60 protein-coding genes and 3 pseudogenes (1 of these 63 cut by a window edge) are annotated in these 53,728 nt (G+C 66.9%); 26 read left to right on the top strand and 37 right to left on the bottom strand.

From position 1 onward, the window contains the following. Positions 1–245 carry the beginning of a TetR family transcriptional regulator gene (locus AB0L60_RS38605; RefSeq protein WP_364624749.1) on the bottom strand. It extends 331 nt beyond the left edge of the window, so only the first 245 of its 576 coding nucleotides appear in the window; the start codon lies at positions 243–245; its stop codon lies beyond the left edge, outside the window. Between the two features lie 167 nt (positions 246–412). Between AB0L60_RS38605 and AB0L60_RS38600 the strand changes: the two genes are divergently transcribed. Next, entirely contained in the window at positions 413–1,174 is a 762-nt protein-coding gene (locus tag AB0L60_RS38600) for an SDR family oxidoreductase (protein ID WP_364624747.1), read from the top strand. A 77-nt stretch (positions 1,175–1,251) separates the two neighbouring features. Here AB0L60_RS38600 and AB0L60_RS38595 read toward each other — a convergent pair whose 3' ends face one another. Continuing rightward, a complete protein-coding gene (locus tag AB0L60_RS38595; RefSeq protein ID WP_364624745.1) occupies positions 1,252–2,097 on the bottom strand; it encodes a helix-turn-helix transcriptional regulator in 846 nt (281 codons plus the stop codon). A 296-nt stretch (positions 2,098–2,393) separates the two neighbouring features. Between AB0L60_RS38595 and AB0L60_RS38590 the strand changes: the two genes are divergently transcribed. Together AB0L60_RS38590 and AB0L60_RS38585 are read left to right on the top strand one after the other, a co-directional pair. After that, positions 2,394–3,173 carry a TetR family transcriptional regulator gene (locus tag AB0L60_RS38590; protein ID WP_364624743.1) on the top strand — a complete coding sequence of 260 codons (780 nt, stop codon included), beginning with the start codon at positions 2,394–2,396 and terminating at the stop codon, positions 3,171–3,173. Between the two features lie 297 nt (positions 3,174–3,470). Further along, positions 3,471–3,656 carry a hypothetical protein gene (locus AB0L60_RS38585; RefSeq protein ID WP_364624741.1) on the top strand — a complete coding sequence of 62 codons (186 nt, stop codon included), beginning with the start codon at positions 3,471–3,473 and terminating at the stop codon, positions 3,654–3,656. Positions 3,657–3,896: 240 nt separating this feature from the next. On the opposite strand, the pseudogene AB0L60_RS38580 reads toward AB0L60_RS38585, so the two are convergent. The 3 genes and pseudogenes from AB0L60_RS38580 to AB0L60_RS38570 all read right to left on the bottom strand — a co-directional run. Further along, positions 3,897–4,346: pseudogene (locus AB0L60_RS38580) on the bottom strand (methyltransferase domain-containing protein); the annotation flags it as partial. Between the two features lie 72 nt (positions 4,347–4,418). After that, positions 4,419–4,547, bottom strand: coding sequence for a hypothetical protein (locus AB0L60_RS38575; protein WP_364624739.1), 129 nt, complete (start codon positions 4,545–4,547; stop codon positions 4,419–4,421). 1 nt (position 4,548) lies between these two features. Continuing rightward, positions 4,549–5,133: a TetR/AcrR family transcriptional regulator gene (locus tag AB0L60_RS38570; RefSeq protein ID WP_364624737.1), complete on the bottom strand. Its 585-nt coding sequence runs from the start codon at positions 5,131–5,133 to the stop codon at positions 4,549–4,551. A 124-nt stretch (positions 5,134–5,257) separates the two neighbouring features. Between AB0L60_RS38570 and AB0L60_RS38565 the strand changes: the two genes are divergently transcribed. After that, positions 5,258–5,857, top strand: a complete 600-nt coding sequence (locus AB0L60_RS38565) for a DUF2867 domain-containing protein (protein WP_364624795.1) — start codon at positions 5,258–5,260, stop codon at positions 5,855–5,857. Further along, on the top strand, positions 5,854–6,252 hold the full coding sequence (locus AB0L60_RS38560; protein WP_364624735.1) for a DUF6463 family protein: 399 nt from the start codon (positions 5,854–5,856) through the stop codon (positions 6,250–6,252). The genes AB0L60_RS38565 and AB0L60_RS38560 overlap by 4 nt, the downstream gene beginning before the upstream one ends. 42 nt (positions 6,253–6,294) lie before the next feature. On the opposite strand, the gene AB0L60_RS38555 is transcribed toward AB0L60_RS38560, so the two are convergent. Beyond that, positions 6,295–6,924 (bottom strand): TetR/AcrR family transcriptional regulator, encoded by a 630-nt coding sequence (locus tag AB0L60_RS38555; RefSeq protein ID WP_364624733.1) that lies wholly within the window; start codon positions 6,922–6,924, stop codon positions 6,295–6,297. A 61-nt stretch (positions 6,925–6,985) separates the two neighbouring features. Between AB0L60_RS38555 and AB0L60_RS38550 the strand changes: the two genes are divergently transcribed. The 3 genes and pseudogenes from AB0L60_RS38550 (at position 6,986) to AB0L60_RS38540 (ending at position 8,536) form a co-directional block, all read left to right on the top strand. Next, the gene (locus AB0L60_RS38550) at positions 6,986–7,498 is read left to right on the top strand and encodes an SRPBCC family protein (protein WP_364624731.1); all 513 of its coding nucleotides are present in this window, start codon (positions 6,986–6,988) and stop codon (positions 7,496–7,498) included. Between the two features lie 73 nt (positions 7,499–7,571). Next, on the top strand, positions 7,572–7,928 hold the full coding sequence (locus tag AB0L60_RS38545) for a hypothetical protein (RefSeq protein WP_364624729.1): 357 nt from the start codon (positions 7,572–7,574) through the stop codon (positions 7,926–7,928). A 160-nt stretch (positions 7,929–8,088) separates the two neighbouring features. Further along, positions 8,089–8,536, top strand: a pseudogene (locus AB0L60_RS38540) (PaaI family thioesterase). A gap of 19 nt (positions 8,537–8,555) precedes the next feature. Here AB0L60_RS38540 and AB0L60_RS38535 read toward each other — a convergent pair. From AB0L60_RS38535 to AB0L60_RS38480, 12 genes are all read right to left on the bottom strand, one after another. After that, positions 8,556–9,158 (bottom strand): TetR/AcrR family transcriptional regulator, encoded by a 603-nt coding sequence (locus AB0L60_RS38535; protein ID WP_364624727.1) that lies wholly within the window; start codon positions 9,156–9,158, stop codon positions 8,556–8,558. A gap of 102 nt (positions 9,159–9,260) precedes the next feature. Further along, positions 9,261–10,820, bottom strand: coding sequence for an AMP-binding protein (locus AB0L60_RS38530; RefSeq protein ID WP_364624725.1), 1,560 nt, complete (start codon positions 10,818–10,820; stop codon positions 9,261–9,263). Between the two features lie 51 nt (positions 10,821–10,871). Then, on the bottom strand, positions 10,872–11,843 hold the full coding sequence (locus AB0L60_RS38525) for a nitronate monooxygenase (protein ID WP_364624723.1): 972 nt from the start codon (positions 11,841–11,843) through the stop codon (positions 10,872–10,874). 17 nt (positions 11,844–11,860) lie between these two features. Beyond that, complete coding sequence (locus tag AB0L60_RS38520) at positions 11,861–13,018, bottom strand: FAD-dependent oxidoreductase (protein WP_364624721.1); 1,158 nt, start codon at positions 13,016–13,018, stop codon at positions 11,861–11,863. Next, positions 13,015–13,833 (bottom strand): SDR family NAD(P)-dependent oxidoreductase, encoded by an 819-nt coding sequence (locus tag AB0L60_RS38515; RefSeq protein WP_364624719.1) that lies wholly within the window; start codon positions 13,831–13,833, stop codon positions 13,015–13,017. Before AB0L60_RS38515 ends, AB0L60_RS38520 begins: the two co-directional genes overlap by 4 nt. A 13-nt stretch (positions 13,834–13,846) precedes the next feature. Next, complete coding sequence (locus AB0L60_RS38510) at positions 13,847–14,386, bottom strand: 3-phenylpropionate/cinnamic acid dioxygenase subunit beta (RefSeq protein WP_364624717.1); 540 nt, start codon at positions 14,384–14,386, stop codon at positions 13,847–13,849. Next, a complete protein-coding gene (locus AB0L60_RS38505; RefSeq protein WP_364624715.1) occupies positions 14,370–15,695 on the bottom strand; it encodes an SRPBCC family protein in 1,326 nt (441 codons plus the stop codon). Before AB0L60_RS38505 ends, AB0L60_RS38510 begins: the two co-directional genes overlap by 17 nt. Then, positions 15,692–16,042: a non-heme iron oxygenase ferredoxin subunit gene (locus AB0L60_RS38500; RefSeq protein ID WP_364624712.1), complete on the bottom strand. Its 351-nt coding sequence runs from the start codon at positions 16,040–16,042 to the stop codon at positions 15,692–15,694. The genes AB0L60_RS38505 and AB0L60_RS38500 overlap by 4 nt, the downstream gene beginning before the upstream one ends. After that, complete coding sequence (locus tag AB0L60_RS38495) at positions 16,039–16,887, bottom strand: hypothetical protein (protein WP_364624710.1); 849 nt, start codon at positions 16,885–16,887, stop codon at positions 16,039–16,041. Before AB0L60_RS38495 ends, AB0L60_RS38500 begins: the two co-directional genes overlap by 4 nt. After that, positions 16,880–17,170, bottom strand: coding sequence for a hypothetical protein (locus tag AB0L60_RS38490; RefSeq protein ID WP_364624708.1), 291 nt, complete (start codon positions 17,168–17,170; stop codon positions 16,880–16,882). The genes AB0L60_RS38495 and AB0L60_RS38490 overlap by 8 nt, the downstream gene beginning before the upstream one ends. Continuing rightward, the gene (locus tag AB0L60_RS38485; protein WP_364624706.1) at positions 17,167–18,009 is read right to left on the bottom strand and encodes an alpha/beta hydrolase; all 843 of its coding nucleotides are present in this window, start codon (positions 18,007–18,009) and stop codon (positions 17,167–17,169) included. Before AB0L60_RS38485 ends, AB0L60_RS38490 begins: the two co-directional genes overlap by 4 nt. Before the next feature lie 96 nt (positions 18,010–18,105). Next, the gene (locus AB0L60_RS38480) at positions 18,106–18,873 is read right to left on the bottom strand and encodes an IclR family transcriptional regulator (RefSeq protein WP_364624704.1); all 768 of its coding nucleotides are present in this window, start codon (positions 18,871–18,873) and stop codon (positions 18,106–18,108) included. A gap of 115 nt (positions 18,874–18,988) precedes the next feature. Between AB0L60_RS38480 and AB0L60_RS38475 the strand changes: the two genes are divergently transcribed. The 4 genes from AB0L60_RS38475 (at position 18,989) to AB0L60_RS38460 (ending at position 22,482) form a co-directional block, all read left to right on the top strand. Beyond that, positions 18,989–19,780, top strand: a complete 792-nt coding sequence (locus AB0L60_RS38475) for a fumarylacetoacetate hydrolase family protein (protein ID WP_364624702.1) — start codon at positions 18,989–18,991, stop codon at positions 19,778–19,780. A 23-nt stretch (positions 19,781–19,803) separates the two neighbouring features. Next, positions 19,804–20,757 (top strand): acetaldehyde dehydrogenase (acetylating), encoded by a 954-nt coding sequence (locus tag AB0L60_RS38470; RefSeq protein ID WP_364624793.1) that lies wholly within the window; start codon positions 19,804–19,806, stop codon positions 20,755–20,757. Next, the gene (dmpG, locus tag AB0L60_RS38465) at positions 20,754–21,776 is read left to right on the top strand and encodes a 4-hydroxy-2-oxovalerate aldolase (protein WP_364624700.1); all 1,023 of its coding nucleotides are present in this window, start codon (positions 20,754–20,756) and stop codon (positions 21,774–21,776) included. The genes AB0L60_RS38470 and dmpG overlap by 4 nt, the downstream gene beginning before the upstream one ends. 283 nt (positions 21,777–22,059) lie before the next feature. Beyond that, positions 22,060–22,482 carry a DUF6463 family protein gene (locus tag AB0L60_RS38460; RefSeq protein WP_364624698.1) on the top strand — a complete coding sequence of 141 codons (423 nt, stop codon included), beginning with the start codon at positions 22,060–22,062 and terminating at the stop codon, positions 22,480–22,482. Positions 22,483–22,724: 242 nt separating this feature from the next. On the opposite strand, the gene AB0L60_RS38455 is transcribed toward AB0L60_RS38460, so the two are convergent. Further along, complete coding sequence (locus AB0L60_RS38455) at positions 22,725–23,558, bottom strand: hypothetical protein (protein ID WP_364624696.1); 834 nt, start codon at positions 23,556–23,558, stop codon at positions 22,725–22,727. On the opposite strand from AB0L60_RS38455, the gene AB0L60_RS38450 reads away from it, so the two are divergent. Beyond that, positions 23,532–23,882 (top strand): hypothetical protein, encoded by a 351-nt coding sequence (locus AB0L60_RS38450; RefSeq protein ID WP_364624694.1) that lies wholly within the window; start codon positions 23,532–23,534, stop codon positions 23,880–23,882. The genes AB0L60_RS38455 and AB0L60_RS38450 overlap by 27 nt on opposite strands. 350 nt (positions 23,883–24,232) lie before the next feature. Further along, entirely contained in the window at positions 24,233–24,763 is a 531-nt protein-coding gene (locus AB0L60_RS38445) for a hypothetical protein (RefSeq protein WP_364624692.1), read from the top strand. Here the strand turns inward: AB0L60_RS38445 and AB0L60_RS38440 are convergent. The 3 genes from AB0L60_RS38440 to AB0L60_RS38430 all read right to left on the bottom strand — a co-directional run bounded on the left by AB0L60_RS38440 (position 24,736) and on the right by AB0L60_RS38430 (position 28,081). Further along, positions 24,736–25,584 carry a ParA family protein gene (locus tag AB0L60_RS38440; RefSeq protein WP_364624690.1) on the bottom strand — a complete coding sequence of 283 codons (849 nt, stop codon included), beginning with the start codon at positions 25,582–25,584 and terminating at the stop codon, positions 24,736–24,738. The two genes, AB0L60_RS38445 and AB0L60_RS38440, sit on opposite strands and share 28 nt — an antisense overlap. A gap of 240 nt (positions 25,585–25,824) precedes the next feature. Continuing rightward, the gene (locus AB0L60_RS38435; protein ID WP_364624688.1) at positions 25,825–26,892 is read right to left on the bottom strand and encodes an alcohol dehydrogenase catalytic domain-containing protein; all 1,068 of its coding nucleotides are present in this window, start codon (positions 26,890–26,892) and stop codon (positions 25,825–25,827) included. Between the two features lie 4 nt (positions 26,893–26,896). Then, positions 26,897–28,081, bottom strand: a complete 1,185-nt coding sequence (locus tag AB0L60_RS38430; protein ID WP_364624686.1) for an LLM class flavin-dependent oxidoreductase — start codon at positions 28,079–28,081, stop codon at positions 26,897–26,899. Between the two features lie 241 nt (positions 28,082–28,322). Between AB0L60_RS38430 and AB0L60_RS38425 the strand changes: the two genes are divergently transcribed. Together AB0L60_RS38425 and AB0L60_RS38420 are read left to right on the top strand one after the other, a co-directional pair. Further along, positions 28,323–28,970: a TetR/AcrR family transcriptional regulator gene (locus AB0L60_RS38425; RefSeq protein WP_364624684.1), complete on the top strand. Its 648-nt coding sequence runs from the start codon at positions 28,323–28,325 to the stop codon at positions 28,968–28,970. A gap of 70 nt (positions 28,971–29,040) precedes the next feature. Continuing rightward, on the top strand, positions 29,041–29,253 hold the full coding sequence (locus AB0L60_RS38420) for a hypothetical protein (RefSeq protein WP_364624682.1): 213 nt from the start codon (positions 29,041–29,043) through the stop codon (positions 29,251–29,253). Positions 29,254–29,290: 37 nt separating this feature from the next. Here the strand turns inward: AB0L60_RS38420 and AB0L60_RS38415 are convergent, their stop codons facing one another. Further along, positions 29,291–29,449 (bottom strand): hypothetical protein, encoded by a 159-nt coding sequence (locus AB0L60_RS38415; RefSeq protein ID WP_364624680.1) that lies wholly within the window; start codon positions 29,447–29,449, stop codon positions 29,291–29,293. A 144-nt stretch (positions 29,450–29,593) separates the two neighbouring features. Next, positions 29,594–30,838, bottom strand: a complete 1,245-nt coding sequence (locus tag AB0L60_RS38410) for an FAD-dependent monooxygenase (protein WP_364624678.1) — start codon at positions 30,836–30,838, stop codon at positions 29,594–29,596. Between the two features lie 82 nt (positions 30,839–30,920). Here AB0L60_RS38410 and AB0L60_RS38405 point away from each other — a divergent pair, with 82 nt between their 5' ends. Continuing rightward, entirely contained in the window at positions 30,921–31,403 is a 483-nt protein-coding gene (locus tag AB0L60_RS38405) for a MarR family transcriptional regulator (protein ID WP_364624676.1), read from the top strand. Between the two features lie 261 nt (positions 31,404–31,664). Beyond that, positions 31,665–32,828, top strand: coding sequence for a lipase family protein (locus tag AB0L60_RS38400; RefSeq protein WP_364624791.1), 1,164 nt, complete (start codon positions 31,665–31,667; stop codon positions 32,826–32,828). Between the two features lie 85 nt (positions 32,829–32,913). On the opposite strand, the gene AB0L60_RS38395 is transcribed toward AB0L60_RS38400, so the two are convergent. Further along, positions 32,914–35,748 (bottom strand): AAA family ATPase, encoded by a 2,835-nt coding sequence (locus AB0L60_RS38395; protein ID WP_364624789.1) that lies wholly within the window; start codon positions 35,746–35,748, stop codon positions 32,914–32,916. Between the two features lie 167 nt (positions 35,749–35,915). On the opposite strand from AB0L60_RS38395, the gene AB0L60_RS38390 reads away from it, so the two are divergent. From AB0L60_RS38390 to AB0L60_RS38375, 4 genes are all read left to right on the top strand, one after another. Next, positions 35,916–36,449 carry a hypothetical protein gene (locus tag AB0L60_RS38390; protein WP_364624674.1) on the top strand — a complete coding sequence of 178 codons (534 nt, stop codon included), beginning with the start codon at positions 35,916–35,918 and terminating at the stop codon, positions 36,447–36,449. Positions 36,450–36,534: 85 nt separating this feature from the next. Further along, positions 36,535–37,656, top strand: coding sequence for an ABC transporter permease (locus tag AB0L60_RS38385; protein WP_364624672.1), 1,122 nt, complete (start codon positions 36,535–36,537; stop codon positions 37,654–37,656). Then, positions 37,653–38,360, top strand: a complete 708-nt coding sequence (locus AB0L60_RS38380) for an ABC transporter ATP-binding protein (protein WP_364624670.1) — start codon at positions 37,653–37,655, stop codon at positions 38,358–38,360. Before AB0L60_RS38385 ends, AB0L60_RS38380 begins: the two co-directional genes overlap by 4 nt. Positions 38,361–38,379: 19 nt before the next feature. After that, positions 38,380–38,979, top strand: coding sequence for a helix-turn-helix domain-containing protein (locus AB0L60_RS38375; protein WP_364624668.1), 600 nt, complete (start codon positions 38,380–38,382; stop codon positions 38,977–38,979). 111 nt (positions 38,980–39,090) lie between these two features. Here AB0L60_RS38375 and AB0L60_RS38370 read toward each other — a convergent pair whose 3' ends face one another. From AB0L60_RS38370 to AB0L60_RS38360, 3 genes are all read right to left on the bottom strand, one after another. Further along, positions 39,091–39,219 (bottom strand): hypothetical protein, encoded by a 129-nt coding sequence (locus AB0L60_RS38370; RefSeq protein WP_354844614.1) that lies wholly within the window; start codon positions 39,217–39,219, stop codon positions 39,091–39,093. Further along, a complete protein-coding gene (gene ctaD, locus AB0L60_RS38365; protein WP_364624665.1) occupies positions 39,216–40,955 on the bottom strand; it encodes a cytochrome c oxidase subunit I in 1,740 nt (579 codons plus the stop codon). The genes AB0L60_RS38370 and ctaD overlap by 4 nt, the downstream gene beginning before the upstream one ends. Positions 40,956–41,087: 132 nt before the next feature. Next, positions 41,088–42,275: a Rieske 2Fe-2S domain-containing protein gene (locus AB0L60_RS38360; RefSeq protein WP_364624663.1), complete on the bottom strand. Its 1,188-nt coding sequence runs from the start codon at positions 42,273–42,275 to the stop codon at positions 41,088–41,090. 209 nt (positions 42,276–42,484) lie between these two features. Between AB0L60_RS38360 and hsaA the strand changes: the two genes are divergently transcribed. Then, entirely contained in the window at positions 42,485–43,648 is a 1,164-nt protein-coding gene (gene hsaA, locus AB0L60_RS38355; RefSeq protein ID WP_364624661.1) for a 3-hydroxy-9,10-secoandrosta-1,3,5(10)-triene-9,17-dione monooxygenase oxygenase subunit, read from the top strand. A 116-nt stretch (positions 43,649–43,764) separates the two neighbouring features. Here the strand turns inward: hsaA and AB0L60_RS38350 are convergent, their stop codons facing one another. Then, positions 43,765–44,139 carry a VOC family protein gene (locus AB0L60_RS38350; protein WP_364624659.1) on the bottom strand — a complete coding sequence of 125 codons (375 nt, stop codon included), beginning with the start codon at positions 44,137–44,139 and terminating at the stop codon, positions 43,765–43,767. Positions 44,140–44,221: 82 nt separating this feature from the next. Here AB0L60_RS38350 and AB0L60_RS38345 point away from each other — a divergent pair, with 82 nt between their 5' ends. Beyond that, a complete protein-coding gene (locus tag AB0L60_RS38345; protein WP_364624657.1) occupies positions 44,222–44,635 on the top strand; it encodes a helix-turn-helix domain-containing protein in 414 nt (137 codons plus the stop codon). On the opposite strand, the gene AB0L60_RS38340 is transcribed toward AB0L60_RS38345, so the two are convergent. The 3 genes and pseudogenes from AB0L60_RS38340 to AB0L60_RS38330 form a co-directional block, all read right to left on the bottom strand. Continuing rightward, on the bottom strand, positions 44,521–45,420 hold the full coding sequence (locus AB0L60_RS38340) for a hypothetical protein (RefSeq protein WP_364624655.1): 900 nt from the start codon (positions 45,418–45,420) through the stop codon (positions 44,521–44,523). The genes AB0L60_RS38345 and AB0L60_RS38340 overlap by 115 nt on opposite strands. A gap of 15 nt (positions 45,421–45,435) precedes the next feature. Then, positions 45,436–46,311 carry a 3-hydroxyacyl-CoA dehydrogenase NAD-binding domain-containing protein gene (locus AB0L60_RS38335; RefSeq protein ID WP_364624653.1) on the bottom strand — a complete coding sequence of 292 codons (876 nt, stop codon included), beginning with the start codon at positions 46,309–46,311 and terminating at the stop codon, positions 45,436–45,438. Positions 46,312–46,352: 41 nt separating this feature from the next. After that, a pseudogene (locus tag AB0L60_RS38330) lies at positions 46,353–46,706 on the bottom strand (hypothetical protein); the annotation flags it as partial. Positions 46,707–47,168: 462 nt separating this feature from the next. Here AB0L60_RS38330 and bioB point away from each other — a divergent pair. Then, positions 47,169–48,233 (top strand): biotin synthase BioB, encoded by a 1,065-nt coding sequence (bioB, locus tag AB0L60_RS38325; protein ID WP_364624651.1) that lies wholly within the window; start codon positions 47,169–47,171, stop codon positions 48,231–48,233. Between the two features lie 46 nt (positions 48,234–48,279). Here the strand turns inward: bioB and AB0L60_RS38320 are convergent, their stop codons facing one another. From AB0L60_RS38320 to AB0L60_RS38310, 3 genes are all read right to left on the bottom strand, one after another. Then, entirely contained in the window at positions 48,280–49,479 is a 1,200-nt protein-coding gene (locus tag AB0L60_RS38320) for a cytochrome P450 (protein ID WP_364624649.1), read from the bottom strand. A gap of 83 nt (positions 49,480–49,562) precedes the next feature. Continuing rightward, entirely contained in the window at positions 49,563–50,153 is a 591-nt protein-coding gene (locus tag AB0L60_RS38315; protein WP_364624647.1) for a TetR family transcriptional regulator, read from the bottom strand. Between the two features lie 100 nt (positions 50,154–50,253). After that, positions 50,254–51,108 (bottom strand): hypothetical protein, encoded by an 855-nt coding sequence (locus tag AB0L60_RS38310; RefSeq protein WP_364624645.1) that lies wholly within the window; start codon positions 51,106–51,108, stop codon positions 50,254–50,256. Between the two features lie 284 nt (positions 51,109–51,392). Between AB0L60_RS38310 and AB0L60_RS38305 the strand changes: the two genes are divergently transcribed. After that, complete coding sequence (locus tag AB0L60_RS38305; protein ID WP_364624643.1) at positions 51,393–52,538, top strand: class I SAM-dependent methyltransferase; 1,146 nt, start codon at positions 51,393–51,395, stop codon at positions 52,536–52,538. Between the two features lie 63 nt (positions 52,539–52,601). Here the strand turns inward: AB0L60_RS38305 and AB0L60_RS38300 are convergent, their stop codons facing one another. Continuing rightward, entirely contained in the window at positions 52,602–52,829 is a 228-nt protein-coding gene (locus tag AB0L60_RS38300; RefSeq protein WP_364624641.1) for a three-helix bundle dimerization domain-containing protein, read from the bottom strand. 275 nt (positions 52,830–53,104) lie between these two features. After that, the gene (locus AB0L60_RS38295; protein WP_364624639.1) at positions 53,105–53,509 is read right to left on the bottom strand and encodes a hypothetical protein; all 405 of its coding nucleotides are present in this window, start codon (positions 53,507–53,509) and stop codon (positions 53,105–53,107) included. Positions 53,510–53,728: the final 219 nt, after the last annotated feature.

Raw genomic sequence — 53,728 nt, 5'->3', positions numbered from 1 at the left:
TCGAGCAGTTGCGGTGCCGCGTCGCACAGTTTGGCCAGTTCGTTCCGGTAGGCGGCCTCGATCAGCACCTCGCGCGTCGGAAAATTGCGGTACAGCGTCCCGGAGCCGACTCCGGCCTCTTTCGCGATCCGCTCCAGATGGGCGCTGAGCCCGTCCTCCGCGAAGACTCGCACGGCGGCGGACAGGATTTTATCGCGGTTGCGCTGGGCATCTGCTCGCAACGGGCGCCCTTCGGCTCGTGTCATGGTCGCCTTCCTTCGATCGGCCTCTTGCTAAGTGGAGGTGTCTCCAGTTTTTCTCATAACTGGCGGCGCCTCCACTTTCACTGTACGGCACCGCCATCCCATTGCTTTCCAGCCCGTAACGGGTGAATCCGCGCGGACCTGCCGAAACTGATACCTGAGGAGACATCATGGCTCTTGCACTTGACGGGAAAGTCGCCATCATCACTGGAGGTGCCTCCGGCGTCGGCCTGGGCATTGCCCAGGAATTCATCGACGAGGGCGCCACGGTGATCATCACCGACCTCCAGCAGCGCGCGCTCGACGACGCCGTGAAGAAGATCGGCGGCAATTGCACCGGCATCGTCGCCGACGTCACGCGGTCGGCCGATATGGAGGCCGCGTACCGCGAGATCGAATCACTGCATGGGCGAGTCGATATCGTCGTGGCGAATGCGGGTATCGGCGCGCACGCGCCTCTGGGGCATATCACCGAGGAACAGTTCGACCGGACATTCAATGTGAATGCCAAGGGTGTGCTGTTCACGGTTCAGCCCGCGCTGCGACTGCTTCCGCGGAGTGGCGCCGTGGTCATCATCGCTTCGACCGCCACTATCGAGCCGCCCCAGGGCATGAGCATGTATGGCGGCGCCAAGGCGGCGATCAGGTGCTTCGTGCGGGCGTGGATTCAGGATGTGAAGGGCTCGGGAGTCCGGATGAACATCCTTAGCCCCGGCGCCGTCGACACCGAATCCCTGCGCAGCGCAATGGGAATGGTGCGAACGCCGGAGGAGGTCGACGCGGCCGTGCGGCAGATGGGGGAGGGAAACCCCATAGGCCGCATCGCCGATCCGCGCGAAATCGGGAAGGCCGCGGTGTTCCTTTCCAGCGGCGCATCGAGCTTCGTGACCGGTGTAGAATTGTTCGTCGACGGCGGCATGGCGCAGGTGTGATGCGCTTGCCAGTGCGCGCCGGTACGAATCAATAACGGGGCCATAGGTTCTGGTGACTGTGGGTGGTCACCAGAATCCTAGTCCGCCGCCTTGATCTCCTGCTCACCCACTACGGACAGCAGTTCGAGCTGTTCGACAGCGTGCGATCCGGGCGCGGGGGTGAACCACAGTAGCCGTTGGGTGCCGTCCTCGCTGAGCAGGCTGAGGCAAGTGAGCTCTATCTCGCCGACCAGGGGATGGATCAGCCGTTTGCGGTCGGCGCGGCGCACGGCGACTTCACGCCGGCCCCACAGTTCGGCGAATTCCGCGCTCTTCCGCAGCAGTTTCTCGGTGAGTGCGATGATTTCGGGATCCTTCGCGCGCCGGCTCGCGATCGCCCGCATATCCGCGACGAAAACCTGCGACTGGTGGTCGTGCTCGTCCGGGTGGTAGAGATCGCGGACGGACGGGTCGGTGAACCACTGGTAGATGAAGCTCGCCTCGAGACCCGTTTCGGCTGCCGGAGGTCCCAGCAGTGCTCGCGCCAGCCGGTTTTGAGTCAGTGTTGCGCTGAGATCGGTGATGACCTGTGCAGGGGTGTGTGGAAGTCGATCAAGTAGATCGAGCATGCCCGGATGGACATGCGCGGCGACGCCGTGTACCGGCGGCAACGGGCGACCGGCGAGGTGATACAGATGGTTTCGCTCGTCCGAGGTCAGGCGCAGGGCCCGGGACAGCACCGCCAGCATCTGCTCGGACGGTTGGACTCCGCGTCCCTGTTCCAATTCCACGTAGTAATCGGTGGAGGCTCCGGCGAGCCCGGCGACTTCGTCGCGGCGCAGACCGGGTACTCGTCGGCGCGGTCCGGTCGCGAGCCCGACTTCGGAGGGCCGCACCCGATCACGCCGGGACTTCAGAAACGCACCGAGTTCCGAGAGATCCATGACCTCAGTATCTGACCGGTGCGAGGACGCGTGCCAGGTGGTGACGGCCCCTGTCTGAGCGCGGCCGCCCCGGACACCGAGGGGGCACCTGCCGCGCTGATGCGGCGGATGCTCCTGTCGTGGCCGGAGGTCAGACCAGCTTGTCGGCGACCAGGATTACCTTGCCCTTCGCCGGGCTTTCGCGGCATCGAAGATCAACTTCGGCACGAATGGTCGGATGCGATGGCACGCCCCTATCGGTGGAGGCCGGCCCACCAGACGACTGGTGCTGCGGACGATTTTCGTGAGGTGAAATTATGAATTCGTCGACAGCACAGAGTGACCAGGCACTGGCCGGTCGGATTCGCGGGGCGACACCGGCGCTACGCAACCTGGTGAACGGCCACGCACCCGTATTCTTGGACACGCCCTCGGGTACACAGATGCCACAGCCGGTGCTCGACGCGATGCGCACGTATATCGAAACCGGGATGTCGAATCGCGGCCATTTCACCCCGCGCGGGCTGGCGACTGAGGATCTGCTGGCGGGGACGGTCCGCAACCGCACCAAGATCCTGTCCGCCGCCCGTGAGCAGATCGCCACCCACGGCCCTGAGGTGGGCATGGACCAGATCGCAGCTGCGGCAGGGGTCGCTGTCGGCACCCTGTACCGGCATTTCCCGACCAAGACCGATCTCGTGGCGGCTCTGGTCATCGAGTACGTCACCCGGGTCGCCGATGACGCCGAAGCAGCTTGTGCGCGTGTGGAATCCGGGACGCGCGCATTGGACGAAATCGCTGGATTCCTGGCCGGGGTCGTCGAATTGACCGCCACCAACCAAGCCGCCAAAGCCGCCGCCTACGCCCTCGGCGCAGACCCCGCCGCCAAAGCCGAGGAAGAGCGCGCCACAACCGCGCTGGCCGTCCTTATCCAGGCCGGACAGGCCGCAGGCGACATCCACCCCGACGTGACAGTCGGCGACATCCACCTGCTGTTCTCCGCCGCACCCACAGACCAACCGCACCCCGCTCGCGCCCGATGGCTCACCCTCGTGCTGCCCGGCCTGACAACCCACGCCCGAACCGGCAAACTCTGACGCACCCGAACCGCGTGGGACGCACCGAACTCGGCATTTCAAGGCGTTTTCTACCTCCCACCAGGCGGCAGACGGCCAGGACGACGACAGCGCCAGCTCTGCTGAAGAGCACTCCGCACATCACTGAACGCGGCTTCGAACATCGACAGATGGCGCGACTGCTCGACCCGCCCCGGTCGGTGACCTCTGCAACGGTGTCGTTCGGATCGCATTTTCCGGGGCCAAGGTCACTACCCGTGCAGATGTGCCAGTGCCACGCTGAAGACCTCAGCAGGACACCACAGAATTGAGACGGCCGTGTGTGAGATCGAGCGCAGGGTCCATGACGCTCCGTACCGGATTCGGTGGTCTCCGGCTCAGCAGCAGTTCGTCGCCTGCACCGACCACTACCCCGGCCTCAGCTACGAAGCCGACTGGCCCGCGGCCGCGGTCCGGGGCCTGCAAGACAAGATCCGCCGACGCCTCGTCGCGCAGAGCAACTGACATCCGATCACCGCGGTGTGGAGTCAAACCACCCGGCTGCTGCCGCGCGGCCTCTCGGACCCGGCCACCGCAGCACGGTCCATGGCAACCCGCTTGCGTCTCCTCCATTTCATAGCGAACGACTATAGGTAACCATTGCGTGCTTGAAGCGGTGCGACAACTATTGCGACAAAACCACCACCGGCCTGGAAACCGTCATCGCGATCGCCGCCGCCTCGACGCCGAACGCTGGGCCCGGCACTAGGCCCCGACCGTGGTCGCAACGGTCGGCGATCGCGGCGGCGTCGATGTGTCCAGGCCGATATCGCGGTCGGTGTCGCTGACGCGTAGGACGACCGGTCGCCGGACACCACCTGCCCGAGTAGCGGGATGATTGTGCGCATTCCCCACTCCACGACCGGGCTTCACCAGTCCAGTGGGCGGGCAGGTCTCGAGGATGACGATGCGACCGCCGGGCCGGAGCACGCGATGTTGTTCGCGCAGTACCCCTTCGAGGTCTTCGACGTTGCGCAGCAGGTAGCCCTCGGTGATCGCGTCGAACGATTCGTCACCGAAGGGCAGGTCGGTGGCGTCGGCGTGCTGCCAGTGGACGGCGTCGGCTTCCGGTTTGTCCTGGCGTGTGCGAGCATCCGCTCGGAGAAGTCGGCGCCGGTCACGGCGACGGTGGGGTATTCGCGGGCCGCCTCCAATGCGATTACGCCTGTGCCGGTGGCGAGATCGAGCATGCGCCCGTCCGCGGGCGGCGCCGCGCGCTCGGCGACTTCACGACACCATCGGGCGATGACAGCCGACGGTCATGATGAAATTCATCCGATCGTCGTACCCGGCGATCTTCTGAAAGATCCCGTGCACCTCAACGCTTTTGCCGTAGGGCAACTCGTCGATGGCCATCTCACGTACCCCCACGGTCGGGCCGCTCACCCGTCGCGCGATTCAGGATCAGGTCTCCCGCGCGCGCGATGACCTCTTCCCGAGTACGGCCGGGGTGATCGGCGGCGAGGAAATGGCTGCCGATAGCCGCGCAGAAGGCGAGCAGGCTGCGGGCCTCGACCTCGTCGGGATCCGAGCAGATCGTGCCGATCGCGTCGCGGAGTAGGTCCATGCGCCGGTTGTCGACTCGGCGCAGGCGTTCGGCGACGGCGGCGTCGCGGCGGGCCCAGTCGCGGATGGCCAGGTCGATGGGAAGCAACCGGTCGCCGGAGAAGGTGAGGTGACCGGCCAGCCGGGCCTTGTCGAGAACGCTGCCCTCGGCCCGTGCGACCTCCTCGACCACGTTGTCGACCGCTTCGCGCTCCCAGGTGTCGAGCATTGCCGTCAGCAGTGCCTCACGGTCGGCGAAGTAGCCGTAGAACCCACCCTTGGTAACTCCGAGAGCCTTGGCGAGCGACTCGATTCGCACGGCATCGACGCCCCCGGTTGCCAATGCCGCCAGCCCTGCGTCGATCCATGTCTCGCGCGGTGTGCGCAGCGCACCCATGCCGTGATCCACCTCACTCCAACGTTGTACGGAACCGTATAACGGATCTAGCCTCTAATTATACGCAACCGTATAACTCACGGAGGATGGTGTCATGTCCAATTGACTCCCCCGCACCGCACACATCGAAAAGCCATGGCGGATCCATGAAATCGCGCCGGACTTCCAGGTGCAGGACGTCTGGGCCTTTCGCGCGCCGGGTGCCGGACCGGACGACTTCCCGGTCGTTCTCGCCGCGCTGCGGACGGGCGATGGCCCATCGAGCGCTTCCGCACCGGTCCGATTCCTGTTCGCGGTGCGCTGGCGGCTCGGTGCCCTATTGGGCTGGGACGAACCCGGCGCGGGACTCGGGACCCGGGTTCGGTCACTACGCGACCGGCTGCCCGACGATCTGCGCCAGGAGTCGGCCGGGCCGGCGGTGCCGAACACCCCGTTCACCACCCTGTACGAACTCCACGATGAATCAGCGCTCGAGCTGGCGAACAAAACCGTGCACGGGGTGGCGCACCTCGGCTGGGTCCCGGCCCGCGGCGGGTACGAGCTGCGGATGGCGGTCCTGGTCAAACCGAATGGACTCTTCGGCCGGTTGTATCTGGCCGGCATCGAACCGTTCCGCCTGCTGATCGTCTACCCCGCGATGCTGCGGCGGTGGGATCACACATGGCGCCAACATGATTCGGCCGGGCACTTCGACTCCGTGCGCGAAATCGAGGAGGTCCGATGACCGCGTGGGCCGGCCGGCTGATCGTGCTGTTCGGAGCCGCGCACACGGTTCTCGCCCTGGCGTGGATGCGCGCCGCACGTCATGCCGGTGACTGGTTCAGCGGGGCACTGCGGCACGACGACCTGGCCGCAATGAGCGCGGCGAACAGCGCACTCTGGCTATCGCTGAACAGCTTCGGAATTCCGCTTGTCCTGATCGGTCTGACCGTTCTGTGGCTGGACCGCCGCGGCATCACGCCACCCCGATTCATCGTGTGGGTGCTCGGACTGTGGACCGTGCAATGCGCGATAGTCCTGACATTCACGCCGTGGCCGATCACGGCGGTGGCGACCGGCCTGCTGATAGCGGGCGGCCGACGAGCTGTCCCGGCTCCCGAGACGGCGGCAACCGTGTAACGGAGCTACTCGAGCGGGTTCGACGGCAGATCGTCGAACCCGTCAGCCCTCGTTCGCGGAATCCGCGGGGGCATCCGATAGCGCACCGCCGCCTTCACCGAGCGCGTCACGCACGATCCGGTTGACGGCCTCGGCGGTGTCGGTCAGGTCGGCGTCGGCCTTGCGCGCGCTTCGCCGCACGGCCGCATGGGGCAACTCGATGATCAGCAGAGCCAACCGTTCGCGATCGGCCCGGCTGCGGTAACCCAGCCGATCGCCGAGTTCTCGTAGGGCGTCGTCGATTCGGGCCTGCTGCGCCACGGCCACATCCCGGGATTCGGCACTCCACTGCGCGGACCCGAAGGCTTCCGGACCCGCGAGCAACACCGCGGCCTCCGTCGGATGCCGTCGCGACCAGTCGGTCACGTGATGCGCGGCCCGCATCGCGGCTTGCCGCGGCGAGTCAATGCGCAGGGCCTCGAGGAACCCGCTCTGGAATCGATCCACGGTGCGCAGCCACAGGCCCGCCAGCAGCGCCGCCCGGTCGGGAAAACGGTAGTAGACCGAGCCACTCGGCGCGCCCACGGCAGCCGCGACCGCGCTCATGGTGACCGCGGCGGCGCCGTGGGATACGACCAGGTCGGCGGCGGCGTCCAGCAGCGAGTCCAGGGTGTGCGTGGGTTTCCTTGACACGTATTAGAGATTACCCTCTAATTGCAATTAGAGAGCAATCGCTAAATGAAAGGTCCAGATCATGGTGAGCAATATCCACAGTCGGGTGATCGCAGCTGATGCTCAGGCGGTGGGTCGGCTGCTCGACACGCTGGCCACCGACGACGACCGGCTGTGGCCGATCCAGCAGTGGCCCGCGATGCGGTTCGATCGACCGTTGGGAGTCGATGCCATCGGTGGCCACGGGCCGATCCGCTACGCCTGCGTGAAGTACGTTGCCGGACGCGAAGTGAAGTTCCGGTTCCATCGTCCGGCCGGTTTCGACGGGACGCACGGATTCATCGTGGAAGAGTTGGACGCCACGCACACCCGCCTGACGCACGAGTTGATCATGCGAACCTATGGGAAGGATCGGTTCACCTGGCCCCTCGCGTGGCGCTGGCTGCACGATGCCGCGTTGGAAGACTCACTCGACTGTGCCGAGACCGCACTGGTTCCGGGGACGACGCCGAGGAGCCACCACAGCCGCTACGTTCGCTTCCTGCGCGGGCGGATTCACAGCGATCAGGTCCGCAAGAACAAGGTCCATCGGTAGTCGCGCCGAACGATTCGACACGACTTCACGCCGCGGCGCGCACCGCGTCCGCCGCGGAGACGAAAGGATCATTGTGAATTCCACGACAACCCGGCTGGGCAGGTCGCTGACCCGACTCGCGATCGCGGGCGCCATCGCCGCGGTCCCGCTCACTGCCTCGACAAGTCTGGCGAGCGCAGAGCCCACGACAACGGTGACGCCATCCGATCCACATGCCTACAACCTCGCCGACTGTGATCGGCCAGAACTCGAGGACGACAAAGCTTTCCAGGACTGGTGTGCCAGCGTTCGCTGGGCCTACGACCCGGCCAACCCTGCCAACTCGAACAGCCCGCTCAACCCCTACAACCCAGCCAACCCGAACAGCCCGCTCAATCCGAATAACCCGGCCAACCCCAATAGCCCGCTCAACGCGGCGAATCAACACTGACTCCGAGTACGGATTCACAGCCAGCCCCCGACACGCCGGACCTGAACCGCCAGGGAGCACGCCATGGCTGACCGCCAGCGACCTTCTGGGTGCGCTGGGCGACGCCACGGCGGCTCACGGACTGGGAAACCATGCGCCCCAACGAATCCGGAGCCGCCCCATGACGACCACCGCACCCTCCTTCGAACTGGCCCGCGCCGTGCTGGCCGCTCAGCCGTTCAGCGTCCTGGTCGGCGCGGAACTCACCGCCTTCGACACCGACGGCGCCACCCTGGAGATCCCGATCCGCGACGACCTGCGCCAGCAGTTCGGCTACGTCCATGGCGGAGATGCCGGCCTATCTCGCCGACAACGCCATCACCTACGCCGGTGGCGCCGCCCTGGGCCCGAACGTTCTGACCGGCGGCTTCACCATCACTTACCTGCGCCCGGCCAATGGCGCCCGCCTGCGCGCGGTCGCCAGCGTCATTGACGCCACCCGCCGCCAGGCAGTCTGTGGATGCCAGATCTTCGCGATCCCCGCCGATGGCGATCCGGTGCTGTGCGCGACAGCCCAGGGGACGGTTCGAGCGGTCGAACGAGAACTGACCGAGCACAACAGCAACTGACAATGACGTTGGGCTGCCGTCAATCCTGCCGCGGCAGCCCGATGAGTTTGCAATAGGCGTCGGCGATAGACGCGGGATCGAGCGAGCCATCCTGGTGATACCAGCGATGGCTTTCGCTGACCATATTGAGAATCGCGAAGGTGATCACCGACGACGGTGCGTTCGGAAGCTGCCCCAGCGCCTGCACCTTTTCGACGACACTCCGGACGGTGGCGACGAATTCGCGCTCATCGCGTTGCACTTGTTCGGCCACCGCCGGCTCCAGCCAGCGCTGCTCGCTGCGGTAGACGGCGAAGGTGAGATGGTTCGCGATCACCGCGTAGGTAAATCGGGTGATGATCGCTCGCAGCTGGGTGACCGGATCGCTGCCCGCCGCCAAGCCGTCATGCAGCGCGCTCGTCATGTCCCGATCGACCTGTAACGCGATCTCGCGCAACAGGTCTGCCTTCGATCCGACGTAGTGATAGATGGATGGCTGGCTGAGATCGAGTTGGGCCGCGATTTCCCTGGTGGTTCCCTTGCTGTACCCGCGGGAGGAGAAGACAGCGGCGGCGCCGTCGAGAATTCGCCGCCGTTTGTCCTCCCAGGCTGATTCCCCCCCGACCGGCGTTGACGCAGCCACGCGTGGGCCTCCCACCATAGTTCCTCCGAAATCGAACAAGTCAGCTTAGCCCGCAGCAGGATCCAGGAAGTGCGCTGGACGGCCTACCGGGGCCAGGCCACGTCACATGTCTGCCGCCATCTTGCGCAGGGCGACCCGATCAATCTTGTTCGCGGCGGTTTTCGGCAATTGCCCCACCACCCGGATGTCTCGGGGCTGTTTGTAGTGCGCCAGATTCGCCGTGCAGTAGTCGGCCAGCTCTGCTCGGTCGAGGACCACGCCGGCGTCGACGACGATGAACGAGACCGGGCGCTCGCCACGCCGTTCGTCGGCTACACCCACGGTGGCGGCATCGAGGATTCCCGGAAAATGGCACAGGGTCTCATCGATCTCGCGCGGGTAGACGTTGAAGCCGCCAACGATGAGCATGTCCTTCTTACGATCGACGATGAACAAGAAGCCGTCCTCGTCGAGATAGCCGATATCCCCGGTATTGAGCCAGCCGTCGGCGAAAGCCCCGTCGTTGTGCGCCGGATCGTGGTAACCGATCGTCATGTGCGGTGCTCGGACCTGTATCTCACCGGCTTCCCGGGCATTCGCGAGCCGGTGCGGATTGTCCGGATCGGCGACCCGGACCTCGACCGCGGCGGCGGGCAACCCGACCGAACCCGGTCGTGGGGACATGTCCGAGCGATTGCAGGTGATCGGCGCGAGTTCGGTCATGCCGTACGCCTCGCGGATCACCACGCCGGTTCGGCGCAGCCAGCGATCGTGCAGCGCGGCGGAAAACCGCGATCCGCCGCCCGGGCAGACCCGTACGGTGGACAGGTTCGCGCGATTGGCGTGCTCGCTCGACAGCAGACCGGCGTAGATCTCGGCCGGACCGCCGCCGAACACGGTGACCCGGTGGTCGCGGATGGCGGTAGCCACCGCATCGGGCTTGAATCCCTGGCAGATCACCACCGTGGCGTGGCCGTAGACCGGATTGAGGATGCCCATCAGCAACCCCCAGATATGAAACGAGGGCGCCACATTCAGCCACACCTCGGCACCGGGACGAGTCGGCCAGCACCCCTCCATGCCGAGGACGGTGAGCATCAAGGTGCGGTGGGTGTGATCGACGCCTTTGGGCACTCCGGTGGTGCCGCCGGTGAACATCATGGTCGCCAGCCGATCCGGCGGAGGCAGCTGGTCGTCGGTGATGGTGAGTGTCTCGTCGCCGCACCATGATTCGAGGGCCAGCTCACGGGTGCCGACCACGACGAGTTCGAGACCGAGCGACTCCGCCGCGGCGAAGACCTGATCGGCGGCCCCGGCCGTGGCGAGCACCACACTCGCCCCGGACCGTTCGAGTAGCAGGCGCAGTTCCCGGCCGGTGAAGCCGGGGTTTATCAGGGCCACCTGCGCACCCGCCAGCCAGGCGGCGAAGATCGCGGCCGACAGCTCGGGGCCGTTCGGCATGATGACCGCGACCGGGCGTCCGGCCACGACCGATTCGGAAAGGCGGCGTGCCAAACCCACCGCCGAACGCCCCAGTTCGGCGTAGGTCAGGGTCCGGTCACCGCAGACGATCGCCGTTCGGTCGGGCGTATCGGTCATTGCCCGGCGCAGGGATTCGACCGCGCTGGCGGACGGCTCGCGTTCCGGGCGGGCCGTCATCTCCTCGGTAGTCACAGCGGCCACCACAACCTCCAGTGAAGCGAAGACAGATCTTGCTGAGTTCTTGCAGGGTGATCAATCGGGATTGTTCGCGACGGACTGCGCGAGTTCGGGAATCACGTCCGCTCTGACGCCTGCCAGTGCCGTGTCATATTCGGCGCCGAGCGCGGCCACGACCTCGGCCACGGATTCCGGACCGCGGACCGCGCCTACGCTTTCCCCGGCCGACCACACATCCCGCCAGGCCTTGGAATCGGCGATCGCGCCGGAGAAGTCGATGCCGGTCGGGCCGCCGGTCACCGCCCGGTGCCGGTTCAGGCTCTCGGTGAGCCAGTTCGCGGCGACCCCGGTCACGCTGTCGGAGGTGATGATGTCCGCGATCGTCGCGTCGATCACCATCCGCCGGTGTCCCTCGGCCGCGCGGCTCTCCGTGGTCGCGAGCAGCCGGGTGCCGATGGTGACGATGTCGGCGCCGAGGACGCGCATGGCGAGAATGCCCGCGCCGGAAGACACCGCGCCGCCGGCGATCAGCGGTCCGTCCCAGAATTCGCGGATCGCGGCGATCAGCGAAAAGGGGCTGTACTTCCCGGTGTGTCCCCCGGCCCCCGAGCAGACGGCGGCCAGACCGTCAGCGCCTGCGGCAATGGCGCGCCGGGCCTGTTCGGGCGTGCTGATATCGGCGAAAACCAATCCGCCCCAGCGATGGACGGCGTCGAGGGCACGCTGGGGAGTCCCGAGCGCGGTGATCACCAGAGCCGGCGCGGCCTCGTGCAGCAAGGCCAGTTCGGCATCGAGCCGGTCATAGGTGCGGTGCACGATGAGATTGACACCCCACGCTCCCCCACCGGCTCCGGCGGTGATGCCCTCGAGCATGGCGCCCAGATCATCGATGGTGCGCGCGTTGGCGGCGGGAAATGTACCGATGATTCCGGAACACGCCGCGGCGGTGACCATCTCGGTGCCTGACACCAGAAACATCGGGGCCGCCATCACCGGGATCCGCAGCGACGCGACGAGGTCGGCGAATTGCCGATTGCCGGATTCCATGTTCCTCTTCCGATTTGTCATTGCGCTGCACCGATTTCCGGTCGATCCGCCGCTTGCAGCGCCGCGCGGGCACGACGCAGGAGATGCGGCGCGTCGAGGGCCAGCACGGCCGTCGGCCGCCCGCCGCGGGTCCAAGTCACCGCCCGTCCGGAGCGGGTATCCGAACGGATCTCGGCCGGATCCGCCTGGCCGTGGCGGCCGATGTAGTGCAGGCTGTGGCCGAGCTGGTGTGACCAGAAGTAGGGCAGCGGATCGTAGGTTTCGTTGGCGCCGAGGATGTTCCGGGCTGCGATCTGCGCGGAGTCGGCCGCGTGGTGCCAATGTTCGAGATGCATCGCGCATCCGTAGCGGGCCGAGGGCCAGGCGATCGCGTCGCCCGCCGCGTAGACGCCGGGCAGGCCGGTGCGCAGGTGCTCGTCCGCGGTGATGAACCCTGCCGGATCCAGGCCGATCGGTGAACCGTGCAGCCACGCTGTCGCCGGTGCCCCGCCGATCGCGGCGACCACCAGATCGGCGGCGCGACGGCTGGAATCGCTGAGTAGCACTCCGGCGGGAGTGGTTTCGAGGACCTGGACCCCGGTCGTGAGCCGGATGCCGCAGTCGTCGTACCACCCTCGGATCTCGTCGAGCACCGAATCGGGCACGGCGGCCAGGGCCGGGCCGAAGTCGGGGCCGATGACCGAGACCTGGCAGCCGGCAGCCGCGGCGGCCGTGGCCACCTCGGCCCCGATCAAGCCCGCGCCGACGATCAGCACTCTGCGGCCTGCGGTGAGTTCGGTACGCAGCCCAACGGCGTCCTCGAGGCTCCGCAGGACCTGGGCCGTCGGTGCGCCGCCCCCGCTCGGCAGTCGGCGCGCCCGCAGGCCGGGGGCGAGCACAGCGGCATCGAACGGGAATCCTCCTGCTGTGGTGAGGATTTCACGCGGTCGGATGCCGATCGCGACAGTTGCGGTGTGCAGTTCGATTTCGAGATCGGCGAGGTGGGGGCTCAGTGTGGGCTGAATCGGCTGTCCCGCCAACAGTTCCTTAGACAGCGGCGGACGATCGTAGGGGTCGCTCGACTCCTGTGTGATCACCGTGAGCCGACCTTGGAAGCCGTACGAGCGCAATGTCACTGCCGCGGTGTGCCCGGCCAGACCGCCGCCCACCACGACCACGCTGTCCGGCCGCGTCACGGTTTGGCCTCGCCGGTCGAGCGTGCGGCCCGCCGCCCGCGCACTTCCAATCCGCCGTCGCTGGGAAGGACCGCGCCGGTGACGAATCCGGTGTCGGCCGGGCAGGCCAGCGCGACGTAGAGACCGGTGTGGTGTTCGGGCTCGCTGACGAATCCGAGCGGGATCGTCTTGGCGATGCTGTCGAGCAGCTGGGTCTCCTTGCGCAGGTGACGGTCTCCGCCGAGACCGGTCACGCCGGTCAGTCCCGTGCGGGTGGCCCCGGGCGCGATGCCGTTGACTCGCACGTCGGGCGCGAATTCGTAGGCGAGTTGCCGGACCAGCCCGACCACCGCGTGCTTGGACGCCACATACAGTGCGCCGCCGCCACCGGCGTAGGTTCCGCTCGAGGAACTGGTGAGGATGATCGAGCCCCGGCCGCGACGCAGTGCGGAGCTCGCCGCCCGGACGCCGAGCAGATAGCCAAGTACATTGGTGGCGAAGAGTTCGTGGAAATTGCCGGGCAGCTGTGTGAGTTCCAGGTCGTCGAGCTTCGCGCCGTAGTCGTACACGCCGACATTGCCGACATAAACATCCAGCCGCCCGAACATGTCGAGCGCGCATCTGGTGGCCGTGAGGTGTGTCGCGGGATCGCGGACATCGCCGACGACGGCGGCAACCGGCCCGGTGTAGGCGTCCTCGATCCCTTTCGCTAGCTCTTTGTCCCGTTCCAGCACAACCACTTTCGCGCCCTCGCGCACATACCGTTCGACCACGGCGCGCCCGATGCCGTCACCGCCACCGGTAACGAGGGCGACCCGCCCTTCCAGTCGACCCATCAGAAATGTCCCATCAGAAGAAGGTGTTGATGTTCTTGGCGGGTAGCGTCGCGTGGCTCAGCACGACCTTGCGCGCCGCGATGCGCAGCCGCCCGTCCACCCATCGCAAGCGATCGATCCGCCTGCCGTAGAGCACCGCCGAGTCGATGCTGCCCTGACCGCGGTAGTTCACGAAGACCGAACGCACGGACAATTCCCCAGGGGTATCGCATAATTCGACCTCGATATTGGAAATGATATGCAGATGCCGGGTCGCCGGGTCCTCGGCCCATGCCGTCGGCGCTGTGAACCGGTCCACCCGGTGCCGCAGATCGGCAAGGGTGTCGTCGAAGTACGCCATGCGATGCGGAGCGTAGGTGCCCGAGCGATCGTGGCGGCCACGGTTCTCGATTCCCGGCACCCAGTAGGTCGCGTCCTCGGTGAATAATTCCAGCCATTCGGGATAGCGTTCTTCGTCGAGTAGTCGCGCTTCCCGCGCGGCGAAGGCCATTACTTCGAAATAGAGTTCGCTGTCCACGGTTTCGATCGATTTCGGGTCAGCGGTCGGTGTCATCGTGAGGCCCTTTGTCCAGGAGTTCGTCCCAGTCGGTCGAGCTCATCATCCTCGACCACTGGCGATAGAACGCTCGTTGATTGGCGTCGTTGATCTGCCCGCGGTAGACATTGCCGGGGAGTTCGGGGTGATCGACTCGGCTTTCCAGGCCGAGCCCGTAGTGCAGGGGCTGCTGCCGGGTCACGAGTCCCCGATTGCTGTGCGTCGAGCCTTCCCAGTTCTCGCCGTCGTCCATCTCGAAGACACCGGACGGCGAGAAGGTCAGCATCGCGCCCTTGCGCCAGGCGTCCTTGACCTCTTGCGGCGCATTGCGATTCACCAGCACCCAGGTGCGCAGCTCGGTCTTGTGCGGACCGAGCGGCTGCCAGGTGCGGAAGGTGTTCTGGCCGGGCAGGAATGAGAAGTTGGGGAAGACGTTGGCCGAGCCGACCGAGCCCACCATCTTCGCCCGGGTCGCGCCGAGCCGCGCCTCGAACGCGCCGCGCTGCTCGCGCAGGTAATTCATGATGCGTCTGTCCCCGAGCGTGGCCGCATTGCCGACGCCGTCGAGGTTGAATTCCCAGCAGTGGCCGTTGATATTGACGTGGTAGCTCTCGTTGGCCTCGTCACCGAGCGTCGCCACCGGCCCGCCGAGCATCGCCTCGGCACCCGACGCGTGCGTCCATCCTGCGTGCAACGCGTCACCGGCGAAGTTCTCCGCGGCGATCTTCCAATTGCAGCCCAGGAGCGAGGAGATGCAGCCGCCCGCGAATTCTGTTCCGCCCGGGTCATTGTCGAGCATGACATCCAGGTAGAAGGTGAAATCCCCGAGAAACTCGGTGAGCGGCGGAGCGCTCGGGTCGAAGGTCGCGAACAGCAGGCCCTTGTAACCCTCGACCTGGGCCACCGGGGTCAAGCCGAGCCGGGCGCGATCGAAGCCGGGTTCGCGGTCGTAGGAACCGGATTCGTGCATGCCGCGCAGCGACCCGTCCAGTCCGAATGACCAGCCGTGGTAGTTGCAGACGAATCCGCGTGCGACACCGACCTCCGCCGAACATACGCGGTTGCCCCGGTGCGGGCAGCTGTTCAGGAACGCCCCCACTCGACCGTCGCGGTTGCGGACGACGATCACCTCGTCCTCACCGATACGGGTGGTGAGGAACGAACCGGTGTGCGGGAGCTGGCTTTCGTGGGCGATGAACACCCAGGCGCGAGCGAAGATGCGCTCGAGTTCGAGCTGGTAGATCTCCTGCGACCAGAAGATGTCGCGGGGCAGCCAGCCCTCGCTCAACAGTTGCGGATCGACCATCGTCGAGACTGATTTGCTCATAGTTCCTCACTTCCATTGCTATTGGTTCCGCGCACGTAGATCTGGCCGTCCTCGACTGACACCGGGAAGGTCTCGAGCGCCTGGGTGGCCGGGAAGCACAGCGGCCGGCCGGTGCGGATGTCGAATTCGGCCCAGTGCACCGGGCAGACGATCGTGTGGCCTTCCAGTTCGCCTTCCGACAGTGAGGCGGTGGCGTGAGTACAGGTGTCCGCGGTCGCGTAGATCTCGCCGTCGACGCGGTAGATCAGCAGCGGCGGCCATCCCTCCGGCGTCACGCGCACCATCTCCCGGCCGTCGAGCAGACCGACCGGCCCGACATTGCATGGCGCCGAGGTTCCGGTGGTCATGAGGGGATCCCTTCCGCGGCCCGGCTCGGGATGAGTTCGGCGAAGCCGAGACCGGTAATCCATTCCGGCACAGCTTCATAGGCGATGACATCGCCGGTGCACGGGCCGAGTGCGGCCATGGCGGCGACGAAGTTGCGGATCTCGAGGCCACCGTTGCCGCCGTGCTCGAGTATGTAGTCATCGCTGAGCGAGACGAGCGCCGCCACATCTCCGGCGGTCACGAGATCCAACACCATGCGATCGAATTGCTCGTTTACCCGGCCCATGTCGCCGGTGCCCACCCAGTGGCTGATGCCACCGCTGCCGATGACGACCACCCGCTCGTCTCCGTCCCAGCTCTCCACGGCCGCCTTCAGGTTCTGCCCGATCTGCTCGGCCCGCCGCAACGGCAGCAAGGGTTCGACGCCACAGGCCAGATAGATCGGAATCACCGGAAGTTCCGCGTCGCCGCCGATGCGGAAGTACGGGATCGCGACCGAATGATCGACGGTCAGCGAATCGGCCACCGCCCAATCGATTCCGGTGCGGTGCCCGTGGCTCACCAGATGCCGCGCCAACGCGTTGTTGTCGGGAAACTGCCGCCTGCGCATGCCGGGCAGACGCTCCAGCGGCCCGTCTACATCCCCGCTGCCGATCAGCGCCTGCGGCAGGCAGCCGGGTCCGAACAGCAGATAATGGTCGGTGCCGATAATGATCAGTGTGGTGGCGGCGAGATTGGCCACCCGCCTTGCCACCTCGGCGTACGCCTCGGTGATCCGCTCCCGGATCGCTTCCGGCGGCGCCTGCGGATCGGTGAGGACCATCGGGTCGTGCGGCACCAGGAAACCGCCCACCAGCTCAGCCATTGTTGGGTTCCTTCCGAATCGAGAGGCTATGGCCGCCTTGGAGTTCGGCCAGATAACCGGGCAGGCTGCGATCGCCGAAGGTCATCCACAGCCCCCACAGCAACATGGGGTTCGCACCGCGATCCCGCAGCGCCGGCAGGTCGATGCGGCCGACGGCCGCGCGCTCGTCCGCGTCGAGCCGGTATCGGTCGAGGAATCCGGTCGTATCCGAGGCGAAGCCCTCGCGCGCCTGTTTGCCAGCCACGATGTCGTAGAGCGCCTTGTCCAATCCCGATCGGCTCATTGCAGCCCGCCTAGGAAATCGCGTACCTCGCATAGGAATTCGCTGCGCCGCTCCAACTGCACCCAGTGGCCACACTGCGAGAACACCTTCAGGTCGGCGTTCGGGATGTGGTGTGCGGCCCGCCAGGCCAGCTCGACCGGGATCACACTGTCTTCCCTGCCGTGCAGGATGAGCGTCGGCTGGTTGATGGTGCGAAGCGACTCCTCCGGCACGCCCTTGACCGGTGTGCCCGCCGGACCCGGTTCGGGAATGAGTCGCCGGTAGGCGTCCTGTGTACCGGGACGGGCACTGGCCTCGTACCGCTCACGAACCATGTCGTCGGTGACCAGGGCCGGGTCGTACGCGAATATCTCCAGGATTCGCCGCATTTCGGCCTCGTGCGGTTCGTAATGCCAGCCCGACCGCAGCCCCTCGGTCATCTCGAAGGTGCCCACCGGGGTGCCGAGCAGGACGAGCCCGTCGACCCGCCCCGGATGCTTGAGTGTCGCGGCGAGGGCAAGCCCACCGCCGAAACTGTTGCCCAGCAACGTCACCGAAGGCAGCTCGAGCGCGTCGAGCAACTCGATCAGCTGCCGCACCCAGAGCTTGATCCCGTAAGCGGTGCCCGCGGGCCCGATCGAACCCCCGAATCCCGCGATATCGGGTGCGATCACCAGGAAATCCCGGGCGAGCTCTGGGATCAGGCTGGACCAGTTCGCCGCCGCCGAGACCCCCGGACCGGAACCGTGCAGCAGCACGACCGGCCGGCCCGACCCCCGCGTCAGGACTTTGGTCGGAATTCCTCCGGCCTCGATGACACGCGTTCGCGTGACATCGCGGTCGGCAACGCTTTGCGGCATGGACACGACCCCTTCCAAACGTTCGATTGATCAATTGATTGATTGATTGATCGAACGATAGGACCGGCCGTCACCGGTAGTCAAGAGGCGGAAGGGTCAGCGGGGGTTCAACCGCAGCCGTCGGGCGAGGGTGGACGCCACACCGATCGCGGCGGCGCGCACTGGATCAACATGTTCAGCGGGTCGAAAGCGCGAGGTGGGGCCGGTGACCGAGATTGCGGCGAGAGGTTGGTCGTCCGCGCCGAGGATGGGGGCGGCGATGCAGGCGATCCCGGCCGAGGATTCCTCGTATTCGAAGGCGACTCCCGCTCCGAGCACGCGATCCAGTTGAGCGCGCAGCAGGCCCGGTCCGACGATCGTGCGCGCAGTGCGCCGAATCAGACGGCCCGACAGAATGCGGTCGACGGTCGCCGCATCACAGTGCGCGAGCAGAACTCTCCCAATTGCCGTGCAGTACAAAGGCATTCGGCCACCGACCCGGGATGGTGCGGACACCTGCCGATGGCCGCCGATCTTGCTGACATAGACGACCTCGTCGCCATCGAGCACACCGAGGTGGACCGTCTCGCGGGTGCGGGCATACAGGTCCTGCATGAAGGGAACCGCGACCTCCAACAGCACGCGCTCGACGGACGCGCGAAGACCCAGTTCGAACAATCCCCGTCCCAGGCTGTAGCCCGCCGGAGACAGGCTGAGCAAGCGCGCGGCGACCAAGTCCTGGCACATCCGATGCACGGTGGCCTTCGGCAGCCCGGTGCGCCGGACCAGCTCCGACAGGCCGACCGCATGGTCCTCGACCTCGAACGCGTCCAGGATCAGCACGATCCGTCCCAGTACCGAGCGCGGATCCAGGCTGGAAGTCATGGGATGCCTCATTTCCTGCGACCGGTCCACTCACCGGACCGGATTTACTGCGCAAGCCGCGAGGGCCGAGGTGGACTGATCGCCGCCCTCACAGTACGGCAGAAAGGAGATTGTCATGTCATGTGTCGACGAGGCGACCGTCGCCCGCGCGGCGCGACGCCTAGCAGAGGCCGCGGCCACCCGCCGCCCGTGTCGACCGTTGCGCGATCTGATCGACGCGGACGACGTGCGCACCGCCTATCGAATCCAAAAGCACTTCAACGCCGTCCGAGTCGCCACGGGCGCCACGGTGGTCGGCCGCAAGATCGGCGCGACATCCGAAGCGGTTCAGCGGCAACTCGGCGTGGGCCAACCCGATTTCGGAGTCCTGTTCTCCGACATGGCCTTCGAACATCGCGGCGAGATTCCGATCACACAACTGTTGCAGCCCCGCGCGGAGGCCGAGATCGCTTTCCTCCTCGCCGCGGACCTGGCCGACGGCCCGCTCGACGATGCCCAATGCCGCCGGGCCGTCGGCGCGGCGGTCGCAGCGCTGGAAATCGTCGACAGCCGAATCGCCGACTGGGACATCTCGTTTGCCGACACCGTCGCCGACAATGCGTCCAGCGGTGTGTTCGTCCTCGGCGAGGAGCACCGCACCCTCGATGAGCTGGAACCGGCCGAGGTCACCATGCGTATGGAGATCGACGGCGAGGTGGTGTCGACCGGCACCGGGGCTGCCTGCCTGGGCGACCCGCTGCACGCGTTGTCGTGGCTGGCGCGAACAGCGCGCGACTTCGGCGATCCGCTGCGGGCCGGGCAGGTGATCCTGTCGGGTGCGCTGGGGCCGATGCGGCCCGTCCACGCGGGCGTGCTCGTCGATGTGCACATCCACGGACTCGGCCACGTGTCGGCGTCCTTCTCATGAAAGGTAATCCGTTGAGCGACAGTATTGTTCGCGCCAAGGTCGCGATAATCGGGTCCGGGAACATCGGCACCGACCTGATGGTCAAGCTCCTGCGACGCTCCCGGTCACTCGAACCCGCCGCCATGGTCGGCATCGATCCGCACTCCGACGGACTCGACCGTGCGGCGGCCCTCGGGGTTCCGACGACACATGAAGGGGTCGAGGGCCTGCTGCGCATGCCAGGCTTCGACGAAATCGACATCGTCTTCGACGCGACGTCGGCGAAGGCGCACGAGCACAACCACGCCCGGCTCGCACCGCTGGGCAAACGCATGATCGATCTGACTCCCGCCGCGATCGGGCCGTTCGTCGTGCCCGCGGTCAACCTGTGCGATCACCTCGACGCCCCGAACGTGAACATGGTGACCTGCGGTGGCCAGGCCACCATTCCGATCGTCGCCGCAGTCTCGCGGGTGGCGCACGTGGCGTACGCCGAGATCGTCGCCTCTATCGCGTCCCGGTCGGCGGGCCCCGGCACGCGGGCCAATATCGACGAGTTCACCGAAACCACCTCACACGCAATCGAAGTGGTGGGCGGCGCCGAGCGCGGCAAGGCGGTGATCATTCTCAATCCGGCAGAGCCGCCGCTGATCATGCGCGACACGGTCTACTGCCTGGTCGAGGCCACCGATCCCAGCAGCCACGAGCGGATCCGGGCGTCGATCGCGAACACGGTCACCGACGTCGCGGCCTACGTACCCGGCTACCGCCTCAAACAGGAGGTCCAGATCGACCCGATTCCCTCCGACCAGCCGGTGCACACCCTGTTGGCCGACGGCGCACACCGGGTGCCCACACACCGGGTCTCGGTGTTCCTGGAGGTCGAGGGCGCTGCGGATTATCTGCCCGCCTACGCCGGGAACCTCGACATCATGACCTCGGCGGCCGTCCAGGTCGCGGAGCGAATCACGCAGTCGCAGAAGGAGAATGCCCGATGAGCCCGACCAGTCTCTACATACAGGACGTCACTCTGCGCGACGGCATGCACGCGGTTCGCCACCGGATCGCACCCGAGGACGTCGGCACGATCGTGGCAGCTCTCGACGCCGCGGGTGTGGACGCCATCGAGGTCGCCCACGGTGATGGTCTCGCGGGCGGATCGGTCAACTACGGTCCCGGTTCGCACAGTGACTGGACGTGGCTCGAAGCGGCCGCCGCCAATATCCGGCGGGCTCGCCTGACCACGCTGCTGCTCCCCGGAGTCGGCACAGTCGACGATCTGCGCCGCGCCTACGATCTCGGCGTACGATCGGTGCGCATCGCCACCCATTGCACCGAGGCCGACGTTGCCGCCCAGCACATTTCGACGGCTCGCACGATGGGCATGGACGTCGCGGGCTTCCTGATGATGAGCCACATGGCTTCGGCCCCGGATCTGGCCGCGCAGGCCAAACTGATGGAAAGCTATGGCGCACACTGCGTCTACGTCACCGATTCCGGTGGTCGGCTCACCATGGACGATGTGCGCGCACGCATTAGGGCATACCGCGACGTTCTCGACCACGGGACCGAAATAGGCATTCATGCCCACGAGAACCTCTCGCTGTCGGTAGCCAACTCCGTCACCGCCGTCGAGCACGGCGCCATCCGCGTCGACGCCTCGCTCGCCGGACATGGCGCAGGTGCCGGGAATACTCCGATCGAGGCATTCATCGCGGTCGCGAATCTGCTGGAATGGCGGCACAGCTGCGACGTCTTCGCCCTGCAAGACGCGGCCGACGATCTCGTTCGCCCGCTTCAGGATCGGCCGGTCCGCGTCGACCGGGAAACACTGACTCTCGGCTATGCGGGCGTGTACTCCAGCTTCCTGCGGCACGCCGAGGCCGCCGCCGAGCGATACGACGTCGACGCGCGCACCCTGCTCATGGAGGCCGGGCGACGTGGACTGGTCGGCGGTCAAGAGGACATGCTCGTGGACATCGCCCTGACCATCGCCGGCGCGCGACGCCCGGCCTGACGTCGGACTCGGTCGGCGGTGCGCAGCAGCCGGAGCAGGATCGCGATCACCCCGATGTGGCAGGTGAGGATGCCCGCCATCGCGGTGGTCGCGGCGGCCAGATCCACATCACCGCACCCGCGACTGGCCGACCGGACCAAAACCGTAGCGGCGCAACCAAACTTGATGCACCCGGCACGCCCGCAGCGTGCTGCTTGCCACACCTCCAGTATCTATACGGAGGCGTATATCCGGGCTTAGGCTTCGAGTTGTACGGTACCGTATAACAGCCTGGAGGTTTGTCATGGAGCAGCAAAGCGGGAATCGAATGATCAAATGGGCAGGCGGCATCCTCTCGTTCATCGGTGCCGGACACCTCACTGTCGGGCTACTGCTGAGTTCGGCGTCCTTCGGGGACTGGCTGTCGTTGCAACTGTGGGGCCACTGGTGGGAGGACACCAAGTCGGCCAACGCTTTCTGGGCAAACCCAGCCGGTTTCGGCCTGCCCCTCACACTCGTCGGTTTGCTCGTGGTGTGGATGAATCGGAGGGGCGTCGTTCCGCCGGAATTCCTCGCCTGGACGGTTCTCACCTGGGGCGCCGTGTGCGCGGTGATTGTCGAGCCGACCCCGGCGCCACTGGTGGTGGCCGCCGCCATCCTGCTCCTGCGCGGCATACGCAGCACAGCCTTCGAAAATCGCTCACCGCTTCAGGTCCCCACTGCGTGATTCCGAGACCTCCACCCCCTGTCAAGAATCGAGAGCACGCCGAATACTGCTGTCAGAGGCGTTGGCGGTCATCTCCTGGACCAGTTCCACCGGGCCGCCCGCCGTCGAATACCGGCCCTGATCGTGGTTGGTATGGGGGGAGGTATCGGTCGGTTGAGCCGGGGAAGTTGATTGCCGATCGCTTGCTGTGTCGGGAAATTTGATCCACGAGTCGGCGTGTCGACACGCCGACTCGTGGGGGTCTAACGCGGTGCACGGTGGCGCCCGCCGGGCGCCCGCATTGGGGTGCCGCGTTCACGGAGCGCGTCGCGGATGGTGCTGGCGGGGAAGCCGGTGAGGCGGCTACAGCTGGCGAGTGAATGGCCGGCGAGGTAGAGCCGCTCGACGTGGTCTACGTCGTTGGTGGTCATCGATTGGAATCGGCGGGAAACGTTGCGGTTGGTGAGCAGGTTGAGGACGGCGGTCTTGGAGATTCCGTAGCGCGCCGCGAGCTGTGTGGTCGAGGTGCCGTCGCGGTACGCGTGAAGGAGTTCCTCGACCGTCGCAGGGCCGAGGCGCTGCTCGATTCTGCGAGGCTCGCGAGGACGGTCCGCCAGAGGCTTCTTGTGTCGGCGGGGGAGTGGAGACGAGGGTCCGGTGTCGATTTTGGCGCGGGTGGTTTCGAGTTTGTGCAGGTCAGCCCGTTTGGAATAACGCCCAGCCAGGTCCACCATAAGGGGCTTATTCCAACCGGCGTCCGCTCGCTGGTTCGAGTAAGCCCCTTTCTGCTTTCTGCGTGGTGGGGGACTGGTGCAGGCGCGGCCGGCTTGATGGAGGGCGGCGAACAGGTCGGTTTTCTCGTCGCTGATTGTCGGTTCGATGGTGTCCTGATGATCGTCGATGTAGAAGCGTTGGTAGAAGGTTTCGTTGAGCAGGCGGCGGACGTCGGTGCTGGCGTCGCGGTACAGGACATAAGGGTCGGCAACGAGGTCCAAGGCGTGCCGGAGCAGTCCCGCACCGATGGTGAGCTCCTCGGAGGTGTTCGTGAGCCCGGCTTCGAGGCGTTTGCGTTGGGTCTTGATGTCGATCAGCTTCATGCGGATTTTTGCTTGGGGCATCGAGCCGTCGGCGAGCAGGTCGATCAGGCGGTTTTCCTTGGCGTCGAGCTTTTTCAGTTGACGGTTGAGGCTGGCGTGCCGGTCGCGGACGGTGGTGTGTTCGTCGGCGACGACTTCTTCGAGGAGCCTTCGGGTCTCGGTGGCGTCCGCGACCAGCTGGTTACCGACAGCGCCAAGACGGGATGGGCGACAATGACGATCCCGCTGGCACTCTTCAAAGCCTTTGCGCGCGAACGCGGATGGGAAGCAGTCGCGACCAGGCGGGGAGGTGCGACGCCCACGCTAGCTCATCTGGCCACCTGAACCGTGGGCTCCTGCCCGAAATGCCTTGATATCCGCTGGAACTCCATTTTGGGTGGGTCCATTTTGGACCCACCCTCGGTTTGCAGCGCGAAGCAACCTTCGCGCTTCATTCATCCGAGGTCGCGCGAGACGACACGTCCGCAAGCAGTCCGCAGGAGCGCCGCATCCAGCCAATCGTACCAACGACACAACGCGAGATTCCGCCGCTCAGGGACCGAATCTCCTTGCTTGCCAACGGTGCCCGTCACTCGCAAACAACGAGAGCAACAGACGTCCGGTCCGCTCACCGAGCGTACTGATGATCTCGTGGCGTCGGGGCGGATATGGAAAACACCGCTATCGTGGGATCGGTGACCCGCCTTGGATTCCGCGCGTTGAAGGTGCTCCCCGCTGTGGCGCTGTGCGCGCTGGCCGTCGGCTGCGCCCAGACCCCGCACACCGCGCACTCCTCCGAGAGAGCGCGCCCCGTGCCGACCGGTTCACTCGACACGCTGGGCACCACCTCGCAGGCGGCCACGACCACCCCTGCGCCGGTGACAACCATGCCGCCGCAATCCGCCCCCGCCCAGCCCGCTTTCACCGAGGACGACGCCCGGTACACGGTCCGCCGCTACCTGTCGCGCTGGATCGGGCAGCCGCTCCAGCCCGATGACACCGAGGGCAAGTACCCCCTCGTCTGCGTGGGCTCGACCCTGGCCAACAATCCCGGAAGGCTCACCGGCACAACAGCCTTCGACGCCGACCGGATGACGGCCCGGACCGTCGACACCGGCGCGGCCGTGACCGTCCCGGTGACGAATTCCTCCGCCGTCACCACCGTGCTCACCTTCACCCTGCGCGCCGCGACCCAGGGCTACTGCATCGTGGACATCGCGAGCTGACCCATCGGCCGCCCCGAACGTTTCAGGAACTCCCGCGCAAGCGCCCGATACTGTTCCGCACCACGGGATTTGGGTGCCCACGTGGTGAGCGGTTCACCCGCGATGGTGGAGTCCGGGAACCGCACCGTCCGCGAGATCACCGTGTCGTACAGCTCCGCCTTGAACGTCTCCGCCACCCGGTCCCGCACCTGCCGGCAGTGCAGCAGCCGCGGATCGAACATGGTGACCACGATGCCCGACAGCTCGAGCCGCGGATTGAGTCGTTCACGCACCTTCTCCATGGTGTCGTTGAGCAGCGCCAGCCCGCGCAGCGAGAAGAACTCGCACTCCATGGGAATGATGACCCCGTCCGCGCAGGCGAGCGCGTTGACGGTGAGCAGGCTCAGCGACGGCTGGCAGTCGATGAGGATGTAGTCGTAGCGATCCCGGATCGGATCGAGCACCCGGCGCATCGAATGCTCTCGGCCCACCTCGTTTACGAGCTGTATCTCCGCCGCCGACAGATCGATATTGCTGGGCAGCAGATGCAGGTTCGTGACGCCGGTCTTGATCAGCACGTCGTCGATCGGCGGCGCCGACCGGCTCAGCAGGTCGTAGACGGTGAGTTCGAGATCGTGGTGTGCGACGCCCAGGGCCGCCGACAGCGCCCCCTGTGGATCGAGGTCCACCAGCAGCACGCGCAGCCCGCACTCGGCAAGCGCGGCACCCAGATTGACCGTCGAGGTGGTCTTCCCGACGCCGCCCTTCTGATTGCACAGCGCAATCACCTGGGCTTCGCCTCCGGTCGCCCCGGCCTCCTCAACAGCAATGTTTGCCGACATTTCGCCAGCCTAACCCGTCACGTGGCGGATCGGTCGGACCCGCTCCGGAGTCCTTTCGCACGTCGGCAAGCGCGGCGATCTACCAGTGATTTTCACAATCCGGGCGGTGAACCAGCATGTCGGACAATGGTGGAGCCCGACACATGCTGGTCATTAGCCCAAAAGTGGTGTGGCGAGCCGCCGGGGCAATGGACCTCGCCGCTAGCCACACCGAACCCGGATGAACCGGGCATATCACCTTCAGTGATCCGGTAGCACCAGGATCTTCACGTGCTCTTCCGGATTCCGCAGCGCCGTGAAGGCATCCGCCACTCCGTCCAGCCCGACCCGCCCGGTGATCAGCGCCTCCGCGTCGATCGCCCCGGACGCCAGCCGCTCCAGCGTGATGTCGTAGGCGTTCTCGTACGGCCCGTGCCCGAAATTGACCGCGATCCGCCGGAACTGCCCGACCACCGGAATGATCGGCTCGTCCGCGAACGGCGCCGCCAGCACCTGGATCCGCGAGTTGAACGGCATGGTCCGCATGAGCGTGCCGATAATCCCTGCGCGCCCACTGCATTCATAGGCGATGAGAATGCCCGTTCCCGACTGGCCCACCACGCTGTCACCCCGCGCGACCGCCGTCATCCACGCCTCGATCGGATCCTGCTCGTTCGGATCCACCACGATGTCCGCGCCGACGGCCCGCGCGAGCTCCCGCCGTTTGGGCGAGGGCTCCGAAGCCACCACCAGCCGCGCCCCGTGCGCCTTGGCCGCGATGATCGCGCCCAGCCCGATGGTCCCGCAGCCGATGACCAGCGCCGAATCCTCGGCGGTGAGACCGGATTGCTGCACGTGCATCTCGCCGACGTGCAGCGGTTCGGCCAGCGTCGCATGCTCGAGCGACAGCCCCTCGGGCACGTGCCGCACCCAGAACGCGTCCACCACGATGCTCTCGCCGAACGCCCCGTGATAGTCGTTCGAGTACCCGATGATCGTCGGAATGCCGGTCGCCGCCTCGGTCGCGAGCCCGATCCCCGCGACGCGGTCGCCGACCGCGAAATCCGTGACCCCGGCGCCGATTTCGGTGATGGTCCCGGCGTACTCGTGCCCGAGCACGACCGGTCGCTCGGTGTCGAAGGTGGCCAGCGGATACCCGCTGTCCGCCGCCACCTGCACGAACCGGCACGGATCCTTCGACATGGACAGATCGCTGCCGCAGATACCGCACGCGGCCACCGCGATCCGCAACTGCCCCGGTCCCAGCGCGGGCGGCTCGGCCACCTCGGCGGGGGAGAACTGCCCGTTCAGAAACTGTGTGGCGCGCATGGGATCACGCTCCCGTCGCGGCGGTCTCGCCGTAGTAGTCGGTGTGTGCCTTGGTGATCGCGGTGACCAGCTGCCCGATCAGCAGCTCCCGGTTGTCCTGCGCGTACTGCAGGCTGTCCTCGCGGCGGCGGTTGCGATTCTTGAAGTGCGGGATCACCTCCGAGGCGAACAGCTCGTAGCTGCGCTTGGTGTCCTCCCAGCTCGCCATGTCCACGTGCAGGACCAGCATGGTGCCGAACCCGCCGGTCTTCTCGATGAGCTTCTCGATGCGCGCGATCGCCTCGTCCGGCGTGCCGATGATGGCCTGCCCGAATTCGCCGAGGTTGTCATTGCGCCACTGATCGATGATGCCCTTGGGCGTGTCCGCCCACGCCGGCTGCTCGCCGGTCTGCCGGTTCACGTAGGCGGCCATCGAGCCGATGCGGCGGCTCACCGCGCGCTCGGCGTCGGCGCGGGTCTCGGCCAGGAAGATCGGATTGACCAGCCGCCACCGTGACCGGTCCGCGGTGTGCCCGTGCTCGGCGCACACCTTCTCGTAGACGCCCCAATTGCGGTCCAGCACTTCGAAACCCATGGGGGAGCTGGCCGCCAGCGACAGCAGCGACAACCCGTGGGTGCCCGCCAGCACCGAGCCGTTGGGGGAGATGGTGGAGGCGGTGGCGACCTCGATGCCGGCCGGATCGTAGGCCGGCAGCTGGGCGCGGGCGTCGCGCAGGGTGAACCAGTCGGTGGTCATGTTCACCACCTCGCCGCGCAGCAGCGCGAGGATGGCCTCGAGCGCTTCGCCCTGACGGCGGCGCTGATCCGACGGGTTGATACCCATCATGTGCGCGTCGAGCGGGATCTTGCCGGGGCCGGTGCCGAAGATCAGGCGGCCGCGGGTCTGCAGGTCGAGCTGCGTGATCCGGTCGACGGTGACCAGCGGATGGTGATAGGGCAGCGACATCACGCCGGTGCCGAAGCGCAGCCGCTCGGTGCGTTCGGCGGCCGCGGCGATGAAAACGTCGGGCGCGGGCACGATCTCGGCTCCGGTCGAGTGGTGCTCGCCCATCCACGCCTCATCGAAGCCGAGGTGGTCGAGGTGTTCCATGAGATCGATGTCGCGACGCAGCTGCAGGGCCGGGTCGGCGTCGAGGGGGTGGTACGGGGCCAGGAAGGCCCCGAATTTCATCGATTCAGCGGTCCACACGAATGGATCTCCTTCACCCAGTGCCCCGGGCTTCGTCGCCCGGTGCGGTTCCCCGAGTAAACCTGGATCAACTGATCCATAAGTTCGGCTGTCCCGGTGAGTGGTCACGATTCGAAAACGCAGGTAGTGAAGCTGATTCAACGTCGATAATGACCGCTGTGCTGTGCTGAAATCGGATTGTCGAACCAGTTCCGGGCCCCGCGATACCGGCCCCGCGCCTCCGATGTGCCAAGCTCATGCCGTGACCGTCCCCATGCAGAACCGCCAGGGCAATGCGACCCGCACCCGGCTGGTGAAAACCGCCGAGCGCCTGTTCGCCGCCCACGGCGTGGACGCGGTCTCGGTGCGCGCGGTGAACGCCGCCGCCGGCCTCGGCCCCTCCTCGGTCAACTACCACTTCGGCACCAAGGACGACCTGATCGCCGCCGTGCTGCTCGATCTCGGCGCGACCGTCCGCGACCGCATTCGCGCCAATGCCGACATGCTCGCCGCCCGCGCCGAACCGCCCACAGCGGAGACCCTGGTCCGCGCGGTCACCGAGCCCTATCGAGACCTGTTGCTGCAGCACCGGACCCGCGGCATGCGCTGGATCAAGATCGTCACTCAGCTCTCCCTGCACTCCCATCCCGCCCTCACCGCCGCCGAGCAGGACCTCCCCGATCAGCTGCACGTTCAGCTCCGCCGCGCCTTCCCCCATTCGGATCCCAGCCGTCTCGAGGCCCGCTGGGCGATCTCGCTCATGGGTTTCCTGCAGGCCTTGAGCCGCGCGGACGAATGGCATCCAGGCGCGACCCCACCTCCTGCCGAGGAACTGGCCGCCCTCTACGAGGACCAGGTCGTCTTCCTCATCGGCGGCCTCGACCGTTTGCTGGGCGGAACCGGCCGCTGAATCGCCAGTGACGCACAAGTGGACGAAACATGACATACTTCGCCCACTCCCAGCTCGAAAGCGGTTGCACATGCCCGAAGACCCCGAACTCGCCCAGGCCCGTGTCCTGGCCCGCGAGCTCCAGAGCCACGCGGACATGCTGACCCGCGAGCTGCAATACGTCTCGCGCCCCGAGGCGCAGACCCGCGCCCAGGCCGACCTGACCGCGGTCCAGCGCCAGCTCGACGGTCTGCGCCGCCGCTTCCCGGAAGTCGCCGACGCCCCGGACACCCTCGCCAGCTGAGCGCCGATTCGGCGGTCCCGCAATCCGATCGGGTGCGTCAGGCCCGAGAGCCGGGGCCCACCCGCTGCAGTAATGCCTGCAGCGTCTTGCGCTCCGCGGCCGACAGTTCCGCGAAGGATTCCGCGAGGACACTGTCGGCGATCGCGTTTCCGGCCGCGAGTGTGCGTTGGAACAGCCCCGGGCAACGTTCGCCCACCTCGACGCCTACCTGCGCCGGTTCCGGGCAGGCGCCTGATGCCCGCAGTCGGGGCGTGCTCGTGTCGGCGAATCGCGTTGCCAGCGGGGCGATTCGGGGTGATCGCACGACGGGCAGGCGAGGTCGGCGACTGCACGGCCCGGACTAGGCGCTCGGATGGACCGGCTGGTCGGCCGATTCGCCGGACCAGCTGATCCTGTGGTCGAACATCCAGTTCAGCGAGCCTACGCCCTGCTTGGCGGCCTTCTTCAGGAAGAACGGCGTCAGTTGGCGGACGAGGAAGCGGGCCAGGCCGCTCTGGGCCTTGTCGCCGCTGGTTTCGGCGCCGTGCGCGACCACCCGCTCGACCCGGTCACGGCGGCGGTGCTCGAATTCGGCCAGGGCGGTGGCGGTCTCGGGCAGGTCGCGTAGGCAGATGGCCAGGGTCACCGCGTCCTCGACGGCCATGGAGACGCCCTGGCCCGAGGATGAGGCCACCGCGTGGGCGGCATCGCCGATGATGACCATGCGGTCGTTGTGCCAGGTGGGGACCGACGGCATGTCGTACTGGTTGAAGCCGGTGACGAAGGTGGCGTCGGGGGTCGCGGCGACGATGGCGGCCGCGGGGCCCCGGTCGGCCGCCAGCATCCGCGCCAGCTGGTCGCGCCACTGCGCGGGCGCCGTGGACGCCACTGTCTGCTTCGAAAGTTCCTGTGCGCCGGGCATGTTCGCGAACCACCAGATCTCGCCGCCGGGTGCGACCAGATAGCCGAAGAAGGCCTTCTTGCCGAAGATCATGCTGTAAACGCCCGGCCGCAAACCGAGTTCGTGAACCAGGGCCGGGTCGGTGACGAATCCGCCCAGGCCGTAGATGCCCAGGTAGTGGACCTTCGGTGCATTCGGGTCGATGATCTCCCGGGTGCGGGAGTGGATGCCGTCCGCGCCGACGAGCAGATCGGCCTCGGCCCGGCTGCCGTCGGCGAAGATGGCGACGACGCCGCCCGTGGCCGTCGGTTCCGCGTCGACGAGTCGCTTGCCGAACTCGTACCGGATACCGCGCCGCGCGGCTTCGGCATTGAGTGCCCGGTACAGGTCGCGCCGCTTCACGCTGTGGGTCACGGTGCCGTCGGGCAGCGTGCCGCCGATGGGCATGTCGGTGATGTGCTTGCCGGCGCTGGTGAAGAAGCTCAGCGTGTCGGTGGCGTGGCCGGTGTCCATGACGATGTGGTGGGCGTCGATCTCGGCCAGGGCGGACAGGCCGTTCACCGCGACCGTCAGATATGCGCCGATCTGTCCGGCGGCCGTGTCCGCGTAGGCCTCGTAGACGACCGCTTCCCAACCGGCCTGCTGCAGTGCCATCGCGGTGACGGGACCGGCGATACCGCCGCCGATGACCAGTGCCTTCTTCATGCCGTGTCTCCCTCTGAACTCTCTTGAGCGCGATGTATCTTGGTTATCAAGATAGTCATAGTTTGATGATCAAGAGGTTTGAATGTCAAGAGAAAATCTGGACGAGTTGCGTGCCCGGGTCGGACGGGAGTCCCAGGCGTTGCAGGCGGCCGTCGATGATGTCGACCAGGCCGCCGCGACCGTGCTCGGCGTCAATCGCACCGACCTGCGCTGTCTCGAGGTGCTGGTCCGGGGTGAGTCGACGCCGGGCGCGCTGGCGGCCGAATTGGGCCTGACCAGTGGCAGCGTCACCGCGATGCTGGATCGGCTCGCCAAGCTCGGTTACCTCACCCGGGAGCCGGAACCGGGCGACCGGCGCAAGGTGCTGGTCCGCATCACCCCGGCGACCATGGCCCGGGCCTGGGAGATATACGGGCCCATTGCCGAGGAGGGCGCGGCCGAGATGGCGGGCTCGTCGGCCGCGGAGCTGCGCACCATCCTCGACTTCCTCACACGCAGCCGCGAACTCCAGCAACGCCACCGCGAGCGAATCTCGGCCCTGCCCAGGGCGGTTCGGGGTTCGTAGTCGAGGGCGGTGATCGGTACTGACAGTTCGTGCCGGAATTGTCCGAATAACTGGACGCTCTGGTCAGTTAGCTGTAGCGTCACTGCACGATTCGCGAGAGGCTTGCTGTCGCATGCTCTTCCGGTTCACAGGCTCGGCTGTGCCGAATCCAATCCATTGCTTTATTGGTCGATCGTTCTTTCGCGCGCGGTCGGGAGCGAGATGAGAACGACTGAAGTGTGAGGGACGTCGTTGTTCGCAGTGTCCGTCAGGGCTGTGGTCCTGGCTCTGAGCATCCTGACCGTGGGGGCGGTGGGCGCCGCGCCCGTGTCGGCTCAACCCCTGTATCCCACGCAGGATCCCGATCCGTTCTATGGTCCGCCGGCCGATCTGGGTGCGCTCGCGCCCGGTGACGTGGTCCGGACGCGCAAGATCGATACCGGGCTGTACGTGGGCACCGAGGGCTGGCAGGTGGCCTTCCGCAGCACCAACTCCCAGGGCCAGCCGATCCTCGGCATGACCACGGTGCTGCTCCCGGCGGGGGTCTCGAACCCGCCGCTGGTGTCCTATCAGGCGCTCATCAACTCCCTGGGCGCGCAATGCAATCCGTCGCGCTCGCTGTTCAACGGCGAGCTCCAGGACGGCGTGGGCGCCATGCTGCCGATCGGGCGCGGCTGGGCCATCTCGCTGCCCGACTATCTGGGGCCGAATGTCGCCTACGGCGCGGCCAAGCTCAGCGGCATGGTGACCCTGGACAGCGTGAAGGCGGTCCGCAAGGCCGCCGAACTGGGACTCGGGAAGTCGCCCGTCGCGCTGGCCGGGTATTCCGGCGGCGGCATGGCGACCGCCTGGGCCGCTGCCCTGCAACCCGAGTACGCGCCGGACCTGAAGCTCGATGCCGTTGTGGCCGGGGGCATCCCGGCCGACCTGGAGCAGATGGCGCTCTCGCTGGGTTTCGAGCCGCACCCGGGCTTCGGCCTGGCCTTCGCGGCGGCCATGGGCCTGGAGCGCGAGTACCCGAACCGCCTGCCGATCTCGGATCAGCTCAATGAGAACGGGCTCTGGTTCCGCGAATTCACCCACGACGCCTGCCGTCGCTTCCTGCTGTTCCACGGCGCCTTCCGCAATGCCGACCAGATGGCGGCGTCCAAGAGCCTGATGGACAGTCCGGAGGCGCACGCGGTGCTGCGGGAGAACAGCCTGCGCTACTTCCCGGGCACGCCGGCGGTCCCGACCTACTTCTGGCAAGGGCGGTTCGACACGCTCACCTTCTTCGATCCGGTCGCCGAGGTCGCCGACCGGTACTGCAAGGCCGGTGTGCCGCTGGTGTTCCGGCCCTTCGATATCGCCGAGCACATGACCACGGCCGTCGCCGGATTCGCCGACGCGTGGAACTATGTGGAATCACGTTTTCGCGGGGATCCGGTCCCGGTGAGCTGCGGATAGATTGACCACCTGCTCGGATAGCGGCACCTCTCGATGCGAAGCCCCTACCCCCCACCCGATCCCAGCCTGACGTCCGATCTGTCCGTCAGCCGGCCAATTCGGCCAGCCGAGAAGCGATTCCGGCACGGCTGGTCAAACCGAGTTTGCGCAGGATGCGGCCGAGGTGGTCCTCGATGGTGCGGGGGCTCAGGTAGAGCTGGGCCGCGATCTCCTTGTTGGCAAGGCCCTTGGCGGCCAACTCGGCGACCTCGCGTTCCCGCTCGCTCAGCTTCGTCGCTCCGGAGACCGTTCGATGTCCGGCAAGCCGACGCTGGACGGCCGTCGCGGCACGTTGCAGTTCCGTGGCTCCGGCTGCCGCAAATTCGGTGCGCGCGGCGGCAATTCGGGCGGTCGCGGTGGTGAAATCGCCGCGCTGCCCGGCGATCTGGGCCGCCACCAACAGGGCCTGTGCGCGGAATACCGGCATGTCGGCCCGTGCGTACGCTTCCGCGGAGTCCTCGGCCGCACGTTCGGCGGAGATGAGATCACCACGCGCGCAGAGGTATCCGGCCCGAGCCCGGGTTGCCGCAGCCAGTGCGGCGGGTAAGCCCAGGCGCTCGGCCACATCCTCCGCCTGAGCCAGAAGGGTTTCGGCCGCGTCGAGGTCACCTCGGTCGACGGCGCTCAGGCACGCGACCGAGAGCTCGGCCGCTCGCATCGGGTGCAAGCGGCCGCCGCCTGCGGCGCCGTCTTGTAGTGGCTCCGCCAGTCCAGGCAATGCCCGGTCGCCTCGGAGCGGATCGCGCGGTTGTGGTCCTGGCAGCGGATCAGGGCGCAGATTCATATCTTCGGCCGCTGTAGCTGCGGGTACGCGGGGGCTCGGTTGTTGGATGGGCGGATCATCCAGGTTGAGGCGGGCGGCCAGTTCCAGGAGGGCGGCTTCGACCGCGCCGCGCCACCAGCGGACGGCGGGGCGGGGGAGGGCGTTGAGGTCTCGCCAGCATCGGATGACGTCTGCGCGCGGCGAAGTTGCTTCCAGGACACGGAGTTTGAGCGCCCCGGCCAGTGGGGCGATACCTGGGTAGGCGTAGAGTTCGGCGGTTTCGGCGGCGTCATCGGCGGCGGCGAGGGCGTCCGCGTAGCGTCCCAGTTTGGCCAGCGAATAGGCATGAACCGTCAGGAGTTCGGGGAGGATGAAGCTGCGGCCGCGGCGGCGGCTGACGCGGATGGCGCGCTCGATGTGGGTGAGGCCGGTCCGTTGGTCGTCGAGGAAGTACGCCATCCAGCCGAGGGCGGAGACGGCGTGGATGCCGTCGACCAGCTGAGTGCCGGTGAGCTGCGCGAATTCCCGCTCCGCGATGCGATAGTCGGCTTCGGCGGCGCGCAGGTCGAGGTCATTGAGCCGGCCCATGCTCCGCAGTGTCACCGCGGCCGCGCGCATGGCCGGATCGTGCACGGCTTCGGAGGTGAACAGCTGCCGGACTCGTTCCGCGCCTGCGGCGTCGTGGTTGTCCTGGATCTCCAGGATGGCCAATTCCAGCCGGGCGGGCCCGTGGTCGTGACTGCCGGGCCGATCGACCAGCCGGGTCAACAGGTTTCGCGCGCTGTCCACGCGCCCGAGGATCCGTTCGCAGCGCGCATAGAGGAGAACCGCTTCGACCTGCTCGGGGGTGGGATCGCTCGCAGTGCCCGGCAGCAGGGGTTCGAGGGTCTCGCGCGCGGATTCCGCGGATCCCGACAGCAGCAGCGCCCGGCCGAGCAGGACGCGGGCCGGAACATCGGCGTGCCCACCCGAATCCGGCTGAGCGTCGAGGGCGGCGGCGATCCAGCGGGCACTGGCGGCCGGATCGGTACCGAGGGCCTGCTCGGCGGCGCAGAGCAATTCGCCCGCCGCGAGCTCGTCGCGACCCAGGGCGTGTTCCAGGTGGCGGGCCCGGGCGAGGACGGGAGCGTCCTTGGCGCGGAGCACCCGTGCCGCGCGAGCGTGCGCGGCCGCCCGCCACCCGTGCCCGGCCAGCCGGTACGCCGCCGCGCGCACCAGCGGATGGCGGAAGCTCACCAGGCCGGCCGTGACGCTGACCCAGCCGCGCCGTGTGAGATCGTCGATCGCTTCGCGCAGGTCGGCCGGTGCGACTTCGGCGGTGCCGCAGAGCAGTTCCACGTCATCGGTGCCGCCGCACACCCCGATCGCCTGCGCGACCAGCCGCTCCCGGGCGGGCAGGTGTGCCAGTTCGGCCCGGATGGTCCGGTCCAGTGCGGTCTGATCCGCCGGTGCCGCGGCCGGATCGTCGGCTCGGATCGTGGCGTCGAAATCGGCGGGGGTGAGCTCGGCGAGCAGTCGCAGATACAGCGGATTGCCGTGCGCCGCCGCCACCACCTGCGTGCACCTGCCCGCCGGCAGCTCCGGCAGCAGCGCTCTCGCGTCGGCATCGGACAGCGGCGGCACCGCGAGGTGGCTGCTCGCGACACCCGGTGCGCGCAGCGCGGATCCGAGCGATTCCGGAAATTGCCCTTCGCGGTAGGCCAGCACAATGCGAGCCGATTCCGGCCGCTGCCGAATCAGCAGTGCCAGCACCCGCATCGAGGCGGCATCGGCCCAATGCGCATCGTCGATGATGAGCAGCGTCGGCGTGGCTTCGAGCCGCTGCCGCATCCATCGGGCCGAGTCCCGGGTATCGGTCCCGATTGCGCTATCCGTGCCGCCCAGTCGATCCGCGATATCGAGCACGAGATAGTGCGGTGTGGGCTGGTCGTATTCGGTGCCGGCGACGGCGACCGTCCGCCATCGGCCCGGCTCGAGCCCGTCCGCGAATTCCGAAAGCAGCCGCGATTTTCCGATTCCGGCCGGGCCCTCCACCAGGAATACGCCGTCCCCGCCGGGAGCGTGGCAGGCCGCGTTCAGGGTGGCGAGTTCGCGGGTGCGGCCGACGAATGGCTGGATCGCGCACTCCTTTCCGAGTGAACGGCCTTCAGGTGAGCCTAACTCGGCACTCTCGCTTCCCGGCCCCCGCCCCGATCCCGTGGTTTCACGGATGCTGTGGCGTGCGGAAACGGGTTGGGTAGTCCGGGTTCGATCGATTGGCGAGTGGGAGAGGTACGTAGCTTCAGATGCAGAGGATTTCGTCGAGTGCGCGGCGGCTGGTCCCCGTGATCCTGGCCATTGTGGCCCTGGCCCTGGCGGGTTGTTCCGCTGTGCAGAAGGGCGCCGATGTGGTCAAGGACGCGGGCAAATCCGATACCGGTCGCTCGAAGGTCGGCGATTGTATCGATGTCATCGAAGGCTCGATGATCGATTCCAAAACCGCGCCGATTGACTGCGGTTCCCCGAAGGCGGTGTACCAGGTCGCCAAGGTCTACAGCAGCAAAACCGATTGCGCTGCCGACTACACCTCGTACGAGGAAACCCTCAATGGCATGTCCATGGCATATCTGTGCCTGGCCCCGAATTTCAAGCAGGGCGCCTGCTATCACGAGAGCATGCTGACCGGATACCAGTACGCCGAATGCGGCACCTCCAACGCCAGCTTCCAGGTCCTGACCCGCATCGACGGCCAATCCGACGAAACCCTGTGCGGCGAGGACGCCGACAGCGTCATCACCCTGGCCGAACCCCGGACCACCTTCTGCCTGAAGAAGGTCTGACCCCCTCAGGTTTTCCAGACGAACTGTCGGTAACATCCCGACGGTGCGTCGGTAAAAGTGCCCGGCGCCGGACAAGGGAGTTCGGATGTTCCTGGCAGTGCGCGAACTGTGGTTCGCGCGAGCGAGATTCGGGTTGATGGCCGCGGTCGTCGCCCTGATCGCGGTGCTCATCGTGATGTTGGCGGGCCTGTCGTCGGGCCTGGTCGACGACGGTGTCTCGGGATTGAAGGCCATGCCCGTGGACGCCTTCGCCTTCGCGCCGAAGACGGAGACGGAATCGGCCTTCACCCGCAGCACGGTCGACGACGGACAGGTCGCGGCCTGGCGCGAGCGCGGCGATGTCGCCGATGCGGCGCTGTTCGGAAACACGCTGGTCAATGCGAAGACCGGCAACGGGGTCGCGATCGATCTCGCGCTGTTCGGGGTCGAGCCGGGGTCGTTTCTGGCCCCGAGCCCGGCAGAGGGGTCCGGGCTCGGGGCGCCGGACGGCATCGTGGTCAGCCCGACCACCCTCGACAAGGGCGTCCGCATCGGCGATGTGGTGATCGTCGACCGCATCGGCACCACCCTGCGGGTGGTCGGCGCGACCGCCGAACAGCGCACCTTCGGGCACGTGAACGTCGCCTATGTGCCGCTGCGACTCTGGCAGGAGATCCACGCCGGACTGCGGCCCGGCGACATCGCGCGGCCGGAGATCTATCACGAGGCCAATGCCGTGGCGCTGCGCGCGCGGCCCGGCGGCATCGATCTGGCGGCCGGAGATCGCGCCGCGGGCACGCACGCCATGACGCTGTCGGCCTCATTCGATGCTTCTCCCGGCTACTCGGCCGAGATGTCGACCATGACCCTGATCAGGGTCTTCCTCTACGCAATCTCGGCCCTGGTGGTCGGCGCGTTCTTCATGGTCTGGACGGTGCAGCGCACCCACGAGCTGGCGGTGCTGCGGGCGCTGGGCGTCTCCACCGGATATCTGTTGCGCGACAGCCTGATCCAGGCTGCGATCGTGCTCGTCGCCGCGACGGCCGCCGGGGTCGGCGTGGGAGTGGGCGGCAGCCGGTTCGTCGGCGGCATGCCCTTCGCGCTCGAACCCGGCGCGGTCGCGGTCGGTGCGGTACTGCTGATCGTGATGGGCATGCTGGGTGCGGTGCTGACCACGTTGCGCGTCACGCGGGTCGACCCGCTCGAGGCTCTGGGGGCGCAGCGATGACCGTCGAATCGATTGTCCGCCAGGGTATCTCGCTCAGCGACGTCTCGCTGACCTTCGGCAGCGGCGACCATGCCGTGGCGGCCCTGGACCACATCGACCTGACCGTGCGGGCGGGCGAGCTGCTGGCCGTCGTGGGACCGTCCGGATCGGGCAAATCCACGCTGCTCGCGGTCGCGGGCGGGCTGGCCCGGCCCGACACCGGGCAGGTGCTGGTGCACGGCACCGAGATGACGACCCTGTCCCGGCGGCAGTTGGCGCGCTTCCGCCGCGAGCACATCGGGTTCGTGTTCCAGACCGGGAATCTGATTGCCGCGCTGACCGCCCGCGAGCAGGTGCGGCTGCTCGATCGCACCGGCGGGCGGAAGCGCGGCACCGCACCAGCTTCGAGCGGCCCAGCGGATCCGGGTGCCCTGCTCGCCGCCGTCGGCATGGCCGCGAAGGCGGGGCGGCGGCCGCATCAGCTCTCCGGCGGGGAACGCCAGCGCGTCGGCATCGCTCGTGCGCTCGCGACCGACCCGACGCTGCTGCTGGTGGACGAGCCCACCGCGGCGCTGGATCGCGCCCGCAGCCACGAGGTGGTCGAGCTGCTGGCCCGGCAGACCCGGGAGCGGAAGGTGGCCACCATCATGGTCACCCACGATCATGACATCCTCGGCCACTGCGATCGGGTGCTCATCCTGGTGGATGGGAGACTGAGCGGATAGCCCCCTACGAGGAGATCAGGTGCCGAGGATCCAAGCCGCCACGCTCGCCGAACATCGCGAGGCGCAACGTCGCGCCCTGCTCGACGCCGCGCGCGCCATCCTCACCGAGGACCCGGCCCGCCCGCCCACTCTCACCGAGGTGGCTGCGCGCGCCGGGCTCGCCCGCCCCAGCATCTACCAGTACTTCTCCTCCCGCGACCAGCTGCTCGCCGAGCTGCTGGCCGACACCTTCCCACAGTGGGCGCGACGGGTGGCGGAGCGCATGGCGGCCGCGTCCGGCCCGGCCGATCAGGTTCTCGAATACGTCCGCGCCAACCTGGAATTGGTCGCGAGCGGTGAGCATGCCCTGGCCCGCGTGCTCAGCGCCATCATCGACGACGATATCGCCGCCTACAGCCGCGACCTGCACGACGAACTCCGCACCCCGCTGATCGCCGCGCTCGAGACGGCGGGTGCGGCCGACCCGGCCGCCACCGCCGGACTCATCGACGGCATCGTGCATGCGGCTTCGCGGATGCTCGAGAGCGGTCGAGATGCCGACCGGACTGTCACGGCCGCAACGGAATTGGTCGCGCCCTACCTGTCGGCGCTGTCGCCGAGCGCGGCCGGGCGGCGCTGAATCCGCAAGCCGGAAGCTCGCGAAAAGGTCGGTGAGGCCGCGCGGGCGGGGGCGCGGCCTCACCGGAGTGCGGACGGCTGCAAGGGGATTCAGCGTCCGCACGATCGGGGGTCAGCGACCCTGGGCGAGGTGGGTCAGCAGGATCAGGCCGCCGATCAGCGTCAATCCGGTCAACATGACCAGGACGCCGTAGGGCAGGCGGGGAATCCGGAAGGTCGAGAGTTGCTGGGGCCTGGTCATTTCGCCTCCACGGGTGTGGTCTCGGTGACGTGATGGGTGGTCGCGCCCCAGCCGACGTGGGCCTCGGCGCGCATGCGGTCGATCATGTGCGGGTAGTGGAGTTCGAAGGCGGGTCGCTCGGAGCGGATGCGCGGGAGCTCGTAGAAGTTGTGCCGTGGCGGCGGGCAGGAGGTGGCCCACTCCAGGGAATTGCCGTAGCCCCACGGGTCGTCCACGGTCACGACCGCGCCGTAGCGGTAGGACTTGAAGACGTTCCACAGGAACGGCAGCATCGACGCGCCGAGCAGGAAGGCGCCGATGGTGGAGACCTGGTTCAGCAGAGTGAAGCCGTCGGAGGGCAGGTAGTCGGCGTAGCGCCGCGGCATGCCCATGTTGCCGAGCCAGTGCTGGGCCAGGAACGTCAGATGGAAGCCGAGGAACGTGGTCCAGAAGTGCCACTTCGCGAGCCGTTCGTCGAGCATGCGGCCGGTGATCTTGGGAAACCAGAAGTAGATGCCCGCGAAGGTGGCGAACACGACCGTGCCGAACAGGGTGTAGTGGAAGTGCGCGACCACGAAATAGGTGTCGGACAGATGGAAATCGAGTGGCGGTGAGGCCAGGATGACGCCGGACAGGCCGCCGAACAGGAAGGTCACCAGGAAGCCCAGCGAGAACAGCATCGGGCTCTCGAAGGTGAGCTGCCCCTTCCACATGGTGCCGATCCAGTTGAAGAACTTCACGCCGGTCGGCACCGCGATGAGGAAGGTCATGAACGAGAAGTACGGCAGCAGAACGGCTCCCGTGGCGTACATGTGGTGCGCCCACACCGCGATGGACAGCGCCGCGATGCCCAGTGTCGCGTAGACCATGCCGGTGTAGCCGAACAGTGGTTTGCGGCTGAACACCGGGAAGATCTCCGACACGATGCCGAAGAACGGCAGCGCGATCACGTACACCTCGGGGTGCCCGAAGTACCAGAACAGATGCTGGAACAGCATGGTTCCGCCGCTGGCCGGATCGTAGATGTGCCCGCCGAGGTGCCGATCGTAGTACAGCGCCAGGGCGGCCGCGGTCAGCAGCGGGAACACCAGCAGCACAAGGAAACTCGCGACGACGACGTTCCAGGTGAAGATGGGCAGCCGGAACATGGTCATGCCCGGGCAGCGCAGGCACACGACGGTGGTGAGCATATTGACCGCGCCCAGGATGGTTCCCAGGCCCGAGACGCCCACCCCCAGAATCCACAGGTCCGCGCCGACGCCGGGGGAGTGGATGATGTCCGACAGCGGCACATACGCGGTCCAGCCGAAATCGGCCGCACCGCCCGGGGTGACGAAGCCTGCGGTCGCCATGGTCGCGCCGAACAGATACAACCAGTAGCTGAACGCATTCAGCCGGGGAAACGCGACATCGGGCGCGCCGATCTGTAAGGGCAGCAGGATATTCGCGAATCCGAAGATGATGGCGGTCGCGTAGAACAGCAGCATGATCGTGCCGTGCATGGTGAACAGCTGATTGAACTGTTCCGGCGACAGGAACTGCATGCCCGGCTGCGCCAGCTCCGCGCGCATGATCAACGCCATGAGGCCGCCGATCATGAAGAACGCCATCGAGGTCACCAGGTACATCTGCCCCAGTACCTTCGGGTCGGTCGTGGTGACCATCTTGTAGAGGAACGACCCCTTTGGTGCGTGCCGCACGGGATGGGGTCGTGTGATCTCGGGTACCAGCGGGGTTTTCGGGGAAAGGGCGGTCACCCTGCGGACGGTAGTGAGCCGCGGGGTTGCCGGTGAATACCCGCGGGCCGAGCCGATGACCTTCGACGAGCGATCGGGGACCTTGGGCCGTGCCGCCGGTGACCTTCGAACCGAGATCGTCCTCGAACTGGGCTAGGGTGCGGTGGCCGGGATCACATCGCGCCGGCGCAGGTTCTCGGCGACCTCGAGCTCCCAGACCTCGTTGGCCCGCGAGGTGTCGACTTCGAACTCGAAGCGCCGCACCGATTTCGGATCGACGTCGGCGACGTCGACGTAGAACTGCTCGTACCAGCGGCGCAGCTGGTAGACCGGGCCGTCCTCGTCGCAGAGCAGTGGGTTCTCGATCTTGGACTTGTGCTTCCAGATCTCGACGTCCTGCAGGAAGCCCTCGCCGATGCCCTCGGTCATCCTGTCCGCCAGGCGGTTCGCGGTGTCCGCCGGTACGCCCGTGGGTCTTTCCAGCGTGATGCCGTACTGCAGGACGAAGGAGTCCTGGGTGACCGGGTAGTGGCAGTTGACCAGGACGCTGCGGACCTCGAAACCGCCGTAGACATTGAGCAGTGGATTGATCATGTAGGCGGGCCCGAAGTACGAGGCCTCCGATTTCAGCAGCGTGTCCCCGCGGTACTTGGTCGCCATGCCGACGTCCGGGCGCCCCTTGGTCTCTAGGTACTGCGTCGCGACATGGCCCTCGAAGACGTTCTTGAAAAATGTTGGGAACGCGTAGTGGATGTAGAAGAAGTGGGCCATGTCCACGATGTTGTCGATGATCTCACGGCAGTTGGAGCCCTCGATGAGGATCGAGCGCCAGGTCCACGGGGTCCAGTCGGGGGAAAGGATTCCCGCGGGGTTGCCTGCGGCGTCGGTGTACGGTCCCCGGATGGTCGGGATGGTGACCTCGTCCGGTGGCGGGTTGCCCTCGTGGTCGTGCCAGACGAAGAGCTGGCCGTTGCGCTCGAGCGTGGTCCACGCGCGGGTGCGGGCCAGCGGGGGTACCCGCCGCGCGTAGGGAATGCCGGTGCAGCGGCCGTCGCCGTCCCAGCGCCAGTCGTGGAACGGGCAGGCGATCCGGCCGTCCTTGACCGTGCCCGTCGACAGGTCGCCGCCGAGGTGGCGGCAGTAGGCGTCCAGCACCCGCAGTTCGCCGGTATCGTCGGCCCAGACTGCCAGCTTGGTGCCGAAGGCATTGACCGAGTGGGGTTTCCCGTCCCGGAACGCGTCCGCCAGGCCCAGGCAGTGCCAGCCGCGGGCGTAGCGGGTCGGCATCGTGCCCACGTCGATGTCCCGGATCTTTCTGCCGAACCCGCGTGACGTCGCCATCGCACCCTCCTAGGTCTAGAACCAGTTTCAGATCTGTGTCAGCTTCCGATCGGTGAGGGCATTCAGAAAATGGTCGAAAGACTCTTCTTTTAGGGATTTCCGTCCGCTTGTCGCGGACCTCGAGCTGCTCAATAGTGACTGGAACGTGTTCTAAATTTGTGGCGGAGAGTGTGCGATCGCCACCTGACCGGTCAGGAGAACCCGGCGAGATGACCCGTGAAATCACCGCGCGCGTCGAGGCTTTGGTGCCGACCCTGCGCGAGCGCGCCCAGCGGACCGAGACGTTGCGGCGTATTCCCGACGAGTCGATCGAGGACCTGCGGGAGGCGGGATTCTTCACCCTGATGCAGCCGCGGCAATGGGGCGGATGCGCCGCGGATCCGGTGGTCTTCTACGACACCGTGCGCACCCTGGCGAGCGCCTGCGGATCCACCGGCTGGGTGGCGGGGATCCTGGGGATTCACAACTGGCACCTGGCGCTGTTCGATCAGCGTGCGCAGGACGATGTCTGGGGCCAGGACAGCGACGCGCGGATCGCCTCGTCGTACGCGCCGATGGGCGCCGGTGCCGTGGTGGACGGTGGCTATCTGGTCAGCGGTTCGTGGGCGTGGTCTTCCGGGGTGGACCACGCCGACTGGGTCTTCGTCGGCGGGCCGGTGCTCGAGAACGGCAAGCCTGTCGACTTCGGCTCCTTCCTCATCCCGCGCAGCGACTACTCCGTCGATGACGTCTGGAACGTGGTCGGTCTGCGTGGCACCGGGTCCAATACGGTTGTCGTCGAAAACGTCTTCGTCCCGCGGCACCGCTTCCTGAGCTTCGGCGTCATGAACTTGCTGACATCGCCCGGGCTGCAGAGAAATTCGGAGCCGGTCTACAAAATGCCCTGGGGGACAATCCATCCCACCACGATCGCCACGCCGATCGTAGGCATGGCCTACGGCGCCTACGCGGCCCACGTCGAGCATCAGGGCAAGCGGATCCGGGCCGCGTACGCCGGCGAGCACGCCAAGGACGACCCCTTCGGCAAGATCCGCATCGCCGAATCCGCCAGCGACATCGATGCCGCGTGGCGGCAGTTGTCCGGCAATGTCGCCGACGAGTACGCCCGGCTCCGGGATGGCGGGGAGATCCCGTTCGCCCTGCGCGCCCGCGCGCGCCGCGACCAGGTCCGCGCCACCGCCCGCGCCATCGCCGCCATCGACCGGCTCTTCGAGGCAGCCGGGGCCGGCGCTCTCGCCGACGACACCCCGCTGCAACGCCTCTGGCGCGATGCCCATGCCGGCCGCGTCCACGCGGCCAACGACCCCGAACGTGCCTACGTCATGTACGGGAACCACGCTTTCGGTCTTCCGGTAGGGGACACCATGGTGTAGCCGGATCGGGCATGGTGTAGTCGGATCGGGTCGGCGGCGGGTTCTGGATCAGGCCCGCCCGCCAGACGAAGTACCAGAGCGCCTGCGCCTGATCGCCGCGGCGGGGCCCGCCGTCGTCAGCTCGGGATGGATTCGATCTTGGCCGTGTCGAATTCGACGTATTCGATGCGTGCGCCGCCGGGGTGCCGCACCGTCAGATTGCGGCCGGTGGGAACGTCGTTCGGGCCGTCGAGGATGTCGCCGCCGAGGGTGGCGATGATCGTGAGCACCTCGTCCAGGTCGTCCACGATCGCGGTGGCGTGTGTTTCCCGGTAGGGGGCAAGGGCTTCCGGGGTTCCGGCGATGAGCAGGTAGGCGCCGATGCCGGCCAGTTCCAGCTCGCGGTAGGCGAAGCGGAGTCGGGGCTGCTCACCGGTGAGCGCGCTGAACGTGGGCAATGCGGCGTCCAGATCGTCGACGTAGACGCGGGCCAGGGTGCTGAGGACCGTCACTGCGAACTCATTTCGATATTTCCGAATCAACGAAACGAACGTAAGCTGGTGTACCGGTCATGTCAACCGAGCGAGGAACCCGATGCCACCGCTGACCCAGCCGAATACCGCGGACCTGGACCTGGTGACGGTGCTGCACGCCCTGGGGGACCCGGTCCGGATGGAACTGGTGCGCCTGATGGCCGTCCACGGCGAAATCTCCTGCAGCCCAGATCATCTCGTAATCCCGAGATCGACGCTGTCGAACCATTGGCGCACCCTGCGCGAGGCCGGACTCACCGTCACCCGCGTCGACGGCAAGGCCCGCTACATGACCCTGCGCCGGGGCGACATCGACGAACGATTCCCCGGCGTTCTCGATGCGGTGCTCGGGTCCCTCGCTCAGAGTTCCGCCAGTGCCAGTCCAGTGAGTGCGCCACCGGGGCGGGCGATTTCGGTGTCGATGCCGTCGTCGAGGTCGACGAGGCGGATCGCACCGCCGAGATCGCTGACGTAGAACCGGGATTCGCTGATCGCCACCACGCCGATGGCCTCGCGGTAGCCGCTGGACAGGATGGTCACCGGACCCGGAACCGGGTCGACCGAGGCGCGGTTGAGGGTATTGCCCGCGGGTTCCGCGCCGCGATCGGTCCACAGCAGGTTCCCCTCGCCGGACAGCGCCAGGTCGATCGGTTCGGGGAGTTCGTGCCAGAGCACCTCGATATCGGTGCGGGCCGCGGGGGAGGTGCCGGCGGGGAGTTCCAGTGGCGCGCGGAAGATGCGGCCTTCACCGGCCTTCGGTGCGCCCTTCTGGGTCCAGTAGAGGTGGCGGCGGTCGAGGTCCAGGCAGATGCCGACCGGCCAATTCCGGGACTGCACAGCGTCTTCGGGGCCTGCGCCGGTGACCACCAGCGGGCGCAGCTCGCCCCCGGCGAGATTGCAGGTGAGGACCTGCATGCCCTCGCGGTCGCACCAGTACAGGTGGCCGGTGTCGAAATCGGCGGTGAGCTGCTTGCCGGTGGTGAACGCACCGGGCGGGACGATCACCGTGCGATTGCCGCCGTCGAGGTCGGCGCGTTCGAGCATGCCGGTCCGGTGGAAGAACACGGGTTCCGTGCCGGGCGTGGGATGCATGTCGGGTGCGCCCATGCTGGTCCAGTACACGTGCCCGCGATCCTGATCGACGGCGACACCGTCGGGGTAGGCGTCCAGCCCGGTGATCAGGGTGCGCACGTCACCCCCGTCGAGTGAGATCGCGTGCATGGCACGGGCTTTGAGGTCGAGCGCGAGCAGATGTTTCATCGCGGCCTCCTGCCGTCAAAGCCGATTCGGGTCGGGGTAGTCGTCGTAGAAGCCGGCACCGGATTTCACGCCGAGCTTGCCGTCGGCGATATAGCGCTTCAGCAGAATGCGCGGACCCTCGGGTAGATGCGGATTCTCCTGGGCGTAATGCTCTTCGATATCGAGCACCACATCGAGGCCGACGCTGTCCATCATCCGGAACGGACCTGCCTCGGTGCCGAAATTCAGCTTGAACATGGCATCGACATCCTGCGGGGTCGAGACGCCCTCGTAGACGACGTCGAGCGATTCGCGTTTCAGCGCCGCCCAGATCCGATTGAAGATGAAGCCGGTGCTCTCCTTCCGGCACAGGAAAGGGTGCAGACCGTATTCGGGGAACGTCGACATGACGAAGTCGATGATCTCGGGCGCGGTATCGCCGTCGGACATCACATCGAGCGTCGTCGATGCGGGTGGCATATAGAAATGCGTATTGAGCATGCGGTCGCGGGTCGGAAGCCCCTCGGTGAACAGCCTGCTCGCATACGACGACGAATTCGACGAGACGACCGCATCGGCCGCGCACAGTTGGTCGAGCTGACCGAAGATCGACTTCTTGAGGTCGAGCCGCTCCGGCACCGCCTCCACCACCAGCCACGCCTCCGCCACCGCATCGGCCAGGTCCGGCACATAACTCACGATCCCCGGTGTGCCGCCGTCGATATGGGCGGCCACCGTGGGCAATTCACCCGTCGCGTACCCGACGGCCTGCGTCCCCCGCGTCCCGTTCGGATCGGTGACGAGCACGGTGCCGCCCCGCGTGGCGAACATCAGCGCAATGCGCCGACCCAGCGTTCCCGCGCCGATCACGGCCACCGGCCGATTGCGATAGTCATCTGGTATCGCGGCCATTCCCCGCTCCTTCGATGAAAGGTCCGAGCTGTGAATTCGCGTTATCGATCGCTATACCGTAGCGGGGCATACTCCTTTACCGGGGTAGCGGCAGCACCGTCGGCGCGGTGGGTGGGTGTGGACTCGGTGGTGGTCCGGCGGGCGGACACGGTTCTTGGATGTCGGCGAGTAATCGATAACCCGGCCATTTGGTTACGTCGTAGCCGCCGTAAGCGTCGACAAAGCTTTGATACCGGCCGTCGGTGATCGGCCCGGAAGTCGGTGTAATCGACCGCCAGTCGGATGAGATCCCACTCACGCGAACCAACCGATACGTGGTCGAGGTCGAGAACGGTGGGAACACCCGAGGGCGGTACCACAAGATTTCCTTGCCATGCATCGTCGTGCATCACGCATGGCGCCGATGGATCGTCAAACTCGTTGTACTGCTCCTGAAGTCGCGCCTACTGCTCCAAAAGCCAAGAACGGGCGCCTTCGTAGATCGTGATTGCGGACTCGGTGCGTTCTCGCGGCATCGTATGGCGTGTAGCTCGGCAGCCGAAACTGTTGGCGCAGTTGACGTCCGGCGTGATCCTGAAGGCCGTCGCCGACGGTGCTGTGGCCGCCGAGCGGCGCCGAGGTCAACGTATGCACGGTGGTGTGGTGCTTGCTGATCACCCGCGCAGCGCGTCGCCCGGCAGCGTCCGCGCGGGACCGCGCTCTCCACGAAGCGCCCGACCATGCGCCGCGACAGCTCGCGGGCGCTCGGCCTGTGGATGTTCGACAGACTCTACCCGTCTCGGGTAGTTGGTTATCACAAAAGGCCACGTCAAACCAATACTTGAACGGTGTTCAAGCTCGAGGTAGATTGCCTTGGCATGACTGATGGACTGTTGAATCTGTTGGTGGACAAGGCGTTGCGCCGAGCGGCCCCGACCCGGGCGGAGGCGCTGGCATTACTGAGCGGCGCGCAACCGCTCATCGACGTCGTGGCGGCGGGCTCGCGGGTGCGGCACGAATTCTTCGGCGCGCGTGTCAAACTCAACACGATCGTCAATATGAAGAGCGGCCTGTGCCCGGAGGACTGCGGGTACTGTTCGCAGCGGCTGGGCTCGGCATCCGGTGTGCTGAAGTACTCCTGGATCACGCCGGAGCAGGCCGCGCGGGTCGCCGGGCAGGCGATTGCGGGCGGGGCCAAGCGCGTGTGCCTGGTCGCCAGCGGGCGCGGGCCCGGCGAACGGGACCTGACCAGAATCGAGCAGACCATTGCCGCCATCACGGCCGACCATCCGCAGACGGAGATCTGCGTGTGCCTGGGCCTATTGGGGGAGGGACAGGCCGAGCGGCTCGCGGCGGCCGGGGCCCACGCCTACAGCCACAACCTCAATACCTCCGAGGCGCGCTACGCCGACATCTGCAGTACGCACACCTTCGACGATCGCGTCGACACCGTGCTGCGGGCGAGTGCGGCCGGGCTGTCACCTTGTTCCGGAGCGATTTTCGGAATGGGGGAGTCGGACGAGGACATCGTCGATCTGGCCTTCGCGCTGCGGGCGCTGGACCCGGACTCGGTTCCGGTCAACTTCCTGATCCCGTTCGATGGAACGCCGCTGGCGGGACAGTGGGAGCTGACGCCCGACCGCTGCCTGCGCATCCTGGCGCTGTTCCGCTTCTTCTTCCCGGACGTGGAGGTGCGGCTGGCCGGTGGTCGTGAGCTCCACCTGCGCGGCCTGCAACCGCTGGCGCTGCACCTGGCCAACTCGATCTTTCTGGGCGACTATCTCACCAGCGAGGGGCAGCCCGGAGCCGACGACCGGCAGATGATCACCGATGCCGGATTCACCATCGAGGGCGCGCAGGAGCAGACCCTGCCGCCGGCGCGCCACGACCTGGTCGCGGTGCGCAAACGTGGTGCGGGGACGGATCTTCCGGCGAACGCCTAGGGTTCGCCGTGGGCGGCTCGGCGGCTGGGCCGCTCACGGCCGGGCGCTACCAGGCGACGGGAAGCGCTTTCGGGCCGCGCAGCAGCATGCCCGTCTTCCACTCCACCTCGTCGGCCGGAACCGCCAGGTGCAGGTTCGGGAAGCGGCGCAGCAGGGCGGTCAGTGTCACGTGCAGTTCGAGGCGGGCCAGTTGCGCGCCCACGCAGTGATGGAAGCCGTGGCCGAAGGCCAAGTGCGAGTTGTGATGTCGGGTCAGGTCCATGGTGTCCGGATCCGGGAAGACCGTCTCGTCGCGGTTCGCGATCGCCAGATCCACGAAGACAGCCTCGCCCGCGCGAATGAGCGTGCCCGACAGTTCGACATCCTCGACGGCGATGCGCGGGAACGCGCCGCCATTGCCGAGCTGGATGTAGCGGAGCAGCTCCTCGATGGCGGCCGGGACGAGATCGGGATCCGCACGCAGCCGCTTCCATTCGCCCGCGGTGAGCAGGACGTAGACGAAATTGGCGATTTGATTGGCCGTGGTCTCGTGACCGGCGACCAGCAGGGTGAGGCCGAGCGTGATCAGTTCGTCCTCGCTGAGCCGGTCATCGTTGTCGCGGGCCGCCACGAGTGCGCCGAGCAGATCATCGGAGGGGTGGGCGCGGCGCTCGGCGATCTGCTCGGTCAGGTATTCGGCGACGGCGGCCAACGCGGCCACCCGCTCCTCGTCGGGGACGGCGGTCGTCGACATGATCGCGTCGGAGAAGTCGCGGAAACGATGCTGGTCCTGCGGTGGCACGCCGAGCATTTCGCAGATGACGGTGACCGGCACCGGGAGCGCCAGCGCCTCCACCAGGTCGGCGGGTGAGCCGGCCGCGGCCATGGCCGTCAGCAAGTCATCGACGATCTCCTCGGTGCGCGGGCGCAGTTCCTGCACGCGACGGGTGGTGAACGCGGTCATGGTCAGCTTGCGGAGCCGGGTCAGCTCCGGCGGGTCCATGCTGGTCGGAATGTTCGGCATGGCCGGTGTCTCGCGCACCCGCGGCACATCCTCGCGGCCGACCGTGGCGGCGCGGCCGAACCGGGGATCGCTGAGCACCGAGCGCACGTCCGCGTAACGGGTGACGAGCCAGGCCTCGCCGCCGTAGGGCAGCCGGACACGGGAAATCGGTTCCTCGCGGAGCAGTTTCAACGCCGTCGGATGCGGATCCAGCCGGACCGGATCGCCGAACGGATAGTGGCGGACTTCGGTAGGTGTGGTCACGCGAAACTCCTTCTGGTGTAAGCAAATGCTTACAGCGATTGATCGTAGGAGTGCGCCACACAACCGTCAACGCTCGATTTCCGTTATGACGGAGGGAAATTCGTACTCACGCGGTCCAGTAGGACACGCGCCGAGCGCAGGACGTGATCGGCGACAACGGCCGGATCGGCGCTCGCCAGCGGCTCCCAGTGATAGACCGATCGCAGCAGACCGATGCCCAGCAGCCAGGCCACCACCAGATCGGCCCGCAACTCGGCGTCCGGGCCGTCGCCGAGTTCGGACAGTGCCCGCACGTATCGTTCGTCCAGCTCTCTCCGGATCACCGACACACCGCTGGCATGCCCGCTCGATCGCAGCGCGGCCTGCAGCCAAAGCTGGTGATCCGCAGCGGTATTCAGCATCCCGGCCAGTAGCCGGCCGAGCAGCTCGTCGGCGGGTCCTTCCGACAGCACCCGATGGCCGCGATCCGCGACGACCGCCCGGAACAGCTCGTCCTTGTTCCCGAAGTACCGGAACAGCAGTGCCTGATTCGCTCCGGCTCGCGCCGCGATCTCCCGCACGGTCGTGCCCTCGAAGCCCTTCTCGGCGAACACCTCCCGCGCCGCGGCCAGCAGGGCCGAACGGGTGGCATTGGCATCCTTGTGCCGTCCGCTGGTTTCGCTTCCAGTACCCATTCGCCCTCCGATGTCGCCTCGCCGCCGTGCGGCTCGTACACCGTCGGCTCCTGCCGCGACCATAGACTCGGCGGCGACGGCAATGCTGGGCTACCTCGGCTTACCCTTCGCGTCGGAGACCACCGGCGGTGCGCTCCGCGTCGACGGCCGCTACGTCCACTCGATCCTGCTGGACCTCGGTGGCGGTGCGTATTCTCTTGTAGCTGTAGGCGATTCCCGCGACAAGAATGATCAGCAGGACTGCGGTGGTGCCCCAGGTGCCGAAACCGAGCCCGCCCTTGTCGTGCGATTTGGACAGCAGATCGCCCACCGTCGCACCGAGCGGACGGGTGAGGATGAACGCAAGCCAGAACAGCAGGACCCCCGAGATCCGGGTCAGGTAATGGGCGGCAAGCAGGGCGGCCATGACCGCGGCGATGAGCAGCGCGCCCCCGCCGTAGCCGAGTCCGGAACTGTCGGAGAGGTAGTCGCCCAGGGAGGTGCCCAGTGTGTTGGACAGCAGAATGGCCGCCCAGTACAGCAGTTCGCCACGCGTGCTGGTGATTCCGGTGACGTCGTAGGTCTGGCCGCTGAGCTTCCAGATGACGAAGACGACGGCCAGGCCAGTGATCAGGACGGCCGCGCCCGCGCCGTAGCCCAGGCCGCCGTCGGTGGAAGTGCCCGAACCGGGGCCGCGATTGAGGAAGTCGGAGATGGTGGTGCCGGCCGTGCTGGTCGCGGCGATCACGGTCCAGTACAGCGCGGGATGGAACTGGCGGGCCCGCAACTGGGCGAGCAGGCTGACGGCGAAGATGCCCAGAAACAGCATCGACGCCGCCGCATAGCCGAGGTCCAGGGTCTGAGCCAGCAGATCCCCACCGGTCTCGCCGAGCGTGGTCGCCGCGATCTTCAGCACCCAGAACAGGGCGGTGACCTGGGGGAGCTTGTAGTTCGTATGCGGTTGCGCCGCGGACATGCGGATCCCTCTCGAACAGTCGGTTACCGGACACGAGGGAGTCTGCCCGGCAGTCGCTGAGAAGGCGCTGAGACACGTCCGATCCGGGCGTGTGTGATCATGGGGACGGACATCTGACGGAGGGACCGACCGTGGGCATGGGAATGGTGCTGGGCGACAACCGCTCCTGCGCTTCGCTGTGGGAACGGTCCGAATCGCCCTCGTTCTGACGGAAGGTCGCTCTCCGGACTCCTGCCTCGAAGCGTCGTCGGCCCCAGGCACCTTCGTTTCCGCGGGAGTTCGTCATGTCCACCCTCAGCTGGACCGAGAATCGATCGGTCTACACCGCCCACTGGCATTCCGAGAACGGGGCTCCGGCCCCCGCCCGTATCGTCGTCGCCGACGATCGCATGACCGCGCAGACCGCCCACCGGCTCGCGCGGACGGGCACGGGACTGGTGTGGCGCGGGGATTTTCACAATGCTCGCCAGTTGCTGCGAGCCCTCGACCGTCGTCTGCGGCGAGCCGCGCGACCGGTTGGACGCGAAAGCAGTCCGGCAGCGGTGTTCCAACAGCAGCGTGCCGTGCAGGCCGAGCGCGCCGAGATATTGGGCAGGTTGCTGATCGTGCTCGAACCTGGTTTCTCTGTCGAGCTACGGCGCGCGCCCGATGTTCGGGCGGCGTGCGAGCACGCTTACGCGGCGGTGCGCCCGAATTGCGCAGATCTCCAGCGGATGTGCGTGTCGCTGACCGAGCTGCTCGGGGTGCTCAGCGCCTATCAGTGGCATCGGAACGGCGTCGAGATTCCCGCGCTGGGGGCGCGCATCCATCCTGACTACGGCGTGTTCTCCCCGGTTCGCGGCGAGTACGTCGACCTCGTCGCCGGCGCGCCGTTTCCGGCGAAAGCACAGCGGCCCTCCGTATTCGATCTCGGCACGGGAACCGGGGTGCTCGCTGCGGTCCTGGCGCGGCGCGGTGCGCGGGTGACCGCCACCGACATCAATCCTCGCGCGGTGGCCTGTGCCGAGGCGAACCTGGACCGCCTCGGCCTCACCGGCCTGGTTCGGGTCGGGGAAGCCGATCTGTGGCCCGAGGGGCGTGCGGACCTGATCGTCTGCAACCCGCCCTGGCTGCCCGCGCACCCGACCTCAGCGCTCGAGCTCGGCATCTACGACCCCGGATCGACTGTGCTGCACCGCTTCCTGGACGGATTGCGCCACCACCTCACCCCACACGGTGAGGGCTGGCTGATCCTCTCCGACCTCGCCGAACGCCTCGAATTGCGAAGCCGGGACGAGTTCCGTGCCCGCATCGCCGCGTCCGGGCTGCGCGTGGTAGCCCGGTACGACACACCTCCGCGGCATCCGCGAGCATCGGACAGCAGTGATCCTCTCTACGAGGCCCGGCGGGGTGAGGTCACCTCATTGTGGCGATTGGTGCCGAACGACTGATCGGTCCGAGCGGTGGTGCCGGCTCCCCCCTACCGGAGCCGGCACCACCGCTCGGACAACCTGCTACCCGTCGACCCACACGGCCGAGCTGTAGCACACCCGACGGCTCAATTGCCGCTCGGCGATCCGCTCCACCAGCAGCGGAATGAACTCCCGAACCCGGTGCCCCTCGAAATCCCGATGAATACCCCGAACCACCTCCCCGACGACGCGAGCCGTCAAATCAGGAAATCGATTGGACAGCCGCGTGACAAGGTCGCTCATCTGCTGCTCTTCATCGGATTCCGTCATACCGCGAGTTCGCCTCCATCACCAGCGTTCGTGCGCCGGCACCCGTCCCGTCCCAACGGATGACCAGCGAAGTGGACAACGGTCCGGGGTGCGCTCACCCCGGACCGTGCCCCTCGAGTGTTGCGGCAAAGAACGAGCTTTTCGCCCCGGAACCGCTTTCTGGCACATTTTGTCGCGCACCTGGCACACCAGGTCCTGGCCGCTTGCGGATGAGAAATGCAAATGAAATTTCATTTGCAACAACGCCATTCGAACCGCGATCGGCACCACCAGAGCTACCGGGTGGGAAGCGGCCGGGCTCGTTCCCGAACCTCGGCCAGATGCTCCCGCGGAGTCCATTCATTGAGCCACGCCGGGACCGGAAGGCTCGGCGCCGCCACACCGAGATCGTCACGAGCGGCGGTGGCGAACTCCTTCCGCAGGTGATAGGCGTCCCGGTTGATCAGCAGCCAATCATCCGGATCGGTCAGCTTGCCCTGTGCGAACCACTCGAAAGTCCAGGTGTACCTGTTGAGTTCGTCGCCGATCGCGACGGCGGATGGGCTTCCCAGCAGCTGAACTTCCTGCCACCGCTGAATGCGGTCACGCTCCAGGTCGACGAGCCGAGTGAGAGCCTCTTCCAGTGACGGAGCCTCGGGATCCGCGTCGCCGTTCCGCAATCTGACCAATTGGCCGGCCACGGAGTGCATCTTCCTGGTGACGATCAGATACTCCGGGTAGACCTGCAGCCTGCGCTCGTCCCACCGCGCGGCCTGCGTACGGTTCCATTTGGTGAATCGCCCCGGGTTTCATGCCCACTCTCTTTCATTAGGATGGGCAAGTTATGCCAGCGAAGTACGACGAAGCGACCAGGGCCAAGGCTGTGCGGCTGGTCGTGGACCATCGCGGCGACTATGACA

This window comes from Nocardia sp. NPDC051981, from assembly GCF_040680715.1.
In the GTDB taxonomy this organism is placed as follows: domain Bacteria; phylum Actinomycetota; class Actinomycetes; order Mycobacteriales; family Mycobacteriaceae; genus Nocardia.
Note: the sequence above shows the minus strand (reverse complement) of the source record. Positions and strands in the feature narration are given on the sequence as shown.

What these genes read in the sequence shown, in the direction of transcription:
- AB0L60_RS38600 (WP_364624747.1), top strand. Translation starts at nt 413, where the DNA reads ATGGCTCTTGCACTTGACGGGAAAGTCGCCATCATCACTGGAGGTGCC.
- AB0L60_RS38595 (WP_364624745.1), bottom strand. Translation starts at nt 2,097, where the DNA reads ATGGATCTCTCGGAACTCGGTGCGTTTCTGAAGTCCCGGCGTGATCGG.
- AB0L60_RS38590 (WP_364624743.1), top strand. Translation starts at nt 2,394, where the DNA reads ATGAATTCGTCGACAGCACAGAGTGACCAGGCACTGGCCGGTCGGATT.
- AB0L60_RS38575 (WP_364624739.1), bottom strand. Translation starts at nt 4,547, where the DNA reads ATGGCCATCGACGAGTTGCCCTACGGCAAAAGCGTTGAGGTGCACGGG.
- AB0L60_RS38570 (WP_364624737.1), bottom strand. Translation starts at nt 5,133, where the DNA reads ATGGGTGCGCTGCGCACACCGCGCGAGACATGGATCGACGCAGGGCTG.
- AB0L60_RS38560 (WP_364624735.1), top strand. Translation starts at nt 5,854, where the DNA reads ATGACCGCGTGGGCCGGCCGGCTGATCGTGCTGTTCGGAGCCGCGCAC.
- AB0L60_RS38550 (WP_364624731.1), top strand. Translation starts at nt 6,986, where the DNA reads ATGGTGAGCAATATCCACAGTCGGGTGATCGCAGCTGATGCTCAGGCG.
- AB0L60_RS38525 (WP_364624723.1), bottom strand. Translation starts at nt 11,843, where the DNA reads ATGGAATCCGGCAATCGGCAATTCGCCGACCTCGTCGCGTCGCTGCGG.
- AB0L60_RS38515 (WP_364624719.1), bottom strand. Translation starts at nt 13,833, where the DNA reads ATGGGTCGACTGGAAGGGCGGGTCGCCCTCGTTACCGGTGGCGGTGAC.
- AB0L60_RS38510 (WP_364624717.1), bottom strand. Translation starts at nt 14,386, where the DNA reads ATGACACCGACCGCTGACCCGAAATCGATCGAAACCGTGGACAGCGAA.
- AB0L60_RS38505 (WP_364624715.1), bottom strand. Translation starts at nt 15,695, where the DNA reads ATGAGCAAATCAGTCTCGACGATGGTCGATCCGCAACTGTTGAGCGAG.
- AB0L60_RS38500 (WP_364624712.1), bottom strand. Translation starts at nt 16,042, where the DNA reads ATGACCACCGGAACCTCGGCGCCATGCAATGTCGGGCCGGTCGGTCTG.
- AB0L60_RS38495 (WP_364624710.1), bottom strand. Translation starts at nt 16,887, where the DNA reads ATGGCTGAGCTGGTGGGCGGTTTCCTGGTGCCGCACGACCCGATGGTC.
- AB0L60_RS38490 (WP_364624708.1), bottom strand. Translation starts at nt 17,170, where the DNA reads ATGAGCCGATCGGGATTGGACAAGGCGCTCTACGACATCGTGGCTGGC.
- AB0L60_RS38485 (WP_364624706.1), bottom strand. Translation starts at nt 18,009, where the DNA reads ATGCCGCAAAGCGTTGCCGACCGCGATGTCACGCGAACGCGTGTCATC.
- AB0L60_RS38480 (WP_364624704.1), bottom strand. Translation starts at nt 18,873, where the DNA reads ATGACTTCCAGCCTGGATCCGCGCTCGGTACTGGGACGGATCGTGCTG.
- AB0L60_RS38475 (WP_364624702.1), top strand. Translation starts at nt 18,989, where the DNA reads ATGTCATGTGTCGACGAGGCGACCGTCGCCCGCGCGGCGCGACGCCTA.
- dmpG (WP_364624700.1), top strand. Translation starts at nt 20,754, where the DNA reads ATGAGCCCGACCAGTCTCTACATACAGGACGTCACTCTGCGCGACGGC.
- AB0L60_RS38460 (WP_364624698.1), top strand. Translation starts at nt 22,060, where the DNA reads ATGGAGCAGCAAAGCGGGAATCGAATGATCAAATGGGCAGGCGGCATC.
- AB0L60_RS38455 (WP_364624696.1), bottom strand. Translation starts at nt 23,558, where the DNA reads ATGAAGCTGATCGACATCAAGACCCAACGCAAACGCCTCGAAGCCGGG.
- AB0L60_RS38440 (WP_364624690.1), bottom strand. Translation starts at nt 25,584, where the DNA reads ATGTCGGCAAACATTGCTGTTGAGGAGGCCGGGGCGACCGGAGGCGAA.
- AB0L60_RS38435 (WP_364624688.1), bottom strand. Translation starts at nt 26,892, where the DNA reads ATGCGCGCCACACAGTTTCTGAACGGGCAGTTCTCCCCCGCCGAGGTG.
- AB0L60_RS38420 (WP_364624682.1), top strand. Translation starts at nt 29,041, where the DNA reads ATGCCCGAAGACCCCGAACTCGCCCAGGCCCGTGTCCTGGCCCGCGAG.
- AB0L60_RS38410 (WP_364624678.1), bottom strand. Translation starts at nt 30,838, where the DNA reads ATGAAGAAGGCACTGGTCATCGGCGGCGGTATCGCCGGTCCCGTCACC.
- AB0L60_RS38405 (WP_364624676.1), top strand. Translation starts at nt 30,921, where the DNA reads ATGTCAAGAGAAAATCTGGACGAGTTGCGTGCCCGGGTCGGACGGGAG.
- AB0L60_RS38390 (WP_364624674.1), top strand. Translation starts at nt 35,916, where the DNA reads ATGCAGAGGATTTCGTCGAGTGCGCGGCGGCTGGTCCCCGTGATCCTG.
- AB0L60_RS38385 (WP_364624672.1), top strand. Translation starts at nt 36,535, where the DNA reads ATGTTCCTGGCAGTGCGCGAACTGTGGTTCGCGCGAGCGAGATTCGGG.
- AB0L60_RS38380 (WP_364624670.1), top strand. Translation starts at nt 37,653, where the DNA reads ATGACCGTCGAATCGATTGTCCGCCAGGGTATCTCGCTCAGCGACGTC.
- AB0L60_RS38370 (WP_354844614.1), bottom strand. Translation starts at nt 39,219, where the DNA reads ATGACCAGGCCCCAGCAACTCTCGACCTTCCGGATTCCCCGCCTGCCC.
- AB0L60_RS38360 (WP_364624663.1), bottom strand. Translation starts at nt 42,275, where the DNA reads ATGGCGACGTCACGCGGGTTCGGCAGAAAGATCCGGGACATCGACGTG.
- hsaA (WP_364624661.1), top strand. Translation starts at nt 42,485, where the DNA reads ATGACCCGTGAAATCACCGCGCGCGTCGAGGCTTTGGTGCCGACCCTG.
- AB0L60_RS38345 (WP_364624657.1), top strand. Translation starts at nt 44,222, where the DNA reads ATGCCACCGCTGACCCAGCCGAATACCGCGGACCTGGACCTGGTGACG.
- AB0L60_RS38340 (WP_364624655.1), bottom strand. Translation starts at nt 45,420, where the DNA reads ATGAAACATCTGCTCGCGCTCGACCTCAAAGCCCGTGCCATGCACGCG.
- AB0L60_RS38335 (WP_364624653.1), bottom strand. Translation starts at nt 46,311, where the DNA reads ATGGCCGCGATACCAGATGACTATCGCAATCGGCCGGTGGCCGTGATC.
- bioB (WP_364624651.1), top strand. Translation starts at nt 47,169, where the DNA reads ATGACTGATGGACTGTTGAATCTGTTGGTGGACAAGGCGTTGCGCCGA.
- AB0L60_RS38315 (WP_364624647.1), bottom strand. Translation starts at nt 50,153, where the DNA reads ATGGGTACTGGAAGCGAAACCAGCGGACGGCACAAGGATGCCAATGCC.
- AB0L60_RS38310 (WP_364624645.1), bottom strand. Translation starts at nt 51,108, where the DNA reads ATGTCCGCGGCGCAACCGCATACGAACTACAAGCTCCCCCAGGTCACC.
- AB0L60_RS38305 (WP_364624643.1), top strand. Translation starts at nt 51,393, where the DNA reads ATGTCCACCCTCAGCTGGACCGAGAATCGATCGGTCTACACCGCCCAC.
- AB0L60_RS38300 (WP_364624641.1), bottom strand. Translation starts at nt 52,829, where the DNA reads ATGACGGAATCCGATGAAGAGCAGCAGATGAGCGACCTTGTCACGCGG.